Origin of the sequence: Pseudomonas sp. UBA6276, assembly GCF_002438365.1 — a bacterium.
Taxonomy (GTDB): Bacteria; Pseudomonadota; Gammaproteobacteria; order Pseudomonadales; family Pseudomonadaceae; genus Aquipseudomonas; species Aquipseudomonas coleopterorum.
In genome coordinates this window covers 30478-75790 of the sequence record NZ_DJUS01000107.1, presented here as the reverse complement: position 1 = coordinate 75790, position 45313 = coordinate 30478, and the positions used below count along the sequence as shown (strand labels likewise).

The 45313-nt window shown below is 61.9% G+C and carries 40 protein-coding genes and 1 pseudogene; 12 read left to right on the top strand and 29 right to left on the bottom strand.

What is annotated here, in order from left to right; genetic code table 11:
* Window positions 1–175: pseudogene (locus B2V21_RS12715) on the top strand (DUF3301 domain-containing protein); the annotation flags it as partial.
* 5 nt (window positions 176–180) lie between these two features.
* Here B2V21_RS12715 and B2V21_RS12710 read toward each other — a convergent pair.
* Complete coding sequence (locus tag B2V21_RS12710; protein ID WP_286917013.1) at window positions 181–1146, bottom strand: CobW family GTP-binding protein; 966 nt, start codon at window positions 1144–1146, stop codon at window positions 181–183.
* 26 nt (window positions 1147–1172) lie between these two features.
* Between B2V21_RS12710 and B2V21_RS12705 the strand changes: the two genes are divergently transcribed.
* Window positions 1173–1523 (top strand): hypothetical protein, encoded by a 351-nt coding sequence (locus B2V21_RS12705; RefSeq protein WP_049860415.1) that lies wholly within the window; start codon window positions 1173–1175, stop codon window positions 1521–1523.
* Window positions 1524–1533: 10 nt separating this feature from the next.
* Here the strand turns inward: B2V21_RS12705 and zigA are convergent, their stop codons facing one another.
* Window positions 1534–2745 carry a zinc metallochaperone GTPase ZigA gene (gene zigA / locus B2V21_RS12700; RefSeq protein ID WP_286917012.1) on the bottom strand — a complete coding sequence of 404 codons (1212 nt, stop codon included), beginning with the start codon at window positions 2743–2745 and terminating at the stop codon, window positions 1534–1536.
* Window positions 2746–2893: 148 nt separating this feature from the next.
* Window positions 2894–3421 (bottom strand): DUF3617 domain-containing protein, encoded by a 528-nt coding sequence (locus B2V21_RS12695; protein ID WP_049860417.1) that lies wholly within the window; start codon window positions 3419–3421, stop codon window positions 2894–2896.
* Between the two features lie 148 nt (window positions 3422–3569).
* On the opposite strand from B2V21_RS12695, the gene cls reads away from it, so the two are divergent.
* Entirely contained in the window at window positions 3570–5009 is a 1440-nt protein-coding gene (cls, locus tag B2V21_RS12690; RefSeq protein WP_286917011.1) for a cardiolipin synthase, read from the top strand.
* Between the two features lie 5 nt (window positions 5010–5014).
* On the opposite strand, the gene cfaB is transcribed toward cls, so the two are convergent.
* A complete protein-coding gene (cfaB, locus tag B2V21_RS12685) occupies window positions 5015–6202 on the bottom strand; it encodes a C17 cyclopropane fatty acid synthase CfaB (protein WP_049860419.1) in 1188 nt (395 codons plus the stop codon).
* A 229-nt stretch (window positions 6203–6431) separates the two neighbouring features.
* Here cfaB and B2V21_RS12680 point away from each other — a divergent pair, with 229 nt between their 5' ends.
* Window positions 6432–7730 (top strand): acyltransferase family protein, encoded by a 1299-nt coding sequence (locus B2V21_RS12680; RefSeq protein WP_286917010.1) that lies wholly within the window; start codon window positions 6432–6434, stop codon window positions 7728–7730.
* Window positions 7731–7789: 59 nt separating this feature from the next.
* Here B2V21_RS12680 and B2V21_RS12675 read toward each other — a convergent pair whose 3' ends face one another.
* From B2V21_RS12675 to B2V21_RS12640, 8 genes are all read right to left on the bottom strand, one after another.
* Window positions 7790–9910 (bottom strand): TonB-dependent siderophore receptor, encoded by a 2121-nt coding sequence (locus B2V21_RS12675; RefSeq protein WP_286917009.1) that lies wholly within the window; start codon window positions 9908–9910, stop codon window positions 7790–7792.
* A 160-nt stretch (window positions 9911–10070) separates the two neighbouring features.
* Window positions 10071–10670 (bottom strand): HutD family protein, encoded by a 600-nt coding sequence (locus B2V21_RS12670; RefSeq protein ID WP_049860421.1) that lies wholly within the window; start codon window positions 10668–10670, stop codon window positions 10071–10073.
* 24 nt (window positions 10671–10694) lie between these two features.
* Entirely contained in the window at window positions 10695–11498 is an 804-nt protein-coding gene (gene hutG / locus B2V21_RS12665) for an N-formylglutamate deformylase (RefSeq protein WP_286917008.1), read from the bottom strand.
* Window positions 11495–12919: a formimidoylglutamate deiminase gene (locus tag B2V21_RS12660; protein ID WP_286917007.1), complete on the bottom strand. Its 1425-nt coding sequence runs from the start codon at window positions 12917–12919 to the stop codon at window positions 11495–11497. The genes hutG and B2V21_RS12660 overlap by 4 nt, the downstream gene beginning before the upstream one ends.
* A 34-nt stretch (window positions 12920–12953) precedes the next feature.
* Window positions 12954–13715: an amino acid ABC transporter ATP-binding protein gene (locus B2V21_RS12655; RefSeq protein ID WP_201777941.1), complete on the bottom strand. Its 762-nt coding sequence runs from the start codon at window positions 13713–13715 to the stop codon at window positions 12954–12956.
* 11 nt (window positions 13716–13726) lie between these two features.
* Window positions 13727–14392 carry an amino acid ABC transporter permease gene (locus B2V21_RS12650; protein ID WP_286917006.1) on the bottom strand — a complete coding sequence of 222 codons (666 nt, stop codon included), beginning with the start codon at window positions 14390–14392 and terminating at the stop codon, window positions 13727–13729.
* A gap of 79 nt (window positions 14393–14471) precedes the next feature.
* Window positions 14472–15227: a transporter substrate-binding domain-containing protein gene (locus tag B2V21_RS12645; RefSeq protein ID WP_043192067.1), complete on the bottom strand. Its 756-nt coding sequence runs from the start codon at window positions 15225–15227 to the stop codon at window positions 14472–14474.
* A 59-nt stretch (window positions 15228–15286) separates the two neighbouring features.
* Window positions 15287–16024, bottom strand: coding sequence for an IclR family transcriptional regulator (locus B2V21_RS12640; protein WP_049860427.1), 738 nt, complete (start codon window positions 16022–16024; stop codon window positions 15287–15289).
* 195 nt (window positions 16025–16219) lie between these two features.
* Here B2V21_RS12640 and B2V21_RS12635 point away from each other — a divergent pair, with 195 nt between their 5' ends.
* On the top strand, window positions 16220–17263 hold the full coding sequence (locus B2V21_RS12635) for a cytochrome D1 domain-containing protein (protein ID WP_286917005.1): 1044 nt from the start codon (window positions 16220–16222) through the stop codon (window positions 17261–17263).
* 96 nt (window positions 17264–17359) lie between these two features.
* Here B2V21_RS12635 and B2V21_RS12630 read toward each other — a convergent pair whose 3' ends face one another.
* From B2V21_RS12630 to B2V21_RS12620, 3 genes are read right to left on the bottom strand one after another with little or no spacing between them, the layout of a single operon-like run.
* Window positions 17360–18088, bottom strand: coding sequence for an amino acid ABC transporter ATP-binding protein (locus B2V21_RS12630; protein ID WP_049860429.1), 729 nt, complete (start codon window positions 18086–18088; stop codon window positions 17360–17362).
* Window positions 18085–19326, bottom strand: a complete 1242-nt coding sequence (locus tag B2V21_RS12625) for a M20/M25/M40 family metallo-hydrolase (RefSeq protein WP_286917004.1) — start codon at window positions 19324–19326, stop codon at window positions 18085–18087. Before B2V21_RS12625 ends, B2V21_RS12630 begins: the two co-directional genes overlap by 4 nt.
* A 15-nt stretch (window positions 19327–19341) precedes the next feature.
* Window positions 19342–22284, bottom strand: a complete 2943-nt coding sequence (locus B2V21_RS12620) for an FAD-dependent oxidoreductase (RefSeq protein ID WP_286917003.1) — start codon at window positions 22282–22284, stop codon at window positions 19342–19344.
* A gap of 77 nt (window positions 22285–22361) precedes the next feature.
* Between B2V21_RS12620 and dapA the strand changes: the two genes are divergently transcribed.
* The 6 genes from dapA (at window position 22362) to B2V21_RS12590 (ending at window position 27701) form a co-directional block, all read left to right on the top strand.
* Window positions 22362–23258 carry a 4-hydroxy-tetrahydrodipicolinate synthase gene (dapA, locus tag B2V21_RS12615; RefSeq protein WP_049860432.1) on the top strand — a complete coding sequence of 299 codons (897 nt, stop codon included), beginning with the start codon at window positions 22362–22364 and terminating at the stop codon, window positions 23256–23258.
* 30 nt (window positions 23259–23288) lie between these two features.
* Window positions 23289–24119, top strand: a complete 831-nt coding sequence (locus tag B2V21_RS12610) for an ABC transporter substrate-binding protein (protein WP_049860433.1) — start codon at window positions 23289–23291, stop codon at window positions 24117–24119.
* Window positions 24120–24148: 29 nt separating this feature from the next.
* Complete coding sequence (locus B2V21_RS12605) at window positions 24149–24898, top strand: amino acid ABC transporter permease (RefSeq protein ID WP_049860434.1); 750 nt, start codon at window positions 24149–24151, stop codon at window positions 24896–24898.
* Window positions 24899–26317 carry a dihydropyrimidinase gene (gene hydA / locus B2V21_RS12600; protein WP_049860435.1) on the top strand — a complete coding sequence of 473 codons (1419 nt, stop codon included), beginning with the start codon at window positions 24899–24901 and terminating at the stop codon, window positions 26315–26317.
* Between the two features lie 37 nt (window positions 26318–26354).
* Window positions 26355–27041 (top strand): GntR family transcriptional regulator, encoded by a 687-nt coding sequence (locus tag B2V21_RS12595; RefSeq protein ID WP_082223632.1) that lies wholly within the window; start codon window positions 26355–26357, stop codon window positions 27039–27041.
* Between the two features lie 129 nt (window positions 27042–27170).
* Window positions 27171–27701: a DUF1003 domain-containing protein gene (locus B2V21_RS12590; protein ID WP_049860436.1), complete on the top strand. Its 531-nt coding sequence runs from the start codon at window positions 27171–27173 to the stop codon at window positions 27699–27701.
* Window positions 27702–27843: 142 nt separating this feature from the next.
* On the opposite strand, the gene B2V21_RS12585 is transcribed toward B2V21_RS12590, so the two are convergent.
* The 9 genes from B2V21_RS12585 to speB form a co-directional block, all read right to left on the bottom strand.
* Window positions 27844–29283, bottom strand: coding sequence for an aldehyde dehydrogenase family protein (locus B2V21_RS12585; RefSeq protein ID WP_286917002.1), 1440 nt, complete (start codon window positions 29281–29283; stop codon window positions 27844–27846).
* 32 nt (window positions 29284–29315) lie between these two features.
* Window positions 29316–30929: a 5-guanidino-2-oxopentanoate decarboxylase gene (locus B2V21_RS12580; protein ID WP_286917001.1), complete on the bottom strand. Its 1614-nt coding sequence runs from the start codon at window positions 30927–30929 to the stop codon at window positions 29316–29318.
* Window positions 30926–32443, bottom strand: coding sequence for an amino acid ABC transporter permease/ATP-binding protein (locus B2V21_RS12575; protein WP_286917000.1), 1518 nt, complete (start codon window positions 32441–32443; stop codon window positions 30926–30928). Before B2V21_RS12575 ends, B2V21_RS12580 begins: the two co-directional genes overlap by 4 nt.
* Window positions 32444–32553: 110 nt before the next feature.
* Window positions 32554–33351: an ABC transporter substrate-binding protein gene (locus B2V21_RS12570; RefSeq protein ID WP_286916999.1), complete on the bottom strand. Its 798-nt coding sequence runs from the start codon at window positions 33349–33351 to the stop codon at window positions 32554–32556.
* Window positions 33352–33383: 32 nt separating this feature from the next.
* Complete coding sequence (locus B2V21_RS12565) at window positions 33384–34421, bottom strand: isopenicillin N synthase family dioxygenase (RefSeq protein ID WP_286916998.1); 1038 nt, start codon at window positions 34419–34421, stop codon at window positions 33384–33386.
* Complete coding sequence (locus tag B2V21_RS12560) at window positions 34418–35278, bottom strand: sugar phosphate isomerase/epimerase family protein (RefSeq protein ID WP_286916997.1); 861 nt, start codon at window positions 35276–35278, stop codon at window positions 34418–34420. The genes B2V21_RS12565 and B2V21_RS12560 overlap by 4 nt, the downstream gene beginning before the upstream one ends.
* Window positions 35279–35320: 42 nt before the next feature.
* Window positions 35321–36823 carry a purine-cytosine permease family protein gene (locus B2V21_RS12555; RefSeq protein WP_286916996.1) on the bottom strand — a complete coding sequence of 501 codons (1503 nt, stop codon included), beginning with the start codon at window positions 36821–36823 and terminating at the stop codon, window positions 35321–35323.
* A gap of 119 nt (window positions 36824–36942) precedes the next feature.
* Window positions 36943–37329, bottom strand: coding sequence for a nuclear transport factor 2 family protein (locus B2V21_RS12550; protein ID WP_286916995.1), 387 nt, complete (start codon window positions 37327–37329; stop codon window positions 36943–36945).
* Window positions 37326–38285, bottom strand: coding sequence for an agmatinase (speB, locus tag B2V21_RS12545; protein ID WP_049860445.1), 960 nt, complete (start codon window positions 38283–38285; stop codon window positions 37326–37328). Before speB ends, B2V21_RS12550 begins: the two co-directional genes overlap by 4 nt.
* Window positions 38286–38515: 230 nt before the next feature.
* Here speB and B2V21_RS12540 point away from each other — a divergent pair, with 230 nt between their 5' ends.
* Entirely contained in the window at window positions 38516–39409 is an 894-nt protein-coding gene (locus B2V21_RS12540) for a LysR family transcriptional regulator (protein ID WP_049860446.1), read from the top strand.
* Between the two features lie 200 nt (window positions 39410–39609).
* Here B2V21_RS12540 and glmS read toward each other — a convergent pair whose 3' ends face one another.
* The 5 genes from glmS to atpD all read right to left on the bottom strand — a co-directional run.
* Window positions 39610–41445 carry a glutamine--fructose-6-phosphate transaminase (isomerizing) gene (gene glmS, locus B2V21_RS12535; protein WP_049860447.1) on the bottom strand — a complete coding sequence of 612 codons (1836 nt, stop codon included), beginning with the start codon at window positions 41443–41445 and terminating at the stop codon, window positions 39610–39612.
* An 11-nt stretch (window positions 41446–41456) separates the two neighbouring features.
* Complete coding sequence (locus tag B2V21_RS12530; protein WP_043192059.1) at window positions 41457–42224, bottom strand: DeoR family transcriptional regulator; 768 nt, start codon at window positions 42222–42224, stop codon at window positions 41457–41459.
* 226 nt (window positions 42225–42450) lie between these two features.
* On the bottom strand, window positions 42451–43818 hold the full coding sequence (glmU, locus tag B2V21_RS12525; RefSeq protein WP_286916994.1) for a bifunctional UDP-N-acetylglucosamine diphosphorylase/glucosamine-1-phosphate N-acetyltransferase GlmU: 1368 nt from the start codon (window positions 43816–43818) through the stop codon (window positions 42451–42453).
* A gap of 112 nt (window positions 43819–43930) precedes the next feature.
* Window positions 43931–44356: a F0F1 ATP synthase subunit epsilon gene (locus B2V21_RS12520; protein WP_043192055.1), complete on the bottom strand. Its 426-nt coding sequence runs from the start codon at window positions 44354–44356 to the stop codon at window positions 43931–43933.
* Window positions 44357–44398: 42 nt separating this feature from the next.
* Window positions 44399–45313: F0F1 ATP synthase subunit beta (atpD, locus tag B2V21_RS12515; RefSeq protein ID WP_286916993.1), on the bottom strand; the 915-nt coding region annotated here is incomplete at its 5' end.

The following is a 45313-nucleotide window of genomic DNA, read 5'->3' as shown; positions in this document are numbered from 1 at the left end:
CTTCGAGTTCACCGTCACCGGCGAGCAGCGCCATGCAGGCATCGCCACGCAGTTCGGGCCGCACGCGGTGCAGATCGAGCTGGCACCCTACCCGTTCGAAGTGAAGACGCCGACCAGTGCCGAGGTCATCGAAATGAGCCAGTGGCGCCAGGAACACAAGCGCTGGCGCCCCTGAGGGTGTCAGTCCTGTGACGGATCCGGCACCTGTGCTCGCAACAACCCTTGCTGCAAGCGCGTTGCGTCCTGCGATGTGTCGAATATCAGCTCCACCCGTGAATCCCGACGCCACTCACTCGGTCTCCATTGGGCGGTTTGTCCTGCCAGCAAATTACTCGATCGCCACCCCTGCGTGCTGTGGATAACCAGCTTGGCGCGATGCCAACTTTCATTTTCCAGCCAACGCCCCAAGGTCTGCAGATCGAGCTGAACCTGTGGGTGCAAACGCCAGCCGATGCTCCAGCCATCAGGGTGATCCTGCACTTGGCATCGGACACGAGACTTATCCACCCATAGATCACCCAGCGCATTGGGGCTGTCTATCGGCTTGTCCACAAAAAGCGCGACAGGCTTATCCACAATCGGCAGTTGATCGAAGCGGATTTCATCGACGTCCCGCCACAGCATTTGAGCTGTGGGTAAATTTTTACTTATACACAGCTCATGAATATCGGATGCTTTGTTCATGATCAGCAATCCCGCAGTGCGCGCGGCTTCCAGCTGTACCGCAGGCAGCGCATTCCCCGCCCTGAGTGCCAGAGCGTCAAGCACCATCACCAGCGGTTGGACGGCCAGGACCCCGCGCCAAGGCGCTTCACCCAGTTGTGCGAGGATCTGCAATGGATGGCCCAGGCCCGACGGCTCGATGAACAATCGGTCCGGACGGGCACTACGCAGCAAGCGGGCAAGACCGATCTGAAACGGCGCTCCATTCACGCAGCACAGGCAACCCCCGGCGATTTCACCGATTGCGATACCATCGTCGGCTGTAGCCAGCAACGCGGCGTCTATGCCCACCAGACCGAATTCGTTGATCAAGACGGCCCAGCGTTCGTCCGCTGGCTTGCACGTCAGCAGATGACGAATCAGGCTGGTCTTGCCGGCGCCCAAGGGGCCTGCGATGACATGGGTGGGAATGTTCTGCAGCATGGTCGGATGTCTATGGAGGTTGAACGATGCGTGTGTGGGTTTTGCTGGGCCTGCTGGCCAGCACTCAGGTATGGGCCGAGGCCTGCGTGGTGCACAGTCAGGCCGAGCGGGTGAGCGTGGAAGTGTGCCAGCAGAATCGTACTATACCGCCGAAGCTGTTTCATGATGGATTCTGCCAGCCGAATCTGCCGGGCCAGAAGGTCGAGGTGCAACACCTGGAGCAATGCCCGCAGGGCGCCTACGGTGTCTGTCGCGGTGCACGCGTGGAGCGCATGCCCTATGAACAGGACATCCACTACTATGGCGTGGCCAGCGATGCCGCGTACCTCAAGCCATTCTGCGAACAGAACAGTGGGGGCCACTGGGAGACCCCCTGATCAGCCGAAGCTACACGACCGGCGTCTGTTCGTGCCAGTCACCGAAGGGATCCGGCCAACGGGTCCAGGCGCGTGCGCCCAAGGCCAGTTCCTCGTCATCGAGCAGGCAACTGTCCAAGTCTCGACTCAGCGCAGCGAAGTCGATGTTCTGGCCAATGAACACCAGTTCCTGTCGGCAGTCGCCGGTGTCGGCGTTCCAGTTGTGCTGGATGGCAGCGATGCTTTCAGCATCCTGCGGCCATTGCGATTCAGGCACGAAGCGCCACCAGCGCCCGGCAAAACCATAGCGCATCAGTCCTCCCGCCTGTGACCAGCTCCCGGCTTCCTGGGGCTTGCTGGCCAACCAGAAAAAGCCCTTGGAGCGCAGCAACTTGCCGTTGGTCCAGGGTTGGTCGATGAAGGCATGGAAGCGCTGTGGATGAAACGGGCGTCGGGCGCGATAGGCCGTCGAGGCGATGCCGTAGGCGTCGGTTTCAGGCACATGTTCGCCCTGCAGCTCCTTCAGCCAACCTGGCGCCTGCGCCGCGCGCTCGAAATCGAACAACCCGGTGTCCAGGATGCGCGCCAGAGGCACCTGACCCATGACCATCGGCAGCACCTGTGCGACCGGGTTGAGCTTTTGCAGCACCGCAGTCAGCTCGGTGCGTTCGGCCTGGCTGATGAGGTCGATCTTGCTGATCAGGATCACATCGGCGAACTCCACCTGCTCGATCAACAGCTCGGTGATCGCCCGCTCGTCTTCCTCACCCAAGGTCTCGCCTCGGGTCGCCAGACTTTCTGCTGCCTGGTAGTCGAGCAGGAAATTGACCCCATCGACGACGGTGACCATGGTATCGAGCCGCGCCAGATCGGCCAGGCTCTGACCTTGCTCATCGCGAAAAGTGAAGGTTTCTGCCACCGGTAGCGGTTCGGAGATGCCGGTGGATTCGATCAACAGGTAATCGAAACGCCCGTCAGCGGCCAGTTTTGCCACTTCCTGAAGCAGGTCCTCGCGCAGCGTGCAGCAGATGCAGCCATTGCTCATTTCGACCAGCTTTTCTTCGGCGCGGTTGAGGCTGACGTCGCGCTGCACTTCGCTGCCGTCGATGTTGATCTCGCTCATGTCATTGACGATCACCGCGACGCGCAAGTCGTCACGGTTACGCAGGATGTGATTGAGCAGGGTGCTTTTTCCGGCTCCCAGAAAACCTGAGAGCACGGTGACGGGTAAACGGTTGGGCATGACGGACCTCATCAGGAACGGCTACAACGGGCTATATGCTTTGTCTATTGTTATAACATAACATAAAGGGCGTTGGTTTGTTGTTACCTGAACTGAGGGGATCATGAGAAAAAAACACGTGTTCCACGTGGAACACGTGTTCGATGTTTCACGTACGAGGCTTTACCGCACCGCAGTCGTTACCCAACCAGACGGCACGGGTATTCATGCTGCCCTTCTGTGCGGTACCGGAGGCATTGAAGGTGCCGCTGACCGTAGTCAGAAATTCCCGGTCGCTGAGGAATTGCGCCTGTCCCGCGCCTTGAGCCTTTGGGCAGCTGAATTGGAATTTCCAAACATTGCCGTTGCGCTCGGTGATCTTCTGCGTGCAGCCCGACTTGGGGTCCTGCAGTGGGATGTCGTTAGTCTTGACCTGTTCCGGGGTCAGGCATGAACGAATGCCATTACCGCCCAAGGTAATGCCTTGGTTGGCCAATACGCCTTCCATCATCGCCCTTTGCTCGGGCGGGAGCATCTTCAGCTGGCCCAGCATGACCTGCATGTCCGGCAATGGCTTGCCATCAACCTGCATGTTGCTGGTGGTCATTTCCCATAGACCTGGCTGCAACATCTGCGCCTGCGCGCCTGTCGCCGAAAGGCTCACTATCAATGCTGCCATCGGCCATTTGAATCTCATCTGATGTCACTCCTGAAGGTCATTGGGAAAAGCGCGGGTGCCTCAGCTTTTGACGCCGAAACCGGACCCGAGTTGCGCGGCAATAAAAACGCGACAACCGCTCCTGAACGTGGTCTGTTACCACAGCTAATCAAGGAGCCGCCGTGCAATGGATTATCACAGTCCGATTTTTTTTGGGTATCTATTTGGCCTGCTGCACGTCCTGGGCATCGGGGCTGCCGTCCATGCCGTGCTTACCGTACGCACCGCGCAAGGGTCGATCGCCTGGGCCTTGTCGTTGATGTTCATTCCCTACCTGACATTGATCCCCTATCTGGTGTTCGGGCGCAGCACGTTCGATGGCTACATCGAGGCGCGTCGGCATGCCAACAAGGAAATGCATACGGCCATTGCCGACATGGATTGGCGGCCGTGGATCGAGGAAGCGCTGGCCGCACGAAAGTCGACGTCCTACGCCTCGCTCAGAGCCATGCCCAAGCTTGGTCGCATGCCCTGCTTGGCCAACAACCGGGTCGGCCTGCTGGTCAACGGCCACGCGACATTCGATGCCATCTTTGCTGCCATCCGCGAGGCCAAACAAGCAGTGCTGGTGCAGTTCTTCATCATTCATGACGACCATATCGGGCGTCAGCTGCAAGGCCTGTTGTTGCAGAAAGCCTCCGAAGGTGTGCAGGTCTATGTGCTGTATGACCAGGTAGGCAGCCATGCCCTGCCCCGTGAATACGTCGAGCGCTTGCGTGACGGTGGAGTGAACGTGAAGGCGTTCGCCACACAGAGCGGCTGGTTGAACAGGTTCCAGGTGAATTTCCGTAACCATCGCAAGATCGTGGTGGTGGACGGTATCAAAGGCTTCATCGGTGGTCATAACGTGGGTGACGAATACCTGGGCGGCAACCCCAAGCTGTCGCCTTGGCGCGATACCCATGTGAGCATCAGTGGCCCCGTGATCGCCTGCCTGCAGGAGTCTTTCGCGGAGGACTGGTTCTGGGCGGCGCGCGAGCTGCCACCGTTGATTCTGCCGGATGCGTACGAAGAGGACGGTGTGCTGTGCCAGGTCCTGGCGACCGGTCCGGCGGATTCCTATGAAACCTGCTCACTGTTTTTCGTCGAGTCGATTCACGCCGCCAACGAACGGGTCTGGATCACGACGCCCTATTTCATCCCCGATGAGGCGGTGTTTGCCGCTCTGAGGCTGGCCGTGCTGCGCGGTGTGGACGTCAGGATCCTGCTGCCGTCTCGTCCCGATCACAAAGTGGTGTATGCCGCCTCCAGCCTGTTCGCCTTCGAGGCCGTCCGTGCGGGTGTCCGGATGTTCCGCTATGAACCGGGATTTCTGCACCAGAAAGTGGTGCTGATCGATGACGAAATCACCGCGATCGGCAGCGCCAACATGGACAACCGCTCCTTCCGCCTGAACTTCGAAATCATGCTGTTGACCGTGGATAAAGCCTTCACCAGCGAAGTCGAACAGATGCTGCTGGACGACTTCGCCCAATCGCGCGAGATCGATGTACGCGACAGCAAGGAAACCCATCGCCTGCAAAAGTTGGGCATGCGCGTTGCGCGGCTGATCTCACCCATCCTCTAGCCTGCTCAGCTGCTGTAGATATCATCGCGGGTCCAGGGCAGTCCGGTATGGCCGTCGGTGTAGGGTTTGACGGCAAGGATCTGGTGGATGTTGATCCAGCCCCGACTGAACCCATAGGCGCAACCGGCCAAGTACAGACGCCAGATCCGCAGAGACTGTTCGGATACCATGCCGGCGGCGGCCTCCAACTGGTTTTCCAGGCGCGCGCTCCAGTGCTGCAAAGTGCGCGCGTAGTGCAGCCGCAGGCTTTCGACGTCCACGACCTCAAGTCCCGCTTCGCTGACCTGCGCATCGACCATGGACAGATGAGGCAATTCGCCGTGGGGGAAGACGTACTTGCCGATGAACTCCCCCGCGCCCCTGCCTACCGGACGGCCGTCCGTATGCCGGGCCGTGATGCCGTGGTTCATCACCAGGCCACCCTCGCGAACAGCGCCGCAAAGGCGCTGGCAATAGAGCCCCAGGTTAGCGTGGCCAACATGCTCGAACATGCCCACACTGACGATCTTGTCGAAGCGTCCGTCCTGGGGCAGGTCACGATAATCGAGCAGCTGTAGTTCGACCTGATGTTGCAGGCCTTCGGCCACTACTCGCGCCCGAGCCAGCTTCAGCTGCTCCTTGCTCAGGGTGATGCCGAGCACCCTGGCACCGAACTCCCGCGCTGCGAATCGCGCCAGGCCACCCCATCCACAACCGACATCCAGCAGGTAGTCACCCTGGCGCAGACGTAATTTGCGGCACAGGTGTCTGAACTTGTCCTGTTGCGCCTGTTCCAAGGTCTCCTGACCGGTATGGAAGTAAGCACAGGAGTAAGCCATGTCGCGGTCAAGCCAGAGCTGATAGAACTCGTTGGACAAGTCGTAGTGATAGGCGATCGAGCGTTCATCGGTGTCTTTGTCGTGTGCCGAGCGCACGGGCACGGGCCCCTCATCGTCGTGCAGAATCGCCTGGCTGAGTTCATCGCACAGGCGAATGACGTCACCGATCTCGCCTTCCACATCCACCTTGCCTTCGATGAAGGCACTACCAAGCTGATCCAGGCTGGGGTGGGAAAACTGGCTGATGACCTGCGGCTCTTTCAGCACGAGTGTGACGCTTGGTGAAGGACCCAGGTCCATTTCGTGTCCATCCCAGAGACGCAGCCGTAAGGGAAGCTGCAGGTTTTGCAACACAGGCGGTAGGTGCGCGAGCATGGAAGTTCTCCCCTGTCTGAACGATTCAGCACAGAAGACTAGCTCAGAAGTCGGTACCCGGATGACCAGTCGATCATCGAGTCAGGTGCCGTGGGTCGGTAATCCTTCGATCTGTAATTAAATTTTCACGTCATCAGCTACGCTGGCAGCTACAGGACACATCCGGAAACATCGGAAATGCTTGCTGTACCATGCCCGGGCTTCGACATCATCAAGGAAATGGACCTGCATGAGCGCAGACAACGAAAGATTCATAGGTTTGGAATGGCTGCGCTTTTTCCTCGGCGTGTACCTTGTGATGTTTCACACACTGCCCTTCTACAGCGAGTACACACACCTGAGCGGATTGGTGGAGTTCACCGAACTGGGATTTTTCGCCACCAGTAGCTTCTTCGCGTTATCCGGCTTTCTCCTTACCCACGTCTACCTGGACGGCAACAAGCTTCGAGAGCCACCGCTCTCCTTCATGACCAAACGCTTCGCCAATCTCTACCCCATTCACCTGTTCGGCCTTGCCAGTTGCGTGATCCTGATTGCGCTCACGGGCCTGTTCGACAGCAACACCGACCTGGGTGTCGCCTATCGATCCGATGACCTGCTCAAGCGCACCGCTCCCGAGCTGCTGAAATACCACCTCAGTGACTTCCAGATAGCCGTCAACGCGGTGCTGCAGGTCACCCTGCTGCAAGCCTGGAACCCGGTCTACCTCGCCTACAACGGGCCGCTGTGGTCGATCTCGGCACTGTTCTTCTTCTATCTCGTATTCCCCTGGTTCGCACCGCGTCTGGCGGCCGCCAAACACAAGGTGCGGTTGCTGCTGATCATCTGGGCGGCGTGTCTGGTCCCGCCGCTACTGGTGGTCCTCAACAATGACTACAGCTCGATCTGGATCGGTTTCCTTCACCACTTTCCGTTGCTGCGGCTACCAGTCTTCCTCGCCGGTATCGTCGCCTATCTATTGTTTCGCGAGCATCGGTTGATGGGCGTCGGGTTGCGGGGCCCTGGCAAACTGCTGGCGGTGGTTGCCCTGGGCTTTGGTGTAGCAATCGCCGCCGAGGTCAACTGGCGGGGTGCCAGCCACTGGTATGTGCTGCTGCACAATGGCCTGCTGCTGCCGCTGGTGCTCAGCGGGATCACGCTGTGCGCCATGGCCTCGAGTCCGCGCAGCGAGCGCTACATCAAATGGGCGCGCCGGCTGGGCGCGGCATCGCTGCCGATGTTCGCCTTGCACACACCGATCTTCATCATCTTCCGTCGTCTGGAAATGCTGGCGAACATCAATGTGCCGTTGTGCTTCAGCAATGCCTCGGCCTGCGTTGCGCAAGCCAAGGGCCACCCGCTGTCGCTGGCGTACTACCCTATCCTGCTGCTGCTGTGCATCATCATCTGCGTGATATTCCAAGAGCAGATCGGCAACCGCACGCGGCAGTGGCTGTTGCAGGGGCCGCTGAGTCGGTGGGTGGTCAAGAGCAAACGTGCAGATACCGGCAAGGCCAAGACCATGCGCACGAGCATGAGCCGCGGCTGAGGGGCCAAGCGCCATGCCCTGAGACCGTTGGGTTCTCCGGGCATGGCGCTGGCACCCGGTCAGTACTTCCAGCTGACCGATGCGGTGATGTTGCGCGGCGCGCCGTAGCTGCTGGCGGTCTGGCTGTACAGCGAACGCAGGTACTTGCGATCGGTGACATTGTTGAAGTTCAGCGACGTGCTCCAATGGTCGTCGATGTCATAGCGGGTCATCAGATCGACGATGGCATAGGCATTCTGGCGAATGGCGCTGTTGGTGTCGTTCTCCACCCCGCTCTGCCAGCTCAGGCGCGTGCCCACATGAGCCTTCGGCAGCATCGGCAGGCGGTAGCTGACCAGACCGTGGAAGCTGTGTGTAGGCACATAGTTGCGCGCATCACTGCCGTCCTCGTCTTCGATGGCGACATAGGTGTAGCCGGCCAGCACGTCCAGGCCGGGGTACGCTTCGCCTGAAGCCTCCAGTTCCACCCCATGGCTCTTGTAGTCCTCGGTCTCGTACAGGTACTGCGATCCCACCAGGGTGGAGGCCCCGGCCACGTTGCTCTGCTGCGTCTTGAACACAGCCGCCGTCAGGTCCAGACGGTTGTCGAGCAAGCGACCCTTGACGCCGGCCTCCAGGCTTTTGCCTTCGAGCGGGTCAAGCAACTTGCCATCCAGCCCATAGGTGGCGTATTGCGGATTGAAGATCCGTGTCCAGCTGGTATACACCGCCCACTGCTCGCTCAGGTCGTAGACCAGGCCAGTGTACGGCGTCACTCGGCCATGCTCGCGCAGGGAATGATCCGAGCCGTAGCTCTCACCCGAGCCATCGGCGCTGAGCATGCGTGCACCCGCGATCCAGTGCAGATCGTCCGTCAGGTTGAAGCGCGCGCCGGCGAAGAGGCTTTTCTGCCTGTCCACGAAGTTCTGGGTATTGGTATCGCTGGTTTCGGTGAAGGACGGACGTGCGGTGGTGCCGTTCAGGATGTTTGCGAATGACGTGTAGTAATACCCCCCCAGCTCTATTCCTTCGGAAGAGTCGTACTCACGCGCAGTCTGGTGCGTTCGTCCGTAGGTGGCCCCAAAGGTCAGTTCATGCTGGCGACCGAACAGGCTGAAAGGGCCCGACAGCTTCGCTTCACCAATGGCCTGGTTGGCCGTGGCGGAGGTGTCTGCCGCAAAGACCAGCGCCTGATCAGCGTCCAGACCCGCCACGTAGAACATGTTTGTGTCCTGGTATTCATGAATACCGGTCACCGTCAGTGTGGCATTCCAGCCATTGTCGAAGGCATGCTGCAGTTCGGCGAAGGTGCGCTGCGTGTGCATGTTCCAGTAGGTCCAGGGCTGGCCCACATTGGAGCTGCGGCTGCTGTAGTGCAACCGGTTGCCGCCGTCGTCCACCAGCGGCAGGTTGCCCCAAGTGCTGGCATTGGAGTCGCTGTTGTGCTGGGAGAAGCCGACCGTGAGCGTATCCCGCTCACTCAGATCGAACGCCAGCAGGCCCGCGGCCACGTTGCGTTCGTGGCTGTAGCGGTCCATCCAGGAGTTGCCCTTGTCGTGGGCGTAGATGAAACGGCCACGCACGTTGCCGGTGTCGGTCAACGGGCCTGAGACGTCGACGGCGATACGGCGGCCGTCCCAGGAGCCCACGCTGCTATCGATCTGCGCCTGGAAGGTCTCGGTCGGACGTTTGCGCACAAAATTCACCGTCGCCGATGGGTTGCCGGTCCCGCTCATCAATCCGTTGGCCCCGTGCAGCACGTCGATCTGCTCGTACTCAGCCATGTCGACGTCGCCGATCAAGGTGGCCTGGGAAAACGGCATGCTCATCCCATCGTATTCGAACGACGTGATTTCAAAGCCGCGGGATGTGAATTCGGTCCGATCGCTCTCGCTCTGCTCCACCGTCACCGAAGGCGCAGCGCGCAAGGCGTCCTTGATGCCACGGATCTTGAAGTCTTCCATCTGCGCCTGGGTGACGGTGGTGATGCCCTGTGGTGTTTCCTGCTTGCTCAGCCCCAGCTTGGTAGTGCTCGAAGACGGCTTGGCCGTGTAGCTGACGGTGGGATCTCTGTACTGGTCTTCGGAGGCCGATTCCTGCACCTGAATGGACGGCAGCGTGAGGGAATCATCGGCGTGCGCCAGCGGAAAGGTACCGCAGGCGCCGGCCAGCAACAGGGTGGCGGAAATACGAGGCTTCAAGATCGGCGTCCCAAGACGAAGAAAAGGACGGCGATAATGTAGGAATTTTCAAACAAGAACTAGAATCGTTTACCTGATTTTTACTTTTTTTTCACATTTGTGGCGGGAAATCAGTCCTGCCTGCACGCGGACGGTACTGAGCATCAGGCTCACAGAACGATCAGTCCACCCTGTCCAACTCCACCACACAGACCTGCGCCATTGCACCCTCCAGGCTATAACGCTGCAACTGACCGCCGACGTTGGTGCACCGCAGCGTCGCTCGCGGGGCCAGCTCATGGCGCTGTCCACTGCTCGCGTGGGTGACGTTGACGATGCCCACTGACGCATTGAAGAAAACGACCTGAGTCGCCTTGGAGCCCAACACCACGGCCGGATGACAATCCACCCAGCGCAAGGAAGCGTTGATCCGATCCGGGCGGTAGATCAGGTTGAAATCCTCGATCGGCGAGCCCAGCAAGCGACACTGCACGGTCGCTCCACCGTCGAAACTCAGCGGCTGCAGGGGACCCAGCGCCTCACTGTCCACCCCATTGATTTGCAACACCATCCCATCGCCATGCAGCACGGTGATGACCCGGCTATAGCCGGGGAACACGGAAAAGGGTCCATCGACATCGATCTGGGCGATCGACAGGCGCCAGTCATAGCCGCTGTCATCGACGCAGCGCTGCCGGGCAATCTCCAAGGTGCTGCCACCCCCGTTTTTCCAGGGCATGGCCGTGTACGCTTCGGGTTGGTACAAGTGCGAATCAGTCATCGGAATCCGGCTACCAAAGAAATGTCAGGCAGGCGTGAACGCCATGAAGCGCTCGATCAGCGCAAGCAGTACCGGCCGCAAGGTGTCGACCTTGGCCTGCTGCAACCCATAGGGCGGCGTTTCCTGCATGTAGGCACGCTGCGCCAGCTCCAGTTGAACCGCGTGAACCCCATGGGCCGGGCTGCCGTACTGGCGGGTGATGTAGCCGCCCTTGAACCGACCATTGAGCACCGCTGGCAACTGCGGAGCCAACTGCTCGGCCAAGGCGTGCAACTGCTCGCCAACGCCAGGCGCGCAGGCGCTGCCGCTTGCCGTACCGAAGTTGAACACCGGCAACTCGCCTTCGAACAGGTGGGGGATGACCGAGCGGATCGAGTGGGCATCCCATAGCAGGGCATACCCGTGGATGGCTTTGATTCGCTGCAATTGCTGGTGCAAGGCCCGATGGTACGGCTGCCAATAGTGCTCCAGGCGTCGGGCGATTTCAGCGTCGTCAGGCTCGTGTCCCGGTTGATACAGCGGCACGTCGTCGAAGGTCGCCAGCGGGCAGAGTCCGGTGGTGTTCTGGCCAGGGTAGAGGCTGGCGCCATCGGCCGGCCGATTCAGGTCGATCACGTAGCGCGAAAAGCGTGGACGCAGTGTCGACGCCCCCAGCGCGGTGGCGAAGTCGTACAGCTCATGAATATGCCAGTCGGTGTCATCCACCGCCTGGCCGACCGAGCTGTAATGCGCCTTCAGATCGTCCGGCAGTTCAGTGCCGACATGGGGCATGGAGATCAGCAAAGGGCCGATGCCCTCATGCAGCTCGAACGTGTGTTCCTGAGTCATATCGTTTGCTCCAAGAGGTCGGCCAGGGTGGCGCGGTAGCCGTGCAGCGCTTCCACCTGCAGGGCGTGTTGACCGTTGTCGATGACGTGCCTGCCACCGACGAAGACATCGCGCACGGGGTGGGTGCCGTGCTCGCAGAACACCATCGAGGACAACAGCTGTGCCGGATTGCCCGGGGCGATAGTGGCGGCGTCCGAATCGATCACGACCAGGTCGGCACGCTGGCCGACCACCAGTCCGCCCACCGAGCGGCCCGTGGCCTGCGCCCCGCCACTCACCGCCTGAGCGAACAGTCGGTCCGCCACTGCCGGCGCTTCAGCGCTGGCCAGTACGTTGCGGCGGCGATGCAACAGGCGTTGGCCGTATTCCAGCAAGCGCAGTTCGGCCCAGGGATTGACCGCCACGTTGCTGTCCGAACCGATACCCCAATTTCCCTTGTCGGCCAGGAAACGCTGCGCATCGAACAAACCATCGCCAAGGTTGGCTTCGGTGGTCGGACACAGACCGACGACGGCACCACTACGCGCCAACGCGGTGTATTCGGCGTCGTCCATGTGGGTGGCGTGCACCAGGCACCATCGCCGGTCCAGAGGTTGGCGGTCCAACAGCCACTGCACCGGTCGCTGGCCGAGGATGGCTACGCAGTCATCGACCTCGCGGGTCTGCTCGGCGATATGGATATGCACGGGCGCCCGCGGATCCTCACTGTCCAAGCCCTGAATCAGCCTCGACAAGGAGGCTTCGCTCACGGCGCGCAACGAGTGCGGCGCTACGCCGTAGCGTCGGTTGCCGTTCTGCGGCATGGCTTTTTGCAGGTGCTGACGCAGCTCGAAGATCCACTCGGGTGAATTGATGAAGCGACGCTGGTGCGGCAAGGGTTCTGCCTGACCCAGGCCGCCGTACTGGTACAGCACCGGCAGCAGGGTCATGCCGATGCCCACCTCCTCAGCTGCACGAACCACGCGCAGGGACAGTTCGGCGGGGTTGGCGTAGGGTTGGCCGTCAGCGCCATGGTGCACGTAGTGAAACTCGCAGACCGAGGTGTACCCGGCCTTGAGCATCTCGATGTACAGATGCCGGCCGATGGCCTGCAGGTGCCGCGGCTGCAGGCGCTGGGCGAAGCGATACATCAGGGTGCGCCAGCTCCAGAAGGAGTCTTTCGGGTCGCCCAGGGTTTCGGTCAACCCGGCCATGGCGCGCTGAAAGGTATGGGAATGCAGGTTCGGCATGCCACTGATCACCGGGCCCCGCGCCACCGGCGTGCCGGCCGTGGGCACGGCATCGATGCTCACGGTGGTCAGATCGCCGAGCGCGTTCCAGCTCAGCAGCACATTGCGCTGCCAGCCATCGGGCAGTAACGCGCTGTGGGCAAACAGGCTGCTCTGGGCGTGGCTGGTGGGTGAATCCAAGGGTGTATCCACGTGAACCTCTGGGCAGTGAGTCAGGCGCGGGCAATCAGAGAACAGGCGCCGCGTCTCGCGACAGCACGCTTTGCAGGAAGCTGCGCGTACGGGCTTCGCGAGGCGCGGTGAACAGCTGGGCTGGCGGCGCGGCTTCGACGATGGCGCCTTGGTCCATGACCACCACCACATCGGCCACTTCCCGGGCAAAACCCATTTCGTGGGTGACGATGATCATGGTCATGCCTTCGTTCGCCAGGGTCTTCATGACCTGCAACACCTCGCCCACCAGTTCCGGGTCCAGTGCCGAGGTCGGCTCGTCGAACAGCATGACCTTGGGTTCCATGGCCAATGCACGGGCGATCGCCACGCGCTGCTTCTGCCCTCCCGACAGGGTGCCGGGATAGACCTGGGCCTTGTGTTCGAGGCCGACCTTGTTCAACAGGCGCAAGCCCTGCTCCTGCGCAGCCTGGCGCGACTTGCCGCGCAGGGCCATGGGCGCCAGGGTGATGTTGTCCAATACGCTGAGGTGCGGGAACAGGTTGAAGGACTGGAACACCATGCCGACTTCACTGCGCAGGGCGTCAAGTTTGCTTTCGGACATCATCCGGCCCTGCTCCACCACCGTGTGGCCGCAAGCCCGCAGCGTTCCGCCTTCGGCGGTCTCCAGGCCATTCATGCAGCGCAGGAAGGTGCTCTTGCCCGAACCGCTGGGGCCGATCACCACCACGACCTGGCTGGGCTGTACGCTGAAGTCGATGTTGTGCAGCACCTGATGGGTGCCGAAGGATTTGCTCAGGTTCCGAATGTCGATGATGGCGGTGCTCATCACACTCTCCCGTCAGCGCGCAGCACTTTCTCGGTGCGGCGCAGGATCAAGGTGGTGATGCTGGTCAGCATCAGGTAGATGAAGGCGATGGCCAGGTACACTTCGAGTGAGCGATAGGACACGCTGATGATCTTCTCGCCCTCGTGCATCACATCGGCAATGGTCAGCAGCGACACCAGCGCCGAGTTCTTGATCAAGGCAATGAATTCGTTGCCCAGGGCGGGAATCATGCGCACGAAGGCCTGGGGCAGGATGATCTTGCGCATCGCCAGCTTGTGCGGCAGCCCCAAGGATCGGGCGGCTTCCATCTGGCCCTTTTCCACGGACTGGATCGACCCGCGGACGATCTCCGAGACGTAGGCCGCGCTGTAGATGCCCAGGCCGAAGATTCCACACACATAGGCCGGCAATTGGATGCCGAAATGCGGCAGACCGAAGAACAGAATGAACAACTGCACCAGCAGCGGCGTGCCACGGATCAGCGTCAGGTAGGTGGTGCACAGCCCATAGATGATCTTGCGATTGGGATTGAGCCGACCCAGCCCGATCAACAGGCCCAGCACACAGCCCAGCACCAATGCCGCAGCCGTGATTTCGATGGTGATCAGGGTGCCGGAGGCGAGCGCGCGCCAGCCGTCCCAGACCGGGGAAAAGTCGAGATCCATGAAGTACTCCGCACAGGCTACGGTTGAAGGCGTGATGTGCAGGTCCGTCGCAAGCATCGCGCGGACCTGCAGCGGCGGCTTATTCTTTGGTGGTGCCGAACCATTTCTGGGTCAGGGCGGCATATTCGCCGTTGCTGCGCAGGGTTTGCAGCGCTTGGTTCATCTGCTGTTGCAGCTCGGTGTCATTCTTGCGAATGGCGAAACCGTACAGTTCGGTGGTCAGGCCTTCGTCCAGCACCCGGACCTTGGGCTGACGCTTGGCATATTCCACTGCCGCCGGACGCCCAGTGACCGCAGCGTTGACCCGGCCAATGGCCAACAGGTCGAACATGGCCTGGTTCTTCTCCACTTCCACCACAGTCACTGCGGGGTAGTTGGTTTTCAGAAAGTCGATGGACTTGGTGCCCACCTGGGCCGAAACCTTTTTGCCCGCGACCAGATCGGCAGGCTTGTCGATGCTGGCGTCCTCCTTCAGGACCAATACAGCCAGGCCCCCGCGATAGTAGGAGTCGGTGAAGTTGACCACCTTCTGACGCTCTTCGGTCATGTAGATAGCCGATGCAGCGACATCGAAGCGGTTCGAAATCAAGCCAGGAATCAGCCCCTTGAAGCCGATGTCGACCCATTCGACCTTCTTGTTCAGTTGCTTGCCGATGGCTTCGATCAATTCGATATCGAAGCCGGTGCGCTTGCCATCCTGCACGAATTCCATGGGTGGGAAGGTGGCATCCGTGCCGACACGCATCACATCGTCGGCTGCCTGGGCCGAGGTGCAGAGCGAGGCCATCAGCGTCAGCGCGGCAGCCAGGGGGGTGAACAACTTCAACGCTTTCATCACAAATTCCTTTGGCAAGGGTGAGTCCGTCAGGACCCGAAACATGGATTGAGCGGCAGTTAGAAGCGATTGCAGATGCGGCTGGCTGCTTTTCTGGTGAGGCTGATCAGCTCAGCCTCCCGTGGGCCAACGCGCAATGACGGCGCCATCAACGTAATGGTGCCTTGCAGGCCACCGTCCGCTGAAACCAATGGGACACTCACGCCCCAGACACCCAGATCGACTTCACTGTCACTGGTGGCATAGCCATTCTTGCGAATTCGGGCGATCTCCTTTTCCAGCGCCGCGACGTCCACGGCGCCCTGTTGCGCTTGCTCTGCGAGCAACTGGCGCTGCACCGGCTCGGGCAGAAACGCCAGCAGGCTCTTGGCCGATGCACCCTGCATCATGGAATGCGCGCGGCCCTTGGTGAACGAGCAACGCAGCGAGCTGCTGCTCTCCTCCATGGCGATGCACACCATCTGGCCGTTGCTGTACACCAGCAGGCCAACGCTTTCGCCCGTGCGTTCAGCCAGGGCACCGATCTCGTCGCGGCTCTGGCTGATCAGGTGGGACGTCTGATCGAAGCCCCAGGCCAGTTGCACCCCGGTCGCACCGGGTTCGTACAGCCCGGTGGTCATGTGCTCTTGCAGCAAGCCCCACTTCTTCAGCGATGCCAGATGCCGGTAGACCGTGCTCAGCGGCAGCTCAACCTGCGCGGCAATGCGCTTGGCCGCTATCGGTTGTCCGGCCTTGGCCACACAGGTCAGCACCTGCAGCACACGGTCGACGATGCCTGTGGTTCGTGGGTCGTTCATGACTGCACTATAAGAACAAATTCTCGATTCTGAAGGACGATTCTCACTGAGCGGGAAAAAAATCCCATACCGTCGACTGCAGTCTTCACCCAGACAGCCAAGGGATGCCTCACCGACCGCTCTAGATCCGAACTCTCATGATTTCCTGCAGGTCACAACTCCATGCCCTGCCCACAGACTTTCAGGAGACAGCCCATGCCCTACTCGACCTCCACGCTGCTGACACCTCTGCGCCGCGCCTGCCTGGCCGGGCTGTTGCTCGGCGCCTTGCCGATGGCCCATGCGGCCGACGTCCTGCTGGTGGGCAACAAGGCCGGCGCCAGTGTGTCGGCACTGGACATGGTCAACGGCAAGGAACTGTTGAAGCTGCCAGTCGGCACCGGCCCCCATGAAGTCATCGTCGCCGGCGATGGTCGGCTGGCGGTGGTGGGCAACTACGGCGCCCAGGGCAAGGCCAACAACAGCCTGAGCGTGATCGACTGGCCGACCCGCAAGGTGTTGCACACCATCGACCTGGGCCAGGATTCGCGCCCCCACGGCATACGCTTCTTTCCCGACAACCAACGTATCGTGGTGACCACCGAAGACAGCGAACGCCTGCTGGTGGTCGACCTGGCCCAGGGCAAGGTGCTCGAGCGCATCGACGTGGGCGGTGGTCAGCCCCATATGGTGGTGCTGTCGGCAGACGCCAGCCGCGCCTACGTGACCCACGTCAAAGGCGGCAGTCTGTCGGTGGTCGACCTTGTACAGCACCGCAAGCTCGCCTCGGTGCCCACCGGCAACAGCACCGAGGGCATTGCCATCGAGCCGTCGGGCAAGCATGTGTGGGTGAGCAACCGTGAAGACGACGAGGTGGCGCTGGTCGATACCCAGACGCTGAAGGTGGTGGATCGGATCAAGACCGGCCGCTTCCCGATCCGCATCGTCATGACACCCGATGGCAACCATGCGTTGGTCAGCTGCGCCAAATCTGCCGAGCTGTCGGTGATCGACGTGGCGAACAAGCGCGAGATAAAGCGTATCGATCTGGCCCGCAACGGCGCGGTGTATCGCGAAACCTTGCTGGGCGCCGCAGCCCTGCCCATCGGCGCGGTGGTGGCGCCGGACGGCAAGCGTGCATACGTGGCCATCAGCGGCGGCGACGAGATTGCCGTGATCGACACTGCCACCTGGTCCGTGCAGGCGCGCTGGCCGGCAGGCCCTGAGCCGGATGCGCTGGCCATTATTCCGCAGGGTTGAGTGATCTTCCCAGGCGCTGCACAGCAGGGACGCTGGCTGTGCGCGTCGTCACCTTCGGCTTCGCGCACTGGCCAGACGGGAGCACGCGGTTGCGGGTCAGTGGTGGAGAATCTGTTGCAAGAAGGCTTTGGCCCGCTCAGATTTCGGGGCATTGAAGAAGTCTTCCGCCAGCGCATCCTCGATGATTTCTCCCGCATCCATGAACAGCACACGATCGGCCACCTTGCGCGCAAAACCCATCTCATGGGTCACGCAGAACATGGTCATGCCTTCACGGGCCAGCTCGGTCATCACAGCCAGCACTTCGGCCACCATCTCGGGATCCAGCGCTGAAGTCGGCTCGTCGAACAGCATGGCTTGTGGCTCCATCGCCAGCGCACGTGCGATCGCCACGCGTTGCTGCTGCCCTCCAGAGAGCTGAGCAGGGTACTTGTCACCGTGGGCGGCAAGACCGACCCGCTCCAGCAGCTCGCGGCCCTTGATCAGCGCAGCGGCCTTGCTCCGCTTGAGAATGCGGGTTTGTGGGATGGTCAGGTTGTCCATCACCGTGAGGTGAGGAAAAAGCTCGAACTGTTGGAAGACCATGCCCACCCGGCGACGCAGCAGCGGCAGATCGGTACCCTTGGCGCCCACGGAAATGCCATCGAAATGGATCTCGCCTTCATCGAAGGGCTCCAGCGCATTGATGCATTTGATCAACGTGGATTTCCCCGAACCGGAGGGGCCGCACACCACGATCACTTCACCTTTGGCCACTTGCGTGGTGCAGTTCTTCAGCACCTGAAAAGAGCCATAGAACTTGTTCACCTGATTGATGGCGATCATTTTTCAACGCCCTCCTTGAGCAGCTCCAGAAGAGTATTGGCAACCACCTGGGTGGCCTTGCGCAGGTCTTGCAGGGGGACGCGCTCGTCGGCGCGATGGCCGTTGGCTTCCAGCAACGTACGCGGGCCGGCACCGTACATGACGGTTGGAATGCCCGCCTCGCTGTACAGGCGAGCGTCGGTGTACAGCGGCACGCCGATGGGTGTGACCGGCTCGCCGAACACTGCGCCCGCTTCACGGCACACCAACTCGGCCAGGCGCTCGCTGCCTGCCACCGGCACGAAAGGCCTCGCCAGTAGGATCCGCGAAACGTCGATGGTGATGCCTGGGAGCTGCGCGGCCACGGTCTGGATCAGATCGCGCAATTCGGTCTCCACCGCTTCGGGTGACTCCTCCGGCACGATACGGCGGTCCAGACGCAGGGTCAGGCGGTCGCCGACGACGTTGGTGTTGATGCCGCCTTCGATCAAGCCCACTACCAGCGTGGGATGGCTGATACCCAGGGTGGCCGAAGGGCGCTCGCGCAGGCTGTCGCGGTAGCGGTACAAGGCCTGCAGCAACGGCACGCTGGCCTCGATGGCGTCCACGCCGGTATCGGGCATCGCCGCATGGGCAGATTTGCCAAGCAGGGTCAGCTCCAGGTGCAGACAGCCGTTGTGGGCGGTAATCACATGGTAGGAAAACGCCGCGCTGAGCACGTAGTCGGGCTTGCTCAGCCCAGCGCCCAGAATCCAGCCGGGGCCTGTGGCACCGCCGGTTTCCTCGTCGTAGGTAATGTGCAATTCGACACTGCCGGCCAGCGGTGTTTGCAGTGTTTTCAGCGCTGCCAGCGCGCAGGCATAGGTGGTGATGTCGGACTTGGACACCGCAGCGCCGCGACCGTAGAGCCAGCCTTCGCGAACCTCACCGCCATAGGGGTCGGCGCTCCAACCACGGCCGGGCGGCACCACATCGCCGTGGGCATTCAGGGCGATGGTGGGGCCAGGGCCAAACCGATGGCGCACGATCAGGTTGGTGGCGCTGAGCATCCCGGCCTCGGCCACCACTTCGGCTGGGGTGACATGCCGCTCGACCTCAAGACCCATGGCTTCGAGCAGGCGCGCCGTGGCTTCAGCATGAGGCGTGCAGTCGCCGGGCGGATTGTCCGACGGCGTACGCACCAAGGCTTGCAGCATTGCGGTTTGCGCAGTGAAGCCTTGGTCGATCTGAGCCGCGAGATGTTGCTTGAGGTCGTGCATGCACTTCGATCCCTGTCAGGCTGTGGCGCCGAAGCGCTCGATACGGAAGGCGGAAATGTCCAGTTCGGTCCGCCCGTTGATGATCAACTCGGCCACCGTGTGCGCCACGATCGGCGCCAGGGTGTAGCCATTGGAGGTGACGGCGTTGAAGAAACCAGGTACGCCGGGGACTTCACCCAGAATGGGTGCGCCGTCGATGTTCACGTTCATGCCGGCCCAACTGCGCAGCATATGCAACCCGCGCAGGGCGGGCAGGACCCTGGCGGCGACCCACAGATTGCCCTCGATGCTGCTGCGCACGGCGTGGTTCAGGCGCATGGCTGCATTGAAGCCGGCGCTCCAACCGCCGCCGATCAGCAGGCCACCGTTGGCGCTCTGCTTGAGGCTCAGGTGACGGTCGGCATGGGCGATCAGGTGATCAACCAAGGGCGGAGCACGTTCAGTGACGATCATTTGCAAGGGCGCGCCCTTCACCGGAATGGCCACACCGAGCATGTCGCCAATGGTGCTGGACCAGGCGCCCGAGGCGTTGATCAAGCGCTTGGCTACGATAACGCCACGGCTGGAGGTCACGCGAAAACCGCCGTTGGCCAGTTTTTCGATGCCCTGCACATTGGTACCGCGCTGAAAGCGTGCGCCCTGCTCACGGGCCAGCGCGCCGACGGCATAGGTCGCGCGCAACGGGTTGATCTTGCCTTCCAGAGGGCAGAGTTCGGCACCGATCAGGTTATCGGCCAAGTGCGGCGAAAGCCGGCGCAGTTCGGCGCCATCGAGCATCTGCGCATCGATACCGTAGCTGCGTTCCAGGTGTACCTTCTGCTCGAGGAAGCGCAGGCCTGGTTCGTTCTCGGCAACCATCAGGCCGCCGGTGATCTTGATTTCCAGCGACTCGCCGCACGCCCGCTCCAGGTCTTGCCACAACTTGATGGACAGCGGCCCCAGCGGCAGAGTCTGCGCGGCGGGGCCACCGCCCGCCTGGGCCTTGGCGCCGAAGTCGAACGACAGCAATTGCACATGCAGACTGCCAGCATTGGCGCCCGACGCCTGCAGGTTGCTGTCATCACGGTCGATCACCAGCACTTGGGCACCCGCCTTGGCCAAGTAATAGCCCAGACAACTGCCCAGTACTCCGGCGCCAATCACCAGCACATCGGTATGCTGCTCGGTCAGCGGCGTGGTTTCCACCGGCCGGGCCAGGTTCGGTGTCATGGCGGGCAAGTGGCCGCCCCACTCGGGCTTCTCGAAGGTCAGGGCCGCAATGGGTACCGGCTTTGCCGGTGGACGTGGGGCGAAGCCGCTTTCCACCTGAGGAGCACGACCGCAGGTTTCCTCCAGCAGCTGGCAGGCGACGCCCGAACAATAGCGGCCCTGACAGCGCCCCATGCCCAGACGCGTGTTGCGCTTGAGGCTGGCAAGTGTGTCGTGCCCGTCGCCGACGGCCTTGCGCAAGGTGCCCAGGTCGACTTCTTCGCAACGACAGATCGGAGTCGCATCGGCAAGGCCCGCCAGCTTTACCGGCGGCGCTTGGTACAGGCGCCACAACGCCGACTGGAACCGTTCGGCGCTGTGCAGCCGCCGCCGCGCCAAGGCCGCCTGACCTTCATCGCTGCCCAGTCCCAGTGCCTGGGCGACCGCCAGCCCGGCCAAGGTGCCGCGTGCCAGCGCCACCCGCGAGCCACCCAGATCGGCACCGTCGCCAATCACGTAAACACCGGCGATGCTGCTCGCGCCATCCTCGGCAGTACGCACCGCAGGCGTGCTGAAGGGTGTGGTACGCAGGTACTGCTCGCAGCCGAGCATCCGGGCCAGTTCCGTGGAAGGAATGAAGCCGTGTCCCAGGCATAACACATCGCATTCGATGCGTCGCTCGCTGCCGGGCACCGCTTGGCCGTTGATGTCCAGGCGGGCGACGGTCACCGCCTCTAGGCGTTCGTTGCCATGCGCTGCGATCACCGTTTGCCCCCAGCGCAGCGGCACCCCGGCGCGCTTCAGGCGACTCAGGTACGCGGCGCCCTCGGCCAATAGGTCACTGCCCTCGCGCAGCAGGCCGAATAGCTCCCTCCACCGCTGCAAGGAAGGCGCCGGTGCCGACTCCAACACCTCGCACACTCCGGCTCCACCATTCAACAGCTCTGCCGCCAGCTGCAGATTCAAGGGGCCGTTACCGCTGATCACGGTGCGCTCGCCTGCAGCGACCTGGTAGGCCCGCGCCAGCGTCTGCCCGGCGCCTGTGGTCATGACCCCTGGCAGCGTCCAGCCAGGAAACGGTACCGGCCGCTCGTAGGCGCCCGGCGCGAGGATCAGCTGACGAGGCTCGAATACCCAGGCTTCACCGTCTACCAGCGCGGCAATCTCGTTGACGCCGAAGGCGCCCCATACGCTGGCGCCCTGACGGATTTGCACGCCGGCCGCCCTGGCTGCGGCTACCAATGCCAGCCCTTTGGCGAACTGCGCGGCCGGGGCACGTTTGAAGCCGTGGGACGGTGCCAAGGGCTTGTAGAACTGCCCGCCACTTTGTGAGCGCTCGTCCAGCACCAGTACCTTGGCACCCCGCTGCGCGGCGGCCAGTGCAGCCGACAAACCGCCAGGGCCGGCGCCGACCACCAGTACATCCGGGCGCTCTACTGCCGGCTCATGACCTTGGGGTGTCGGCGCCAGGGGCGCCAGTTGTGCCTGGGCTGGCAAGCCACTGCTGACCTGCATCCCATCGCTGACCTTGACCAGACAACTGCGCTGTCCACCCTGCCCGTCCACTTCGACGGCGCATTCGAAACACGCGCCCATCCCGCAATACAGACCGCGCCGACCGCTGTAGCGGGTCTGCCGCACGCCCACGATGTGCGCCCGAGCCAGCGCCGCGGCAATGGTTTCGCCCGCCAGTGCTGAGACCGGCTGCCCGTCGTATTCGAAGGTAACGGCAGCGGCGATGCTTTCGATTGCGGGATGGATAAGACGCATCAGAAAAGATCCAGAGGTTGTTGCATACCGATTGTATACGTATACAATCGGTATGCAACAACCTTCGAGAATCTGCGATGACACATTTCCGCGGTACCTACACAGTCCTGATCACACCTTTCACGGCCGACGGCAGCGCGGTTGACGTTGCTGCTCTGGAACGCCTGGTGGAATGGCAGATAACCGAAGGCATCCACGGCCTGATTCCGTTGGGGAGCACAGGCGAGTTTCTGTCGATGACCCGCGAAGAGCGGCAATTGGTCACCGAAACAGTAATTCGCACCGCCAACGGGCGTGTTCCGGTCCTGATCGGCACCGGCGCCGAATGGACCCGCGATTGCGTCGAGCTGAGCCTGGAAGCGCAGTCGATGGGCGCCGATGGGGTCATGATCATCCCGCCTTTCTATAGCTGTCCCAACGAGGACGAGCTGTTCGCTCACTACCGCGCAGTGGGTGAAGCAATCGACATACCAATCATGATCTACAACAACCCGGCGACCGCGAACGTCGACCTGATTCCCAGCACGGTAGCGCGCCTGGCGCAGATCGACACCGTGAACTACATCAAGGAGTCCACCCTGGAAGTCACCCGGGTACGCGACATCATCGAACTGTGCGGCGAACGCATGAACGTGTTCGCCGGCATTCTGGGCTACGAGTCGTTCTGGCTCGGTGCTTGCGGCTGGATCGCGGTGACGTCCAACCTGCTGCCCAAACTCTCCGCGCAAATGTTCGAAGCCGCCGTGGACCGCGGTAATCGCGACGAAGCGCTGGCCATCTACAAGAAAATCCTGCCCATCGTGCGTGCCGTAGGCGGCCCGCACTATGTGGCAGCCAGCAAAGCCGGGCTGGACATGCTCGGACTCGCAGTCGGCGACCCGCGCGCGCCACGTTTGCCTTTGGCACTGCCGCAACAACACGCCTTGCGCGCCGCCCTGGAAGAACTTCAGGTCATCGGCAGCCTGCGTGGCTGATCAATCCTTCGCCGACTAGAGAGCACGTCCATGAGAGCACCCCTGCGCAGCCTTTTGACCCTCGGCCTGCTGGCCACCTTCGCGGCAGCCCCGGCCTTTGCCGCCGACTGCACCGCCCCGACGGGACTGACCCTGATCAACCCCGGCCACCTGGTGATGTCGACCAACCCAACCTTGCCACCCTTGCAGTTCGTCGACAGCAGCGGCGAGCTCAAGGGCATGCGCATCGAGCTGGGCGCGGAAATCGCCAAGCGCCTGTGCCTGCAGCCCGACTACGTGCGTATCGAATTCTCGGCCATGGTGCCGGGCCTACAGGGAGGCCGCTGGGACATGATCAATACCGGCATTTTCTTCACCCCCGAGCGAGCCAGGATCATGTGGATGATCCCTTACGAGAACCAGGCCGTCAGCCTGTCGGCACTCCCGGACAATCCCGGCAAGATCAGCCGTCTGGAAGATCTCGCCGGCCAGAGCGTGGGCGTGGAGATTGGTGGCTTCGAGGAAAACGCTGCCAAGAAAGCCAGCGCCGAACTGGTTGCCAAGGGCCTCAAGCCTATCGATATCCGTACCTTCGATAACTTCTCCATCGCCTTCCAGGCCCTGCGCGCCGGCCAGGTTCAAGCGGTGGTCAGCCTGGACTCGGTCGCCGTCGAGTATCAGAACCAAGGCAAATTCAAACAGGTGATCGCCGGACTGGAACCGACCCCGGTCGCCATCGCCTTCAAGGACCGCGCCCTGGCCGATGCCGCCGCCAAGGTGCTCAACGACATGCGCGCCGATGGCAGCCTGGAGGCCCTGTTCAAGCGCTACGGCGCCCAGAGCACGTCCGGCGATTTCACCGTCAAGGGCCCGACCACCTGAACGTCCGCCACTCAAAGGAGGCATGACTGATGAATCAAGGCTGGAGCTGGACCGGGTACTTCGACTACCTCTTCAATCATTTCTTGATGATGGGGGCGTTCTACACCGTCTGCCTGACTCTGGCCGGGATGCTGGGCGGCCTTGTACTGGGTGCGCTGCTGACGTTCGCGCGGATGTCGCCCAGGGTCTGGTTGTCGACCCCTGCGCGCCTGTACATCTGGATCTTCCGCGGCACGCCGTTGCTGGTCCAACTCATCATCATCTATACCGGCCTGCCCCAACTGGGGCTGCGCTTCAGCGTGCTCGAAGCGGTGGTGCTGGGGCTGGTGATCAACGAAGCGGCGTACCTGGCCGAAATCATCCGCGGTGGCGTCCAGGCCATCCCGCCGGGGCAGATCAATGCGGCCAAGGCGTTGGGCTTCCGCGGCCTGGGCGTACTGCGCTATGTGGTGTTCCCGCAGACCATGCGCCTGATCGTGCCGACCCTGGGCAACAGCTTCAATGGCCTGCTCAAGACCACCTCGATCGCGTCGGTGATTTCCATGGAGGAGTTGCTGCGCCGCACGCAGATGCTCATTCAGGAGAAATTCATGGTGCTGGAATTGTTCATGGTGGCGGCCACCTATTACCTGATCCTCACCACCCTGTGGGATTTCGTCCAACGGCGCATCGAGCGTCATTACGCAACCGCCTACCTTGTCGATCGCGGCAGCAATAAAAATGTGCCTGCGCTCGACACACCTGCTGCCTTACCCACCACCGCCAAGGAGAGTCGCTGAATGCAACGCTTCGACCTGATTGTCAGCAACGCCGATATCGTCACGGTAGGCGGTCGCTTCAACGCCGACATAGGCGTTCGCGACGGTCGTATCGCGACCTTGGCCCACGGCTTGGATCCTGCCCTGGCCGACCAGGTGATCGATGCTGCCGGGCGCATGGTCACCCCGGGTGGCGTAGACGCCCACTGTCATCTGGATCAAGCATCCGACGATGGCTCCAAAGGCTCGGATGACTTCCTCACCGGCACCCGCTCGGCAGCCTGCGGTGGCACCACCACGGTGATTCCGTTCGCCATGCAGTTCAAGGGACAAAGCCTGGACGAAGCAGTGGCCGACTACCACCGACGTGCCGAGGGTCAGGCCAGCATCGACTACGCCTTTCACCTGATCATCAGCGACGCTTCTCCCGCTGTGGTCAAGGAACAACTGCCGCGCATGGTCGAGGCGGGTTACACCTCGTTCAAGATCTATATGACGTATGAATCGCTGAAGCTGTCAGACCGTGAAATCCTCGATGTACTCGACGCGGCTCGCACGCTGGGTGCCTTGAGCATGATCCATGCGGAAAACGACGACTGCATCGCCTGGCTCACCGAGCGCCTGCTGGCTCAAGGCAAGACTGCCCCGCGCTACCATGCGCTGGCCCATTCCGCGATTGGCGAGCGCGAGGCGACCCACCGGGCTATCTCCCTGTCCGAACTGGTAGACGTCCCCATCCTGCTGGTGCATGTCTCCAGCCGCGCGGCAGTGGAGCAGATTCACTGGGCGCGCGGCCAAGGGTTCAACATCTTCTCGGAGACCTGCCCGCAGTATCTATTTCTGACGGCCGAAGACCTGGGCATAGGTGACGATTTCCATGGTGCCAAGTGCATCTGCAGCCCGCCGCCACGAGATGCAGATAGCCAGAAGGCCATCTGGAATGGGCTGGCCAACGGTACGTTCACGATCTTCTCGTCGGACCACTCCCCCTATAACTTCGACGATCCGCAGGGCAAGAAGCTGCACGGCGAAGATGCCTCCTTCGACCGTATTCCCAACGGCATCCCGGGTTTGGAAACCCGCTTGCCGCTGCTGATGAGCGAAGGTGTATTGGGCGGACGCATCAGCGCCGAGCGTTTCGTGGAACTCACGGCCACGGCTCCGGCACGCCTGTACGGGCTGTATCCCCAGAAAGGCACCATCGCCGTGGGCGCCGATGCCGATCTGGTGATCTGGGACAACGACCTGGATAAGACCCTTCGCCATGTCGACCTGCATAGCGCGGCAGATTACACTCCGTACGAAGGCTTCAAGCTCAAGGCATGGCCGGCATGGACCTTGTCGCGTGGCAAGCCGGTGTGGGCCCACGGTGCCTATTGCGGCACCGCCGGAGCGGGGCGTTTCCTCCCATGCGCAGCGCCCTTCCCTGCGCAGAAATGACCGGGCTGCACTCATTCATTACGGATTCAACACTTTCATGTCGGACAACCAAGACAAAGCGCTCGCCGCGATCATGGCGGCCACCCCGCTCTCCCTGAAATCTTCCAGCCTGGCGGAGCAGATCTACACACTGCTGCGTCAGTTGATCCTGGAACGCAAGATCCCGGGCAGCAGCGAGATGTCTGAATCCCGGTTGGCGGATGAGCTCAAGGTTTCCCGTACACCCATGCGTGAAGCCTTGGTACGCCTGGCCGGCGAGGGCCTGCTGGTACGCCGCGGCGCCCGCTCGTTTGCCGTTCGCGCGGTGGATACCAAGGAATACTTCGACAGCATGACCCTGCGCGAAATGCTCGAGTGCGAAGCCATCGTCAAGGCTGCCGGACGGATCGACCAAGCTCAACTGGAAGTCTTCGCGGCGGAACTGCAGGAACTGGACCAAGGCGAGCACGACGAGAACGACTACTGGCTGTTCGACGATCGCCTGCACAATTTCATTGCCGAAGCCTCCGGCAATACGGTGCTGGTAAAGTTGCTCGCCCAACTGCGCGCCAACTCCCGCCTTTTCCGCCTGCACAGCCCCCTGCATCGGCAGAAGGAAAACCATAGCGAGCATTCGGCCGTGCTCGATGCGTTGCGCCAGCAGGATACCGAGGCCGGGGTATTGGCGATGCGACAGCACATCCAGAACCTGCGCAATGAAGTGCTCAAAGCCCTTTCAGAGTAATCCAGACCCCTCTATACCCGGCACCTGCGCAGAGGAGACATCCTTCGCGCCAGTCACATCCGGGCATTCAACAGCGTCGAATTCCATGGGATAGTGGCCGTCTTCCTCACCATCTGAAGACCCTGCCCCATGGCCACCAAGCACCCACTTGAACCGCTGGCTCGACGCTTCCTCGGCAAACACCCCCATCAGCTCGAACCCGAAGAAATCCATGTGCTGGAGCAGATGAGAAAGCGACTGCCCGTCAGCCGCGATGCCGGTGACGCCTCTGACGAGGTAGCCACCTTCGGTGAACGGCTGTCCGACCGGGTAGCCGCAATCGGTGGTTCATGGGCCTTCATCATCGCTTTCACCATCATCCTGCTGGGCTGGATGCTGCTCAACACCGATGTGCTCGATCACTTCGGCCTGGCGTTCGACCCCTACCCGTACATTTTCCTCAACCTGATGCTATCTACCGTCGCAGCCATTCAGGCGCCGGTGATCATGATGAGCCAGAACCGCCAGTCAGCCAAAGACCGCCTGGCCGCGAGCCTGGACTTCGAGGTGAACCTGCGCGCGGAGCTGGAGATCATGCGACTGCATGAAAAGATCGATAAGGAGATCGTCGAGCGGCTGGATCGGATATTGGCCAAGGTGGAGCCTGAGGGGACGGTTTGAGAAGGCTTGTGGAAAACCCACCCTCCAACTGGCCGCATAACCGTCTGTGCTCATGCCATTGGAGAAAAAAGGCCGCGATGAACAAAAAGCCAGGCGCGCAGGCGACCTGGCTTTTTTTCTTTACACGGTTGGCTACCTCGCATCAGTTCAGCCCAGGCACCCCGGCCCGCGTCACATGCTTCACCGCCTGATACGCCGCCAGCCCCCAGGGGCCGAGTTCGCGCCCAATGCCGCTGCCCTTGCTGCCACCCCACGACGTTTCGACGAACACCGCTTGAATCGAGTTGATCCACACGTGCCCGACCTCAAGCGCATCAGCCACCCGCTCGGCGCGGGCGATATCGCGGCTGGCTACCGTGGCCACCAGGCCGAAGCGGCTGTCGTTGGCACGATCGATCGCCTCTTGTTCACGGCTGAAACGCTGAGTACACAGCACCGGGCCGAAGATTTCTTCATTCCACAAACGGCTGCTCGTCGGCACGTCCTGGTAAAGCGTCGGGCTTACGAACCAGCCGTCTCGCGTCAGCGCGGCGCCGCCGCTCAGGCACCGCAAGCCTTCCTGTTCGGCAATGGCGAAATACTCGCGCACCTTATGCCACTGCGCCTGGCTGGTCAGCGGTCCCATGTCGACCTCTTCGGTCAGGGGGTTACCTACCCGCAGTGCGGCGAACGCAGCCTGCAAGCGCGGGATCAGTGCCTCGGCGATGCCGTCCTGAATCAGCAGCCGCGAAGTGGCCGAGCACATTTGTCCTGCGTTCCAGCAGATGCCACCCACGATCCATTCCACCGCCTCGTCGGGGTCGCAGTCATCGAACACGATGAACGCCGATTTTCCGCCCAGCTCCAGAGTGACTGGCCGACAGAATGCCGCTGCGCTGCGCATCACCTGGCTACCTACGCCGTTGCTGCCGGTGAACGACAGCTTGTCGAGGCCCGCATGGTTGCTCAGTGCCGCGCCGATGTCGGCCTTGCCGTTGACGATATTCAGCACGCCGGCGGGCAAACCCAGGCTATCGGCGATTTCGGCGTAGGCCTGCTCGATCAGCGGGGTGACTTCCGAGGGTTTGAGTACCACGGTGCAACCGGCCGCCAGGGCCGGGGCGAGTTTCCAGGCGCTGGTGACCAGCGGAAAATTCCACGGCACGATCAGGCCAACCACGCCCACCGGTTCCAGCCGTGTGCGGGACGTGAAGCCGGGCACGGCCAGTTCGACGTCGCGGTGGCTGGCCTGGGTTTCGATCAGCTTGGCGTAATAGCCGAAGGTCGCCACAGCGTCGTCGAGATCGACTTCGGCTTCGTGCCGAGGCTTGCCGTTGTTGCGCATCTGCAAGGCGACCAGCGCTTCGCGGCGCTGGGTTAGGTGCTCGGCGAAACCGCGCAATACGGCGGCGCGCTCGGCGACAGGGGTGTTTTTCCAAGCAGGCAGCGCGGCGCGGGCGGCAGCCACGGACTGATCGACCTGTGCGCTGCTGGCGGCGATCAGTTCGACGAAGGGCAGTCCCAGTGCCGGATCGTACACGGTCAGGACATCAGCGCTCTCGCCCGCCTGCCAGCGGCCATTGATGTAGTGCGGGGTGTTCATGGTGTGGCTCCATCGGGGATTTTATAGCGGGTTCAGGGGGCAAACGGTGGAGCCTGGTTGATTTCGATGATCAGCGGGCGATCATCCGGGGCTTCGCGCAGCAGGGTTTGCAGGTGTTGGTAATCGCGGGCGCGCTCGGCCACGCAGCCAAACCCGCGGGCTATCGCGAGAAAGTCCGGGGTGTAGATGTCGACGCCCAGCGGCGTGATGTCGCGGCGTTGCATGTAGCTTTTGATCTCGCCGTAGCCCTGGTTATTCCAGAGCAGCACGATGATGCCAACCTGCGCCTCCACGGCGCTGGCCAGTTCCGGCAGGGTGAACTGAATGCCACCGTCACCCATCAGGCTGATCACCACCCGCGCAGGCTCGGCCAACTTGGCGCCGATGGCCGCCGGCAGGCCGTAGCCAAGAGTGCCGTAGCCGGTGGAGGCGTTGAACCAGCGGCGTGGGCTGCTGAGCTCGACCAGGTGATTGCCGCTGTACACCGTCTGCGTCGAGTCGCCGACAAAGCGCGCCTCGGGAAGGACTTCAAGCACGCAGTCGAACAGTTTGCGGTAGTGCGCCAAGCTGCTGAAATCCTCGGCCAGTTGCCGCTGCACCGCCGCCGTACGCTGCACGCCAAGGCTATCGGCACTGGCCGCCCGCGCCGGCAGCTCGGCGAGCAAAGCGCGTATCGCTGCCGTCGCATCACTGAGGATCGCGAGATGCGGCGTATGGTTGCGGGTCAACTGTTCGGCATCGATATCGATGCGGATCAGTTCGCCGCCAATCCTGAAGTTGCCATCGAACACCACATCGTAATCGGTCTCGCCCAGCTCGGTGCCGATCGCCAGCACCACATCGGCGTCCAGCGCTAGTTGCCGTACCGGTACCAGCGACTGGTTGCTGCCCAGCAACAACGGGTGCCCGCCCGGCAACAAACCCTTGGCATTGATGGTCAGGGCCGTCGGTGTATCCAGCCGGGTGACCAGCTCGCGGACTTCGTCCATCGCGGCCACGCAGCCTCCACCGAGTAACAGCAGCGGCCGCTGGGCTGCGCGCAACCGCGCAGCCGCCTTGCTGATCGCCTCAAGGTCCGGCGCCGGTCGGGCGATGACCTGGCGCGGCAACAGCGTCAGGTGATCGGCGCTGGCGGTGATGATGTCCAGCGGGAGCTCGATGTGCACCGGACGTGGGCGCTGGCTGTCGAACACCGCAAAGGCCCGCGCCAGCACAGCAGGCAGTTCGTCGACGCTCATCAGCGTGTGGCTGAATGCGCTGACGCCGGCGACCATCGTCCGCTGGTTGGGCAACTCATGCAGATAGCCGTTGCCCAGGCCCAGGCGATGACGCTCGTTGACGCTGGAAATCACCAGCATCGGAATCGAGTCGGCATACGCCTGGCCCATCGCGGTGAGGATATTGGTCATGCCGGGGCCGGTGATGATGAAACATACCCCAGGCTTGCCACTGACACGCGCATAGCCGTCGGCCATGAAGCCCGCGCCCTGTTCGTGGCGCGGCGTGACATGGCGAATGCCGCTGTTTGGCAGGCCGCGATACAGCTCGACGGTGTGCACGCCGGGAATGCCGAACACCATGTCGACGCCCCAGGCATGCAGTTGCTTGACCAGAAACTCTCCGCAAGTGCTTGCACACGTACTCATGCTGCGCTCTCCTGTTCCAGACCGATAAAGCGCCGCACCCGCGCATCGCCTTTGTGGCGGATCGCCGCTGGCGAGGCGTCGGTGACCACGTGGCCGTTTTCCATGAACACGATGCGATCGGAAATCGACAGGGCGAAATCCATCTCGTGGGTGACGATCAGCATGGTCATGCCTTCGGCCGCCAGGTCACCAATCACCTTGAGCACATCGCCCACCAGTTCCGGGTCCAGCGCCGAGGTCGGTTCGTCGAACAGCATGATGTCGGGCTCCATCGCCAGCGCGCGGGCAATCGCCACGCGCTGTTGCTGGCCGCCCGATAACTGGTGCGGATACTTGTCGGCATGCGCCAGCAGCCCGACCCGGTCCAGCGAGGCATGGCCCTTGCGGCGCAACTCAGCCGTACTGGCCAGGCTGTGGTAACGCGGGGCAAGGATGACGTTGTCGAGAATGGTCCGGTGCGGGAACAGATTGAAGTTCTGGAAGACCATGCCGATGCGCTGGATGCCTTGGCGGATCACCGGAGAATCGGTGCGTGTGCCGGCCTTGATGAAGTCATGGCCGAACAGCACGATTTCGCCCTGATCAATGGTCTCCAGGCTATTGATAGTGCGGATCAACGAAGTCTTGCCGGAGCCGGACGGGCCGATGATCGAAATCACCTCACCGGGCCGCACAGCGAGGTCGATGCCCTTGAGCACTTCATGGTTGCCATAGCGCTTGTGAATGTTGCGCAGTTGCAAGGCGTCGGGCTGTCCCGCCCCCGGCTCGCAACGCGGCTTCGCAAGGCCGGCTGGTTGGCGCAAGGCTTCGGTCTGCACGGCCTCCAGGGTTTGTGCGTTTTTGCGTGAGAGGTCCAGATGGCGCTCGGCCCACTGCAACAGCCAGCCGAACAGGGTGACGATCAACACGTAATACACGGCTACCGCTGCCAGGGTCTCCAGTACCAGAAAGTTTTGCGCGTACAGGCGCTGGCCGACCAGCAGCAGCTCGCTGAGCGAGATCACCGAGACCAGCGAGGTGAGTTTGACGATGGTCACGTATTCGTTGGTCAACGTCGGCAGGGAGATACGAATTGCCTGCGGGATGATCACCAGCCGCTGCGCGCCCAGCCCGCGAATGCCCAGCGCCTTGGCCGCTTCGCGCTGGCCCTTGAGCACCGACAGCAGGCCGCCCCGGTGAATCTCGGCCATGTACGCGGTTTCAGTCAGTACCAGCGCGATCAGCCCCGAATAGAACGGCTGCGACAGCACGCTGCCGGCGGCTGGAAACAGCTGCGGCAGGTTATAGACGAACACCAGCAGCACCAACAGCGGGATGCTGCGAAACAGCCAGATGTACAGGCTGACCGGCAGGCGCAGCCAGGCACGCGTCGACAGCTTGGCGCTGGCCAGTACAAAGCCCAGCACCAGACCCAAGGTCCAGGACAAGGTGCTGAGCTGCACCACCGTCAGGCAGGCCTTCCAGAAGGCCGAGACGGAGAACAGTGAGAAAAAGTAGGCCCATTCGAATGCCATGTTGACCTCGGTATAGCGGATGGATGGCGATCAGCTCGGGGTTAGCACGAACGTTGCAGGAGCGCGCTTGCCGGAATGCCGGATCGCCGCGCCCCTGCACAGGGAGGATGTCAGGCAGGATCCAGGTTGTACTTCTTCAGCAGTTCGCTGTACTCGCCGCTGCGCTTGTAGGTCTCAACCGCGCCACGCATCTTTTCCAGCAGCTCGGTGTTGCCCTTCTTCACATAAATGCCGAGGGTCTGCGGGTAGAGGGATTTCTGCGAGCTGATCACGATACGGCCACGGGCCTTGTCGACGATCATCTTCGATGCCGCCGAGATTTCCAGATGCGCCTGGATATTGCCGGACATCAACGCCTGCGAAGCTTCTGCGGTGGTCGGGAATTCGCTGATGGCGATCTCGCCCTTGTTCTGCTTGGTGCAGTAATCAGCCGACACTGCCTTGAGCTGGTTGATCCAGTTGGTGCCCTGCTGCAAGCCGACTTTCAGACCGCACAAGTCTTCAGGCTGCTGCGGTTTGGCGGTGCTGTCGCTGCGCACCATGATCGCCGCGCCGACTTGCGCGTACGGAATCGCGTCGGCCTGCTTGGTGCGCTCGTCGGTGATGTACATGCCGGAAATGATGGTGTCGAAGCGGTTGGCGTTCAGGCCCAGGATCAGGTTCGGAAAGCGGGTGTCTACGAACTCGACCTTCAGGTCGCCCAGTTGCTTGGCCAGCGCGGTCGACACCTCAGGATCAAAGCCCACCACCTTGTCGCCGTCGTAGGACTCGAACGGCGGGTAAGAAATCTCCATGCCGACCTTCAGCGTACCGGGCGTGGCAGTGGGCGCGGCCTGTACGCTGCCGGCGAACAGGGCGGCACCTATGAGCACAGAAGTGGCAAGGCGCGAAAACGTGGTGTTTGGCATAGTCATGATTCCAGATTGAGGGGAAAGGCAGATCACGAAGTCACGCTCTGGTTTTTCAGGTGCCCGAAGCTAGAAGGCTTTCTGGCGTGCTGCGGCAAGGCAATCTGCCCGTCGGCGACACGCTGGCGAAGGTACTGATAGGTCTGTAAAGCCTGGGCCCACATGTGCTCGCCAATGGCGATGGGCGTGTAGTTCTGCTCGCCGGCCGCGAAGGGCGGCAGCGGTTTGATCTGGGTGTGGTAATCGCAGGCATAGAACAGCGGAAACGAATAACGCTCCTGCTTGACCTTGCGCACCCGGTGCGCGGTGGCGACAAAGGCGCCGGCGGTCATCACCTCGAGCATGTCGCCGATATTGACCACGAAGGCGCCGTCGACCGGCGGCGCATCGATCCACTCGCCCTGCTCGTTCATTACCTCAAGGCCCGGCTGGTCGGCCTTGAGAATGGTGAAGCACTCGTAGTCGGTATGCGCGCCGATGCCCGGTGCGTCCTGTGCGTCGCCATCGAACGGATAATGGATCAGGCGCAGCTTGGACGGCGGAAAGCAGGCCATGTCGTCGAAGGCATGTTCATCCAGGCCCAGCGCCAGGGCAAAGCCGCGAAACAGCTGATGCCCCAAGGCAAACACCGCTTTGTAATAGGCCTGCACCGCCGCTTGAAAATCCGGCAGGGTCGGCCAGTTGTTCGGCCCCAGTAGCGGTGTGCCATTGAGCACCAGCGGGTTGTCTGCCGGTACTTCAAAACCGATATCGAACGCCTCTTTATGGTCTGGCTTGCCGGTGCCGTACACCTCCTCCCCCTCGGGAACGAAGCCTTTGTGGCTCTCGGAAGCGCCGATGTAGTGCTGCATCTTGGCGTCCAGCGGCTGGGCGAAATACTGTTCGGCGGCGCGGTGCAGGTTATCGATCAGCTGCGGCGCAATGCCGTGGCCGGTGATGTACAGAAAGCCCACATGGCGGGCCGCCTCGCCGAGCGCCTGGGCCACTGCCTGGCGATCTTCCAGGCGTTCGCTGAACAGACCGTGGATATCGACCACGGGAATGCGGGTGAAAGCAGAACGATCACTCATGGCAGCAGGCTCTCTGGACGGTTGGAAAAGGCAGTGAAGTGTTCGCGCTCGGTGCGGCCCATCCACGCATTCAGGTTCCACAGGTCGGCCACCGGCACATCGGTGAACGGCAAATGATGCAGGTAACCATCGGGGCCGAACTCCGGCGTCAGCGTGGTGCCGGTGTATCCGCGGGCCTGTTGCGAGCGCCAGATGGCTTGCCAGTGCTGCTGATGAAACGCCAGCGCAGCGGCGTATTCCGGCGCGCCGGGATGTGGCACTTGCGGGCCTTGGTCATAGCCGACCCGGGCCTGAATGTGATGCACGCGCTCGACAAAGGCGCTGAGGTCATCGGCGGGATCGTTGAGCAGTCGCTCGCACGTCACCACCCAATGGCTGACGTCGCTGGTAAAGCGCAGGTCGGGCACTTGCTCGATCAATTGCAGGGTCAACCACGGATTGAACAGCGAGCGTGCGCGGTGGGTTTCAAAGCTGCAGGTCAGGCCGCTGCGTTTTGCAATCTCCAGCGCCTCAGCGAAAAAGTCGACCTGCTGAGCCAGCGGCCAGCGGTCGTTGCCGGCCAGTACATTGACGAAGCGTGGTTCCAGTTCGACGGCCAGTTGCAACTTGCGGGCAAAGTCCGTCAGGTGCTCGGCCGGCGTTGCCGCCTGCAACGGCAGCACCGGCGTCGAAGTAAAAAGAATGGCGATGTACGGCACGCGATTGTCACGCAGGAACGCCGCGAACGCCGCCCGCTCGGTCGCGTCCTCGGGGATGCGCGCCTCGAAGCCGTCGAAGCCCGCAGCACGCGCCTCGACCAGCGCCTGTTGCCATGTACCGCGATAGCCCCACAGCGTACGAAAGATTTCCAGTTTCATGGGCGAACCTCGCCGCCTGTGCCCGCTTGGGCACAGCACGGATCACAAATGGGCGGTGGCCGATTGAGTGACGTTGCTCATGGCCTTGCGGCCCAGCATCGGGTGCGCGCCCCTAGGGCCGTATACCGAAGCCGGCTCCGGAAACGTGCGCAGCAAGGTCAGGTACAGCAGCGCGGCAAGGCCCAGCGTGATCGGCAGACTGATGTCGATACCGCCGGCCAGTTCGCCCAGCGGCCCGACAAATTGCCCCGGCAGATTGACGAAGCACAGGCCCACCGCCGCGCTCGGAATCCACGCGCCCAGGCCGCGCCAGTTCCAGCCATGGTGGAACCAGTAGCGACCGCCGCGCTGGCCACGAGTGAACACCTGCAAGTCATCGGCGTGATAAAAACCGCGACGGCTGATCAGGCCAAGGATCATCACCACCATCCACGGGCTGGTGCAGGTGATGATCAGCACCGCGAAGGTCGACACGCTCTGGACCAGATTGAAGGTGAAGCGGCCAATGAAGATAAAGGCAATCGCCGCCACACCGATCAACAGCGTGGCGCCAGCGCGGCTGAGCAGGCGCGGAAACATGCTCGACATGTCCAGCCCCGTGCCATACAGCGCCGTAGTGCCGGTCGACAGGCCACCGATCACCGCAATCAGGCACACCGGCAGGAAGAACCAGCTCGGCGAAATCGCCAGCAGGCCGCCGACATAGTTATTCGCCTCGATGTATTGCGGTGCCTGGGACGCGACCAGCGTCGCAGTGCACAGGCCGAACAGGAAGGGAATCAGCGTACCGGCCTGAGCGGCCAGCACCGCGAGCATGATGCGGGTCTTGTCGGTGTCACGCGGAATGTAGCGTGACCAATCGCCGAGAAAGGCGCCGAACGACACCGGGTTGCTCATCGCCAGCAACGCCGCGCCGATGAACGCCGCCCAGAAGCCCGGTTGTTGCAGGTTGACGCTGCCGGCATAGCCCGCATCGAACGGCCCGGCAAACGCCAGAATGCCCAGCAGAAACAGCAGGCTCGACGCCCACACCGCGATTTTGTTGACCCACAGCATGAAGCGAAAACCGAAGATGCAGACGATTAATACCAGCACCGCAAACAGCCCGTAGGCCAAGCCCAGGCTGAAGTCGGTTTCCGGCAAGCCAACCAGTCGTCTCGCGCCACCGACCAACGCGTCGCCAGAGCTCCAGACCGAGAGGGAAAAGAACGCCACCGCCGTGAGCAGTGACAGAAACGAACCGATGATGCGCCCGTGGACGCCGAAGTGTGCCCCGGACGACACCGCGTTGTTGGTGCCGTTAATGGCGCCGAACAGGCCCATCGGCGCGAGAATCAACGCCCCCACCGCCACGCCCAGTAGAATCGCCCAGACCCCGGCCTGGAACGACAGCCCAAACAGCACCGGGAAACTGCCCAGCACCGCCGTGGCAAACGTATTGGCACCGCCGAAGATCAAGCGAAACAGATCGATAGGGGAAGCATCGCGTTGGTTGTCGGGTATCTGCTCGACACCAAAGGTTTCGATACGCGTCGAATGGCTCATGTGTTGCTCCAGCACCTGTCACGGTTGTTGTAAGGCCAGCGCAGGCACGCTGACCCTTTATGGCCGCCCGTTGACCCCGGGCGGAGGGTTGCTGCTATTTTTTTATAATGTCGCGGCGGTTAGCCCGTCACTTCCGACAAATGCTCATGCCAGGCCAGCCAGCGCTCGCCCTCACAGCGAAATACGATCGTCTCGCGCTCCTTCAAGCGCAGCTCTTCGGTACCGATGCGCACATGCGTCGCCACGTCATGCACGAAAATGGCCGTATCGCCCTGCACGTTGACCCAGGCGTTACTCGACTCACAGCCCAGCACCGCAAAACCATCGATCTGCCATTGCTGCCACAACGTTTCATACTCGGCCCGCGAGTTCAGCGGCTTGGCCAGGGTATGAAAGACAAAACTGGCGTCAGGACTGAAACAGTCGAAATAACGTGCCGTGTCGTTGCTGGCAAAGGCCGCGACCAGCGCCGCAGCCGCCTCGAGAACCTCGGTTTCACGGCTCATCGACGGACGACGCCCGGCAGCACACAGAGCATTTCGTACAACAGGTTGGCGCCCAGCAGCGAGGTGTTGCCGGTGGTGTCATACGGCGGCGACACCTCGACCAGATCGCAACCGATCAAGTCCAGCCCCTGGCAACCTCGGATTATCTCCAGCGCCTGGATCGTAGTCAGCCCGCCGACCTCCGGTGTCCCGGTGCCCGGTGCCCAGGCCGGGTCGATGCCATCGATGTCGAACGACAAGTACACCGGCCCACCACCGACCTTCTCGCGGACTTCGGCCATCAACGGCGTCAGCGACTTGTGCCAGCAATCCTCGGCCTGCACCACACGGAAACCCTGCTTGCGGCTCCAGTTGAAATCCTCGGCGGTATAACCCTGAGCCCGCAGGCCGATCTGCACCACACGGTCGCTGTCCAGCAGACCCTCTTCCTGCGCGCGGCGGAACGTGGTGCCGTGGGCAATCTTCTCGCCGAACATGTGATCGTTGACGTCGGCATGCGCATCGATATGCACCAGTCCGACCTTGCCATGCTTCTTGTGAATGGCCCGCAGGATCGGCAGCGTCAGCGTGTGATCGCCTCCCAGCGTCAGCGGCACGATACCGTGGCCCAGAATCCGGTCGTATTCCTGCTCGATGATGCGCACCGCATCGAGCAGGTTGAAGGTATTGATCGGCACATCGCCGATGTCGGCCACGTTCAGCGAATCGAACGGCGCGGCACCGGTGGCCATGTTGTAAGGACGGATCATCACCGACTCGGCACGAATCTGCCGTGGCCCGAAACGAGTGCCGGAACGCAGCGAAGTGCCAATATCTAGCGGAATACCGATAAACGCTGCATCCAACCGATCGAGTTCTTCGGCGGCTTGTATATGAGGCAAACGCAGCATGGTGGCGATGCCGCCGAAACGAGGCATCTCGTTCCCGCCCAAAGGCTGGTGGAAAGTCGTGTCCACGGGGTGGCCTCACTTTGTGGTCATTGAAGTGACTCCATTCTGGTGACGCCCCGCAGCTAGAAGAATCGCTGCCCACAAATAATCAGTTCAGAGATTTCTAAACTATCCGCGGATACACTGGCCCTCTGAAACACTGCGATATCCCATCCGGCAATGGACCTGTGGAAAAGGGCTCTGCCCGCGCCACAGCCCAACCCTACAAGACCTGAACTGCCCCGGAGCCCACCCCAATGTCCTCTGCCCTGCCCGACCTCAAACTGCTGCGCATCTTCGCCTGCGTAGTACGCCACCAGGGCTTCGCCGCCGCGCAGCAGGAACTCAACCTCTCCACTTCCGCCATCAGCACTTACATGAGCCAGCTCGAAACCCAGCTCGGCCTGGTGCTCTGCCACCGCGGCCGTGGTGGCTTCAGCCTGACCAGCAAAGGCGAACTGTTCCATCAGGAAACCCTGCGCCTGCTCGCAGAACTCGAAGGCTTCGAACGCTACAGCGCCGCCCTCAAAGGCGAACTGCGCGGCACTCTCAATCTCGGCGTGCTCGACTCCACCGTCAGCGACCCGGCCCTGCCGCTGGCCGACGTCATCGGCGCCTACAGCAAGGAACACCCCGCAGTACACCTGCACCTCTCCGTGCTCAGCCCCGCGCAACTGCAACTGGGCTTGCAGGAAAATCGCCTGGACCTGGCCATCGGCGCCTTCTCCGTGCGCATGAATGGGCTTATGTACCAAGCGCTGTACCGCGAACAACACTGGCTGTATTGCAGCGATCGGCATGAGTTGTTCGAGCAGCGGCGAATTCCAGCCGAGGTGATCACCCAACAACGGATGGTCGGGCGCGGGTACTGGAGCCAGGCGGAACTGGCCCGCCACGGGTTCAAGCACAGCGCGGCGACGGTGGAATCGATGGAGGCGCAACTGATCTTGGTGCTGTCGGGGGCGTATATCGGCTATCTGCCGGAACACTATGCGCAATTCTGGGCGGATCAGAAGCGGTTGAAGGTGTTGTTGCCGACGACGTTCGGGTATCAGGCACCGTTTTCATTGGCTTTGCGGCGGGGACGGTCGAGGGAGCCGTTGATACAGAGCTTTCGAGATCGGTTGAGGGGGTGGTTTGAAGCCGGCTGATTCAAGTGACACAAAATCCGCAGGAGTGAGCAAAGCTCGCGAATCGAGTATTCAGCGCCGCGGAAATGCGCCTTGCTGGCAGACCGCTACACGATGAGGCCTGGCCAGCAGGGGACCTGAAGGCCCCCTGTTCGTACGGTTTTTTAGCTTACTGAACGGTTTTCAATCCGAACGACCACAGTTCGCAACCTACTCCCCCCTCACTCCACCGTCACCGACTTCGCCAAATTGCGCGGCTGATCCACATCCGTCCCCTTCAGCACCGCCACGTAGTACGAAAGCAGCTGCAACGGAATGGTGTAGAGGATTGGCGCCAACGCATCAATGATGTGCGGCATGGCCACCACATGAGTGCCGGGGCCGTTGCTCAGCTGCGCCTGCTCATCGGCGAATACCACCAGCTCGCCGCCGCGCGCGCGCACTTCCTGCAGGTTGGATTTGAGTTTTTCCAGTAGCTCGTTGTTCGGTGCCACGGTGACCACCGGCATGTCCTTGTCCACCAGCGCCAGCGGCCCGTGCTTCAATTCGCCAGCAGGATAGGCTTCGGCATGGATGTAGGAGATCTCCTTGAGCTTCAGTGCACCTTCCATTGCCACCGGGAACTGCGCGCCGCGGCCCAGGAACAGCGTGTGGTGCTTCTCGGCGAACAGCTCGGCGATGCGCTCGATGGTGGTGTCCATGGCCAGGGCTTCGCCCAGGCGGGTGGGCAGGCGCCGGAGCTCGGCCACCAGCTGCGCCTCGACACCCTCCTCCAATGATCCGTGTACCTGGCCAAGGGAAAGCGTCAGCAACATCAGCGCGACCAGCTGCGTGGTGAACGCCTTGGTCGAAGCCACACCGATCTCCGGGCCTGCCTGAGTCAGCAGGGTCAGGTCGGACTCGCGCACCAGCGAGCTGATGCCGACGTTGCAGATGGCCAGGCTGCCGAGAAACCCGAGTTGCTTGCCGTTGCGCAATGCGGCCAGGGTGTCAGCCGTTTCGCCGGACTGGGAGATGGAGACGAACAAGGTGTCGGGCTGCACCACGACCTTGCGATAGCGGAACTCGCTGGCCACTTCGACCTGGCAAGGGATGCCGGCCAGGCCTTCGAGCCAGTAGCGCGCAACCATACCCGCGTGATAGCTGGTGCCGCACGCGACGATCTGTACGTTGCGCACCTTGGCGAACAGTTCGGCCGCCTGTGGACCGAAGGCCTGCACCAGCACTTGGTTCTGCCCAAGACGGCCTTCCAGGGTGCGCTGTACCACGGTAGGTTGCTCGTGGATCTCCTTCATCATGAAGTGGCGATATTCGCCCTTGTCGGCGGCCTCTGCGCCTTCGTGGTACTGCACGCTTTCGCGTTCCACAGGTGCGCCCGCGGCGTCCCAGATCTGCACGCTTTCACGGCGGATCTCGGCAATGTCACCTTCCTCCAGGTACATGAAGCGGTCGGTCACCTGGCGCAGGGCCAACTGGTCGGAGGCCAGGAAGTTCTCGCCCATGCCCAGGCCGATCACCAGCGGACTGCCGCTGCGGGCGGCGACCAGACGATCGGGCTGGTGCACGCTGATGGCAGCCAGGCCGTAGGCGCCGTGCAGTTGCTTGACCGTCGCCTTGAGCGCATCGGCCAGGTCCGGCAGGGCCTTGAGGGTGTGGTGCAGCAAGTGGGCGATGACTTCGGTGTCGGTCTGCGAGGTGAACACGTAGCCCAGCTCTTTGAGCTGGGTGCGCAACACTTCGTGGTTTTCGATGATGCCGTTGTGCACCACGGCCACTTCGTCTGTGGAAAAGTGGGGGTGAGCGTTCTGTTCGGTGGGCGCACCGTGGGTAGCCCAGCGGGTGTGGGCAATCCCCAGCTTGCCGAGCAGTGGCTCCTCCGCCAGCGCCGTTTGCAGTTCGGCGACTTTGCCCACACGACGTCGGCGCTGCACGCTGCCATCTTCGCCCAGCACCGCGACACCGGCGCTGTCGTAGCCGCGATATTCCAGGCGCTTGAGACCCTCGACCAGAATGGCTGTGATGTTGCGCTCCGCAATGGCGCCGACGATTCCACACATGTTCGCTTCTCCTAGCTGGTAGCGGCGAGCACGAGATCGATCCCGCGCGCCTGAATCTGATCGCGCGCTTCGAGCGGCAGACGATCATCGGTGATGAGGGTACTGATGCGGCCCCAGGGCAGCTCCAGATTGGGAATCTTGCGTCCGACCTTGTCGGACTCGACCATGACGATCACTTCGCGAGCGACTTCGGCCATTACCCTGCTCAGGCCCAGCAACTCGTTGAAAGTCGTCGTGCCGCGCTCCAGATCGATGCCGTCGGCACCGATGAAGAGCTGATCGAAGTCGTAGGAGCGCAACACCTGTTCGGCCACTTGGCCCTGGAACGATTCGGAGTGCGGATCCCAGGTGCCACCGGTCATCAGCAGCACGGGCTCGTGCTCCAGCGCACCCAGAGCGTTGGCCACGTGCAGCGAGTTGGTCATGACGACCAGACCCGGCTGCTTGCCCAACTCCGGAATCATCGCCGCCGTGGTGCTGCCACTGTCGATGATGATCCGCGCGTGTTCTTTGATACGTAGAACGGCTGCGCGGGCGATGGATTGCTTGATGGCCGAGACGCGCGGGCCCGGTTCGCCAATCAGCTCTTGAGGCATGGTCACCGCACCGCCGTAGCGACGCAGGAGCAACCCGTGACTCTCGAGGGCGGCAAGGTCCTTGCGAATGGTCACTTCGGACGTGGCGAAATGCTTGGCCAAGTTATCCACACTCACTTCGCCCTGCTCGTTGAGCAAGGCGAGGATGCTGTGACGGCGTTGAGGCGTATTGCGCTTCGACATGACGACCTAAGTTTCGTTTCGAAATATAACGAAGGCAATAGAAACCTAAAATGAAAGATCCGTCAATGGTGAAGCAAAGCTTTTGTGTAATCTCTTCGTGGGGCGGAGGGCTCACCGCCCGCCTCGCTCTCACGAATTAGCACACAGGACACTGTGGGAGCGGGGCGGGCGGCCAAGCCCTCTGCCCGCGAAGAGGTCAGTGATAAAATCACCGTACTGTGGATAACTAGGGCTTTTTGATCTTCACCGGCCGTTTCCACCCTTCAACATTGCGCTGCCGGGTCCGTGCCACTGCCAACTGCCCTTCCGGCACTTCTTGGGTAATGGTCGAACCCGCAGCAGTGGTCGACCCCGCCAAGATATCCACAGGTGCTACCAGCGAATTGTTCGAACCAATGAACACGTCCTCACCAATGGTGGTTTTCCATTTGTTCGCCCCGTCGTAGTTGCAGGTGATGGTCCCCGCGCCGATGTTGCTGCCGGCACCGATGTCCGCATCCCCAAGGTAGGTCAAGTGACCAGCCTTGGCGCCCTCGCCCATGCGCGCGTTCTTCAGCTCGACGAAGTTACCCACATGAGCGCGAGCTTCCAGCACCGTACCCGGTCGCAGCCGCGCGAACGGGCCGGCATCGCTGTTTTCATGCAACACGGCACCGTCGAGATGACTGTTGGCCTTGACCACCACGCCGCGGTCCAGGGTGCTGTCCTTGATGTAGCAATTGGGACCGATGACCACATCGTCCTCGATCACCACGCGACCTTCGAGCACCACATTGACGTCGATCAGGACATCGCGGCCCACGGTGACTTCTCCGCGCACATCGAAGCGTGCCGGGTCGCGCAAGGTCACGCCTTGAGCCATCAGGCGACGACCTTCGCGCAGCTGGTAGTGACGCTCCAGTTCCGCGAGCTGACGCCGATCATTGGCGCCCTGCACTTCCATCGGATCCTGAGCAGTTTCAGTGGCAACCACCAAGCCGTCGCTGACCGCCATGGCGATCACGTCGGTCAAGTAATACTCACCCTGGGCGTTGTCGTTGGACAGGCGCGCCAGCCAGTCGGCCAAGCGCTTTCCAGGGACCGCAAGAATACCGGTGTTGCCTTCCTTTATGGCTTTCTGTGCGTCGCTGGCGTCCTTGTGCTCGACGATGGCTTGCACCTGGCCATTGGCATCACGCACGATGCGCCCGTAGCCCGTGGGGTCGGCCAGGTTGACGGTGAGCAGACCCAGTTGATCGGCACTGACCTTCTGCAGCAGCCGCTGCAGGGTCGCCACCTCGATCAGCGGTACGTCACCGTAGAGAATCAACACATTGTCGGCGCTCAGGCCCGGAACCGCCTGTGCGACCGCATGGCCCGTACCCAGCTGCTTGTCCTGCAACACAAAATTCAGATCATCGGCAGCGAGGCGTTCGCGTACCGCGTCGGCGCCATGGCCGATCACTACATGAATGCCCTGCGGCTGGAGTTGGCGCGCGCTGTGGATAACATGGCCGAGCATGGAGTTGCCAGCGACAGGATGCAACACCTTGGGCAGGGCCGAGCGCATGCGCGTGCCCTGGCCAGCGGCGAGAATGACGATATCGAGAGACATGGACGGCTACCAATCCGGAGAATGGCCAGCAGGCTGACCGGGGAGGAAATGCTGAAAAAGAAAAAGGGTAGCCGAGGCTACCCTTTTACTCAATCGCAAGTGAATCGACGCATCAGCCGCCGAATTTCTTGCGGATCTGCTGGACGGTGCGCAGCTGGGCTGCAGCCTCGGCCAGGCGTGCGGCGGCAGATCCGTAATCGAAGTCTGCGCCTTTTTCGTTCAGGGCCTTCTCGGCAGCCTTGACGGCTTCCTGAGCGGAAGCTTCATCCAGGTCGGCAGCGCGCTGCACGGTGTCGGCAAGAACCTTGACCATGTTCGGCTGAACCTCGAGGAAACCACCAGAGATGTAGAACACCTCGGCTTCGCCACCCTGCTTGATCAGGCGGATCGGGCCCGGCTTGAGATCGGTGATCAGCGGGGCGTGGCCTGGAGCGATACCGATATCACCCAGGTTACCGTGCGCAATCACCATCTCGACCAGGCCGGAAAAGATTTCTCCTTCCGCGCTGACGATATCGCAATGGACTGTCATAGCCATACTTGCCTCAACCTGATTAGCGCCCGTTGCCGGGCGCCAGGATTACAGTTTCTTGGCTTTCTCGATCGCTTCTTCGATGCCGCCGACCATGTAGAACGCTTGTTCCGGCAGGTGGTCGTAGTCGCCGTTGAGGATGCCTTTGAAGCCTGCGATGGTGTCTTTCAGGGAAACGTATTTACCCGAGGCACCGGTGAAGACTTCAGCCACGAAGAACGGCTGCGACAGGAAGCGCTGGATCTTACGAGCGCGGGATACCAACTGCTTGTCGGTTTCCGACAGCTCGTCCATACCCAGGATCGCAATGATGTCCTTCAGCTCTTTGTAGCGCTGCAGCACGTACTGAACGCCGCGAGCGGTGTCGTAGTGCTCCTGGCCGATCACGTTCGGGTCCAGCTGGCGCGAAGTCGAGTCCAGTGGATCGACCGCTGGGTAGATACCCAGGGAAGCGATGTCACGGGACAGTACGACGGTGGCGTCCAAGTGGGCGAAGGTGGTCGCCGGCGACGGGTCGGTCAAGTCGTCCGCAGGTACGTATACCGCCTGGATCGAGGTGATCGAACCTTCCTTGGTCGAAGTGATGCGTTCCTGCAGAACGCCCATCTCTTCGGCCAGGGTCGGCTGGTAACCTACTGCCGAAGGCATACGGCCCAGCAGTGCGGATACTTCGGTACCGGCCAGGGTGTAACGATAGATGTTGTCGACGAACAGCAGAACGTCGTTACCTTCGTCACGGAATTTCTCGGCCATGGTCAGACCGGTCAGGGCGACGCGCAGACGGTTACCCGGCGGCTCGTTCATCTGGCCGTAGACAAGGGCTACCTTGTCCAGAACGTTGGAGTCCTTCATCTCGTGGTAGAAGTCGTTACCCTCACGGGTACGCTCGCCCACACCGGCGAACACGGAATAACCGCTGTGTTCGATGGCGATGTTACGGATCAGCTCCATCATGTTTACGGT

Bases quoted from the DNA above. Each gene is read 5' to 3' on its own strand.
- B2V21_RS12710 (WP_286917013.1), bottom strand. From the start codon at position 1,146: ATGCTGCAGAACATTCCCACCCATGTCATCGCAGGCCCCTTGGGCGCC.
- B2V21_RS12705 (WP_049860415.1), top strand. From the start codon at position 1,173: ATGCGTGTGTGGGTTTTGCTGGGCCTGCTGGCCAGCACTCAGGTATGG.
- zigA (WP_286917012.1), bottom strand. From the start codon at position 2,745: ATGCCCAACCGTTTACCCGTCACCGTGCTCTCAGGTTTTCTGGGAGCC.
- B2V21_RS12695 (WP_049860417.1), bottom strand. From the start codon at position 3,421: ATGAGATTCAAATGGCCGATGGCAGCATTGATAGTGAGCCTTTCGGCG.
- cls (WP_286917011.1), top strand. From the start codon at position 3,570: ATGGATTATCACAGTCCGATTTTTTTTGGGTATCTATTTGGCCTGCTG.
- cfaB (WP_049860419.1), bottom strand. From the start codon at position 6,202: ATGCTCGCGCACCTACCGCCTGTGTTGCAAAACCTGCAGCTTCCCTTA.
- B2V21_RS12680 (WP_286917010.1), top strand. From the start codon at position 6,432: ATGAGCGCAGACAACGAAAGATTCATAGGTTTGGAATGGCTGCGCTTT.
- B2V21_RS12670 (WP_049860421.1), bottom strand. From the start codon at position 10,670: ATGACTGATTCGCACTTGTACCAACCCGAAGCGTACACGGCCATGCCC.
- hutG (WP_286917008.1), bottom strand. From the start codon at position 11,498: ATGACTCAGGAACACACGTTCGAGCTGCATGAGGGCATCGGCCCTTTG.
- B2V21_RS12650 (WP_286917006.1), bottom strand. From the start codon at position 14,392: ATGGATCTCGACTTTTCCCCGGTCTGGGACGGCTGGCGCGCGCTCGCC.
- B2V21_RS12645 (WP_043192067.1), bottom strand. From the start codon at position 15,227: ATGAAAGCGTTGAAGTTGTTCACCCCCCTGGCTGCCGCGCTGACGCTG.
- B2V21_RS12640 (WP_049860427.1), bottom strand. From the start codon at position 16,024: ATGAACGACCCACGAACCACAGGCATCGTCGACCGTGTGCTGCAGGTG.
- B2V21_RS12635 (WP_286917005.1), top strand. From the start codon at position 16,220: ATGCCCTACTCGACCTCCACGCTGCTGACACCTCTGCGCCGCGCCTGC.
- B2V21_RS12630 (WP_049860429.1), bottom strand. From the start codon at position 18,088: ATGATCGCCATCAATCAGGTGAACAAGTTCTATGGCTCTTTTCAGGTG.
- B2V21_RS12625 (WP_286917004.1), bottom strand. From the start codon at position 19,326: ATGCACGACCTCAAGCAACATCTCGCGGCTCAGATCGACCAAGGCTTC.
- B2V21_RS12620 (WP_286917003.1), bottom strand. From the start codon at position 22,284: ATGCGTCTTATCCATCCCGCAATCGAAAGCATCGCCGCTGCCGTTACC.
- dapA (WP_049860432.1), top strand. From the start codon at position 22,362: ATGACACATTTCCGCGGTACCTACACAGTCCTGATCACACCTTTCACG.
- B2V21_RS12610 (WP_049860433.1), top strand. From the start codon at position 23,289: ATGAGAGCACCCCTGCGCAGCCTTTTGACCCTCGGCCTGCTGGCCACC.
- B2V21_RS12605 (WP_049860434.1), top strand. From the start codon at position 24,149: ATGAATCAAGGCTGGAGCTGGACCGGGTACTTCGACTACCTCTTCAAT.
- hydA (WP_049860435.1), top strand. From the start codon at position 24,899: ATGCAACGCTTCGACCTGATTGTCAGCAACGCCGATATCGTCACGGTA.
- B2V21_RS12595 (WP_082223632.1), top strand. From the start codon at position 26,355: ATGTCGGACAACCAAGACAAAGCGCTCGCCGCGATCATGGCGGCCACC.
- B2V21_RS12590 (WP_049860436.1), top strand. From the start codon at position 27,171: ATGGCCACCAAGCACCCACTTGAACCGCTGGCTCGACGCTTCCTCGGC.
- B2V21_RS12585 (WP_286917002.1), bottom strand. From the start codon at position 29,283: ATGAACACCCCGCACTACATCAATGGCCGCTGGCAGGCGGGCGAGAGC.
- B2V21_RS12580 (WP_286917001.1), bottom strand. From the start codon at position 30,929: ATGAGTACGTGTGCAAGCACTTGCGGAGAGTTTCTGGTCAAGCAACTG.
- B2V21_RS12575 (WP_286917000.1), bottom strand. From the start codon at position 32,443: ATGGCATTCGAATGGGCCTACTTTTTCTCACTGTTCTCCGTCTCGGCC.
- B2V21_RS12570 (WP_286916999.1), bottom strand. From the start codon at position 33,351: ATGCCAAACACCACGTTTTCGCGCCTTGCCACTTCTGTGCTCATAGGT.
- B2V21_RS12565 (WP_286916998.1), bottom strand. From the start codon at position 34,421: ATGAGTGATCGTTCTGCTTTCACCCGCATTCCCGTGGTCGATATCCAC.
- B2V21_RS12560 (WP_286916997.1), bottom strand. From the start codon at position 35,278: ATGAAACTGGAAATCTTTCGTACGCTGTGGGGCTATCGCGGTACATGG.
- B2V21_RS12555 (WP_286916996.1), bottom strand. From the start codon at position 36,823: ATGAGCCATTCGACGCGTATCGAAACCTTTGGTGTCGAGCAGATACCC.
- B2V21_RS12550 (WP_286916995.1), bottom strand. From the start codon at position 37,329: ATGAGCCGTGAAACCGAGGTTCTCGAGGCGGCTGCGGCGCTGGTCGCG.
- B2V21_RS12540 (WP_049860446.1), top strand. From the start codon at position 38,516: ATGTCCTCTGCCCTGCCCGACCTCAAACTGCTGCGCATCTTCGCCTGC.
- glmS (WP_049860447.1), bottom strand. From the start codon at position 41,445: ATGTGTGGAATCGTCGGCGCCATTGCGGAGCGCAACATCACAGCCATT.
- B2V21_RS12530 (WP_043192059.1), bottom strand. From the start codon at position 42,224: ATGTCGAAGCGCAATACGCCTCAACGCCGTCACAGCATCCTCGCCTTG.
- glmU (WP_286916994.1), bottom strand. From the start codon at position 43,818: ATGTCTCTCGATATCGTCATTCTCGCCGCTGGCCAGGGCACGCGCATG.
- B2V21_RS12520 (WP_043192055.1), bottom strand. From the start codon at position 44,356: ATGGCTATGACAGTCCATTGCGATATCGTCAGCGCGGAAGGAGAAATC.